55 protein-coding genes (2 of these 55 running past the window's edge) are annotated in these 55820 nt (G+C 67.4%); 28 read left to right on the top strand and 27 right to left on the bottom strand.

The annotated features are described in order from the left end of the window. Positions 1–707, bottom strand: partial view of an SDR family oxidoreductase gene (locus AB0H00_RS13625; RefSeq protein WP_357265423.1) — the 5' portion only. 97 nt of this gene lie to the left of the window's left edge; the window shows 707 of its 804 coding nt (coding positions 1–707); the start codon lies at positions 705–707; its stop codon lies beyond the left edge, outside the window. Between the two features lie 244 nt (positions 708–951). Between AB0H00_RS13625 and AB0H00_RS13620 the strand changes: the two genes are divergently transcribed. Beyond that, a complete protein-coding gene (locus AB0H00_RS13620) occupies positions 952–1269 on the top strand; it encodes a hypothetical protein (RefSeq protein ID WP_357265421.1) in 318 nt (105 codons plus the stop codon). A gap of 40 nt (positions 1270–1309) precedes the next feature. Here AB0H00_RS13620 and AB0H00_RS13615 read toward each other — a convergent pair whose 3' ends face one another. Beyond that, positions 1310–7471 carry an amino acid adenylation domain-containing protein gene (locus tag AB0H00_RS13615; protein WP_357265419.1) on the bottom strand — a complete coding sequence of 2054 codons (6162 nt, stop codon included), beginning with the start codon at positions 7469–7471 and terminating at the stop codon, positions 1310–1312. A gap of 80 nt (positions 7472–7551) precedes the next feature. On the opposite strand from AB0H00_RS13615, the gene AB0H00_RS13610 reads away from it, so the two are divergent. Then, positions 7552–7698 (top strand): hypothetical protein, encoded by a 147-nt coding sequence (locus AB0H00_RS13610; protein ID WP_357265417.1) that lies wholly within the window; start codon positions 7552–7554, stop codon positions 7696–7698. Positions 7699–7931: 233 nt separating this feature from the next. On the opposite strand, the gene AB0H00_RS13605 is transcribed toward AB0H00_RS13610, so the two are convergent. The 3 genes from AB0H00_RS13605 to AB0H00_RS13595 form a co-directional block, all read right to left on the bottom strand. Continuing rightward, entirely contained in the window at positions 7932–8546 is a 615-nt protein-coding gene (locus tag AB0H00_RS13605) for a DUF305 domain-containing protein (RefSeq protein WP_357265415.1), read from the bottom strand. Between the two features lie 88 nt (positions 8547–8634). Next, positions 8635–9441 carry a hypothetical protein gene (locus AB0H00_RS13600; protein WP_357265413.1) on the bottom strand — a complete coding sequence of 269 codons (807 nt, stop codon included), beginning with the start codon at positions 9439–9441 and terminating at the stop codon, positions 8635–8637. A gap of 65 nt (positions 9442–9506) precedes the next feature. After that, positions 9507–10082, bottom strand: coding sequence for a hypothetical protein (locus tag AB0H00_RS13595; protein ID WP_357265411.1), 576 nt, complete (start codon positions 10080–10082; stop codon positions 9507–9509). A gap of 727 nt (positions 10083–10809) precedes the next feature. Between AB0H00_RS13595 and AB0H00_RS13590 the strand changes: the two genes are divergently transcribed. Together AB0H00_RS13590 and AB0H00_RS13585 are read left to right on the top strand one after the other, a co-directional pair. Continuing rightward, the gene (locus AB0H00_RS13590) at positions 10810–11961 is read left to right on the top strand and encodes a methyltransferase (protein WP_357265409.1); all 1152 of its coding nucleotides are present in this window, start codon (positions 10810–10812) and stop codon (positions 11959–11961) included. Between the two features lie 127 nt (positions 11962–12088). Then, positions 12089–12943 (top strand): Bax inhibitor-1/YccA family protein, encoded by an 855-nt coding sequence (locus tag AB0H00_RS13585; protein ID WP_357265407.1) that lies wholly within the window; start codon positions 12089–12091, stop codon positions 12941–12943. A gap of 53 nt (positions 12944–12996) precedes the next feature. On the opposite strand, the gene AB0H00_RS13580 is transcribed toward AB0H00_RS13585, so the two are convergent. Together AB0H00_RS13580 and AB0H00_RS13575 are read right to left on the bottom strand one after the other, a co-directional pair. Next, a complete protein-coding gene (locus tag AB0H00_RS13580) occupies positions 12997–14217 on the bottom strand; it encodes an acetyl-CoA C-acetyltransferase (protein WP_357265405.1) in 1221 nt (406 codons plus the stop codon). A gap of 137 nt (positions 14218–14354) precedes the next feature. After that, positions 14355–14816 carry a hypothetical protein gene (locus AB0H00_RS13575; protein WP_357265403.1) on the bottom strand — a complete coding sequence of 154 codons (462 nt, stop codon included), beginning with the start codon at positions 14814–14816 and terminating at the stop codon, positions 14355–14357. A gap of 102 nt (positions 14817–14918) precedes the next feature. On the opposite strand from AB0H00_RS13575, the gene AB0H00_RS13570 reads away from it, so the two are divergent. Both AB0H00_RS13570 and AB0H00_RS13565 read left to right on the top strand, forming a co-directional pair. Further along, on the top strand, positions 14919–16307 hold the full coding sequence (locus AB0H00_RS13570; protein WP_357265401.1) for a cystathionine beta-synthase: 1389 nt from the start codon (positions 14919–14921) through the stop codon (positions 16305–16307). 351 nt (positions 16308–16658) lie between these two features. Continuing rightward, entirely contained in the window at positions 16659–17522 is an 864-nt protein-coding gene (locus tag AB0H00_RS13565; RefSeq protein ID WP_357265399.1) for a hypothetical protein, read from the top strand. A 96-nt stretch (positions 17523–17618) separates the two neighbouring features. On the opposite strand, the gene AB0H00_RS13560 is transcribed toward AB0H00_RS13565, so the two are convergent. Together AB0H00_RS13560 and AB0H00_RS13555 are read right to left on the bottom strand one after the other, a co-directional pair. Next, positions 17619–18017, bottom strand: coding sequence for a DUF6401 family natural product biosynthesis protein (locus AB0H00_RS13560; protein WP_357265397.1), 399 nt, complete (start codon positions 18015–18017; stop codon positions 17619–17621). A 106-nt stretch (positions 18018–18123) separates the two neighbouring features. Beyond that, positions 18124–19299 carry an acyl-CoA dehydrogenase family protein gene (locus AB0H00_RS13555; protein ID WP_357265395.1) on the bottom strand — a complete coding sequence of 392 codons (1176 nt, stop codon included), beginning with the start codon at positions 19297–19299 and terminating at the stop codon, positions 18124–18126. A gap of 174 nt (positions 19300–19473) precedes the next feature. On the opposite strand from AB0H00_RS13555, the gene AB0H00_RS13550 reads away from it, so the two are divergent. Together AB0H00_RS13550 and AB0H00_RS13545 are read left to right on the top strand one after the other, a co-directional pair. Then, positions 19474–20394: an alpha/beta hydrolase gene (locus AB0H00_RS13550; RefSeq protein ID WP_357265393.1), complete on the top strand. Its 921-nt coding sequence runs from the start codon at positions 19474–19476 to the stop codon at positions 20392–20394. 81 nt (positions 20395–20475) lie between these two features. After that, entirely contained in the window at positions 20476–21618 is a 1143-nt protein-coding gene (locus tag AB0H00_RS13545; protein WP_357265391.1) for a cystathionine gamma-synthase, read from the top strand. A 99-nt stretch (positions 21619–21717) separates the two neighbouring features. On the opposite strand, the gene greA is transcribed toward AB0H00_RS13545, so the two are convergent. Then, a complete protein-coding gene (gene greA, locus AB0H00_RS13540; protein WP_327110071.1) occupies positions 21718–22212 on the bottom strand; it encodes a transcription elongation factor GreA in 495 nt (164 codons plus the stop codon). 296 nt (positions 22213–22508) lie between these two features. Further along, positions 22509–22979 carry a DUF4307 domain-containing protein gene (locus AB0H00_RS13535; RefSeq protein WP_357265389.1) on the bottom strand — a complete coding sequence of 157 codons (471 nt, stop codon included), beginning with the start codon at positions 22977–22979 and terminating at the stop codon, positions 22509–22511. Positions 22980–23103: 124 nt separating this feature from the next. Between AB0H00_RS13535 and mca the strand changes: the two genes are divergently transcribed. The 3 genes from mca (at position 23104) to AB0H00_RS13520 (ending at position 25013) form a co-directional block, all read left to right on the top strand. Next, on the top strand, positions 23104–23970 hold the full coding sequence (gene mca, locus AB0H00_RS13530) for a mycothiol conjugate amidase Mca (RefSeq protein ID WP_357265564.1): 867 nt from the start codon (positions 23104–23106) through the stop codon (positions 23968–23970). Further along, entirely contained in the window at positions 23967–24248 is a 282-nt protein-coding gene (locus tag AB0H00_RS13525) for a hypothetical protein (RefSeq protein ID WP_357265387.1), read from the top strand. The genes mca and AB0H00_RS13525 overlap by 4 nt, the downstream gene beginning before the upstream one ends. A gap of 186 nt (positions 24249–24434) precedes the next feature. Further along, a complete protein-coding gene (locus tag AB0H00_RS13520) occupies positions 24435–25013 on the top strand; it encodes a TIGR03086 family metal-binding protein (RefSeq protein WP_357265385.1) in 579 nt (192 codons plus the stop codon). A gap of 151 nt (positions 25014–25164) precedes the next feature. On the opposite strand, the gene AB0H00_RS13515 is transcribed toward AB0H00_RS13520, so the two are convergent. Continuing rightward, positions 25165–25728 (bottom strand): GyrI-like domain-containing protein, encoded by a 564-nt coding sequence (locus tag AB0H00_RS13515; RefSeq protein WP_357265383.1) that lies wholly within the window; start codon positions 25726–25728, stop codon positions 25165–25167. Between the two features lie 303 nt (positions 25729–26031). On the opposite strand from AB0H00_RS13515, the gene AB0H00_RS13510 reads away from it, so the two are divergent. Continuing rightward, on the top strand, positions 26032–28086 hold the full coding sequence (locus tag AB0H00_RS13510; RefSeq protein ID WP_357265381.1) for a thioredoxin domain-containing protein: 2055 nt from the start codon (positions 26032–26034) through the stop codon (positions 28084–28086). A gap of 27 nt (positions 28087–28113) precedes the next feature. Here the strand turns inward: AB0H00_RS13510 and AB0H00_RS13505 are convergent, their stop codons facing one another. Next, entirely contained in the window at positions 28114–28737 is a 624-nt protein-coding gene (locus AB0H00_RS13505) for a hemolysin III family protein (protein ID WP_357265562.1), read from the bottom strand. A gap of 215 nt (positions 28738–28952) precedes the next feature. On the opposite strand from AB0H00_RS13505, the gene AB0H00_RS13500 reads away from it, so the two are divergent. Together AB0H00_RS13500 and AB0H00_RS13495 are read left to right on the top strand one after the other, a co-directional pair. Next, positions 28953–29732 carry an isoprenyl transferase gene (locus tag AB0H00_RS13500; protein WP_357265379.1) on the top strand — a complete coding sequence of 260 codons (780 nt, stop codon included), beginning with the start codon at positions 28953–28955 and terminating at the stop codon, positions 29730–29732. 132 nt (positions 29733–29864) lie between these two features. After that, positions 29865–30476 carry a hypothetical protein gene (locus tag AB0H00_RS13495; protein WP_357265377.1) on the top strand — a complete coding sequence of 204 codons (612 nt, stop codon included), beginning with the start codon at positions 29865–29867 and terminating at the stop codon, positions 30474–30476. Positions 30477–30482: 6 nt separating this feature from the next. On the opposite strand, the gene coaA is transcribed toward AB0H00_RS13495, so the two are convergent. Beyond that, positions 30483–31415, bottom strand: a complete 933-nt coding sequence (coaA, locus tag AB0H00_RS13490) for a type I pantothenate kinase (protein WP_357265375.1) — start codon at positions 31413–31415, stop codon at positions 30483–30485. A 181-nt stretch (positions 31416–31596) separates the two neighbouring features. Between coaA and AB0H00_RS13485 the strand changes: the two genes are divergently transcribed. After that, entirely contained in the window at positions 31597–32793 is a 1197-nt protein-coding gene (locus AB0H00_RS13485) for a DUF885 domain-containing protein (protein WP_357265373.1), read from the top strand. 304 nt (positions 32794–33097) lie between these two features. Here AB0H00_RS13485 and AB0H00_RS13480 read toward each other — a convergent pair whose 3' ends face one another. Next, positions 33098–33565, bottom strand: a complete 468-nt coding sequence (locus AB0H00_RS13480) for a PaaI family thioesterase (protein WP_357265371.1) — start codon at positions 33563–33565, stop codon at positions 33098–33100. 85 nt (positions 33566–33650) lie between these two features. On the opposite strand from AB0H00_RS13480, the gene AB0H00_RS13475 reads away from it, so the two are divergent. Both AB0H00_RS13475 and glyA read left to right on the top strand, forming a co-directional pair. Further along, complete coding sequence (locus tag AB0H00_RS13475; RefSeq protein WP_357265369.1) at positions 33651–34268, top strand: TetR/AcrR family transcriptional regulator; 618 nt, start codon at positions 33651–33653, stop codon at positions 34266–34268. Positions 34269–34353: 85 nt separating this feature from the next. Next, positions 34354–35649: a serine hydroxymethyltransferase gene (gene glyA, locus AB0H00_RS13470; RefSeq protein ID WP_357265367.1), complete on the top strand. Its 1296-nt coding sequence runs from the start codon at positions 34354–34356 to the stop codon at positions 35647–35649. 127 nt (positions 35650–35776) lie between these two features. On the opposite strand, the gene AB0H00_RS13465 is transcribed toward glyA, so the two are convergent. Beyond that, the gene (locus AB0H00_RS13465; protein ID WP_357265365.1) at positions 35777–37111 is read right to left on the bottom strand and encodes an alpha/beta hydrolase; all 1335 of its coding nucleotides are present in this window, start codon (positions 37109–37111) and stop codon (positions 35777–35779) included. A 65-nt stretch (positions 37112–37176) separates the two neighbouring features. On the opposite strand from AB0H00_RS13465, the gene AB0H00_RS13460 reads away from it, so the two are divergent. Further along, complete coding sequence (locus AB0H00_RS13460; protein ID WP_357265363.1) at positions 37177–37794, top strand: TetR-like C-terminal domain-containing protein; 618 nt, start codon at positions 37177–37179, stop codon at positions 37792–37794. Between the two features lie 127 nt (positions 37795–37921). On the opposite strand, the gene AB0H00_RS13455 is transcribed toward AB0H00_RS13460, so the two are convergent. Then, positions 37922–39118 carry an FAD-dependent monooxygenase gene (locus AB0H00_RS13455; RefSeq protein ID WP_357265361.1) on the bottom strand — a complete coding sequence of 399 codons (1197 nt, stop codon included), beginning with the start codon at positions 39116–39118 and terminating at the stop codon, positions 37922–37924. A 114-nt stretch (positions 39119–39232) separates the two neighbouring features. Here AB0H00_RS13455 and AB0H00_RS13450 point away from each other — a divergent pair, with 114 nt between their 5' ends. Both AB0H00_RS13450 and AB0H00_RS13445 read left to right on the top strand, forming a co-directional pair. Continuing rightward, the gene (locus tag AB0H00_RS13450) at positions 39233–39979 is read left to right on the top strand and encodes a TetR/AcrR family transcriptional regulator (RefSeq protein ID WP_357265359.1); all 747 of its coding nucleotides are present in this window, start codon (positions 39233–39235) and stop codon (positions 39977–39979) included. After that, complete coding sequence (locus AB0H00_RS13445) at positions 39976–40395, top strand: limonene-1,2-epoxide hydrolase family protein (RefSeq protein ID WP_357265357.1); 420 nt, start codon at positions 39976–39978, stop codon at positions 40393–40395. Before AB0H00_RS13450 ends, AB0H00_RS13445 begins: the two co-directional genes overlap by 4 nt. 6 nt (positions 40396–40401) lie before the next feature. Here the strand turns inward: AB0H00_RS13445 and AB0H00_RS13440 are convergent, their stop codons facing one another. Continuing rightward, positions 40402–40674: a hypothetical protein gene (locus tag AB0H00_RS13440; RefSeq protein WP_357265355.1), complete on the bottom strand. Its 273-nt coding sequence runs from the start codon at positions 40672–40674 to the stop codon at positions 40402–40404. A gap of 233 nt (positions 40675–40907) precedes the next feature. Between AB0H00_RS13440 and AB0H00_RS13435 the strand changes: the two genes are divergently transcribed. The 4 genes from AB0H00_RS13435 (at position 40908) to AB0H00_RS13420 (ending at position 44496) form a co-directional block, all read left to right on the top strand. After that, on the top strand, positions 40908–41327 hold the full coding sequence (locus tag AB0H00_RS13435) for a DUF488 family protein (RefSeq protein ID WP_357265560.1): 420 nt from the start codon (positions 40908–40910) through the stop codon (positions 41325–41327). A 193-nt stretch (positions 41328–41520) separates the two neighbouring features. Beyond that, on the top strand, positions 41521–42795 hold the full coding sequence (locus AB0H00_RS13430) for a PhoH family protein (protein ID WP_357265558.1): 1275 nt from the start codon (positions 41521–41523) through the stop codon (positions 42793–42795). 143 nt (positions 42796–42938) lie between these two features. Continuing rightward, on the top strand, positions 42939–43538 hold the full coding sequence (locus AB0H00_RS13425; protein WP_357265353.1) for an esterase: 600 nt from the start codon (positions 42939–42941) through the stop codon (positions 43536–43538). Between the two features lie 100 nt (positions 43539–43638). Further along, positions 43639–44496, top strand: a complete 858-nt coding sequence (locus AB0H00_RS13420) for an acyl-ACP desaturase (RefSeq protein ID WP_357265351.1) — start codon at positions 43639–43641, stop codon at positions 44494–44496. Positions 44497–44770: 274 nt separating this feature from the next. Here the strand turns inward: AB0H00_RS13420 and AB0H00_RS13415 are convergent, their stop codons facing one another. Together AB0H00_RS13415 and glpX are read right to left on the bottom strand one after the other, a co-directional pair. Beyond that, positions 44771–46174 carry a class II fumarate hydratase gene (locus AB0H00_RS13415; RefSeq protein WP_357265349.1) on the bottom strand — a complete coding sequence of 468 codons (1404 nt, stop codon included), beginning with the start codon at positions 46172–46174 and terminating at the stop codon, positions 44771–44773. A gap of 331 nt (positions 46175–46505) precedes the next feature. Continuing rightward, positions 46506–47549, bottom strand: a complete 1044-nt coding sequence (gene glpX, locus AB0H00_RS13410; protein WP_357265347.1) for a class II fructose-bisphosphatase — start codon at positions 47547–47549, stop codon at positions 46506–46508. Positions 47550–47676: 127 nt separating this feature from the next. On the opposite strand from glpX, the gene AB0H00_RS13405 reads away from it, so the two are divergent. Together AB0H00_RS13405 and AB0H00_RS13400 are read left to right on the top strand one after the other, a co-directional pair. Continuing rightward, positions 47677–48243, top strand: a complete 567-nt coding sequence (locus AB0H00_RS13405; protein ID WP_357265345.1) for a DUF4245 domain-containing protein — start codon at positions 47677–47679, stop codon at positions 48241–48243. A 331-nt stretch (positions 48244–48574) separates the two neighbouring features. Then, positions 48575–49072 (top strand): GNAT family N-acetyltransferase, encoded by a 498-nt coding sequence (locus AB0H00_RS13400; RefSeq protein ID WP_357265343.1) that lies wholly within the window; start codon positions 48575–48577, stop codon positions 49070–49072. Positions 49073–49095: 23 nt separating this feature from the next. Here AB0H00_RS13400 and AB0H00_RS13395 read toward each other — a convergent pair whose 3' ends face one another. From AB0H00_RS13395 to AB0H00_RS13380, 4 genes are all read right to left on the bottom strand, one after another. Next, entirely contained in the window at positions 49096–49440 is a 345-nt protein-coding gene (locus AB0H00_RS13395) for a VOC family protein (protein ID WP_357265341.1), read from the bottom strand. Next, entirely contained in the window at positions 49437–49712 is a 276-nt protein-coding gene (locus AB0H00_RS13390; protein ID WP_357265339.1) for an exodeoxyribonuclease VII small subunit, read from the bottom strand. Before AB0H00_RS13390 ends, AB0H00_RS13395 begins: the two co-directional genes overlap by 4 nt. 2 nt (positions 49713–49714) lie before the next feature. Next, positions 49715–51016, bottom strand: coding sequence for an exodeoxyribonuclease VII large subunit (gene xseA / locus AB0H00_RS13385; protein WP_357265337.1), 1302 nt, complete (start codon positions 51014–51016; stop codon positions 49715–49717). A gap of 221 nt (positions 51017–51237) precedes the next feature. Continuing rightward, the gene (locus AB0H00_RS13380) at positions 51238–51924 is read right to left on the bottom strand and encodes a lipid droplet-associated protein (protein WP_357265335.1); all 687 of its coding nucleotides are present in this window, start codon (positions 51922–51924) and stop codon (positions 51238–51240) included. A gap of 296 nt (positions 51925–52220) precedes the next feature. Between AB0H00_RS13380 and AB0H00_RS13375 the strand changes: the two genes are divergently transcribed. After that, positions 52221–53231, top strand: a complete 1011-nt coding sequence (locus AB0H00_RS13375) for a 4-hydroxy-3-methylbut-2-enyl diphosphate reductase (protein WP_357265333.1) — start codon at positions 52221–52223, stop codon at positions 53229–53231. A 110-nt stretch (positions 53232–53341) separates the two neighbouring features. On the opposite strand, the gene AB0H00_RS13370 is transcribed toward AB0H00_RS13375, so the two are convergent. From AB0H00_RS13370 to AB0H00_RS13360, 3 genes are read right to left on the bottom strand one after another with little or no spacing between them, the layout of a single operon-like run. After that, positions 53342–54199 carry a DUF6542 domain-containing protein gene (locus AB0H00_RS13370; RefSeq protein ID WP_357265331.1) on the bottom strand — a complete coding sequence of 286 codons (858 nt, stop codon included), beginning with the start codon at positions 54197–54199 and terminating at the stop codon, positions 53342–53344. Positions 54200–54256: 57 nt separating this feature from the next. Next, positions 54257–54457 carry a hypothetical protein gene (locus tag AB0H00_RS13365; RefSeq protein ID WP_357265329.1) on the bottom strand — a complete coding sequence of 67 codons (201 nt, stop codon included), beginning with the start codon at positions 54455–54457 and terminating at the stop codon, positions 54257–54259. A gap of 5 nt (positions 54458–54462) precedes the next feature. Further along, the gene (locus tag AB0H00_RS13360; protein WP_357265327.1) at positions 54463–54663 is read right to left on the bottom strand and encodes a hypothetical protein; all 201 of its coding nucleotides are present in this window, start codon (positions 54661–54663) and stop codon (positions 54463–54465) included. Between the two features lie 398 nt (positions 54664–55061). Between AB0H00_RS13360 and AB0H00_RS13355 the strand changes: the two genes are divergently transcribed. Beyond that, a protein-coding gene (locus AB0H00_RS13355) for an exonuclease SbcCD subunit D (protein WP_357265325.1) crosses the window boundary here: on the top strand, positions 55062–55820 show its 5' portion. 420 nt of this gene lie beyond the right edge of the window; only the first 759 of its 1179 coding nucleotides appear in the window; it begins with the start codon at positions 55062–55064; the stop codon falls past the right edge of the window.

Here is a 55820-nt window from a genome sequence, read left to right as displayed (position 1 = left end):
ACGGCGTAGAGCGGGCGGGGGCGCTCGGCCTCGATCGCTCGCACGATGGTGTCGGCAACCTTCTCGGGCGTAATGCCTTTCGCCTGCTTTTCGTCCAGGTTCGCCATGAAAGTGGTGAAGTCGGCGGTGTGAGCGGAACCCTCCGTGAGATATTTCGTGCGTCGCTCCCGCAGGCCGGTGTCGATCTGGCCTGGTTCGACGGCGGTGATCCACACGCCGAACGGTGACTCTTCGAAGCGCGCGGCCACCGCGAAGCCGCGCAGTGCGGCCTTTGTCGCGACGTACGAGGAGCGATACGGCATCGGGAAGCTCGCGAGCATCGACCCGACCATCACCACGCGTCCGTATTCGCGTTCCCGCATACCGGGCAGCAGCGCCTGGGTCAGGGCGATGGGGCCGAGCACGTTCAGCTGGAACAGTCGCTCGACCGCCTCGCCGGGCAGTTCGGCCAGCGGTCCCGCCTGGCTTTCTCCCGCATTGTTGACCAGCACGTCGACCTCGCCGAGCCCGGCGACGAATGCCTCCACCGACGCCTTGTCGGTCAGATCGAGCGCCCGATACCGGACCCCGGCAACCGCGGCGTCCGCACCGATCGTGTCCGGATTACGGCTGGTCCCGATCACCCGATACCCCCGCTCGACCAGTACGGCGGCGGTCGCCTTTCCGATTCCGGATGAAGCACCGGTGACTACGGCAACACGGGACATGCGGAGTCTCCTTCCAACACCGATTCGCCGACCATACCGCCCACCGGCACGACGAGTGCCTGCCCGACCGAGAGGATCAGGCCTGAGCAGAATGTGTGTAGACGGAGTCACCGAGTCCTACAACTGATCCGGGTCTGCTGATCCGGTGTAGGGCAGCGGGGCCGTTTCGATGGGCCCGAACCGGGCATTCTCGTCGCATCAGGTACCGGATCAGCCGGTCGGTATCGCGGCGTGAGGTGGCACCATGACAGCGGATGATGAGCCGTGGGAGATCCCCCCGCTCGACGACGCACCCGACATCGCGCGCGGCTCTGCGACGCAACCAGGCGAAACTTTGGCCGACACCAGGAATTGGCCGGGGTACGGGCTGCTGATGGTCGCGGCGGCGGTCGCGGTCGCCGCCGCGGTGATCGCGGGCTGGGGGCTCGGCCGTGCCGCGATCGTGGCAACGATCATCGCCTTGGTCGCGTTGCTGGCCGGGGTCACACTCGTCGTCATCGAACGTCTACGCCGACGCCGCAGGGCGCGGCAGGAAGCGGGCCAGGAGACCGCGCCCGCTTAGCAGACCATCGTTCCGCCGCAGGGCTGACGACCTGCGGCGGTCAGTCCTGTGGCAGGAAGCCGGATTCGATGAACTCGCCGACGTACATGTCGATCGCCTGGCGATTCACGGGCGGGCAGTGCACGCCGGTGCCCGTCAACGCGGCGCGACTGTGCGCGTCGGCGCAATCGAGATGCCCGGCGAGGTCGGCCAAGTTCGGAGAGAGCAGTGCGGCACGCACAAGCGAATCGTCCCCGACCATGTTGCGTCGGCGGGATTCCCGAAGCAGGCTTTCCCGCATCACTTCCAGCGGGGTCGTCGCCATCGGCAGCCCGTGCGCACGCATGCTGGCCAGGATTTCGCTGACCGGTACCGGCGTCCGATTGACCAAGTGATACACGATTTCGGCGCGTGGGTGTGCGGAGATCTCCACGATCGCTCGGGCCACGTAACTCACCGGGACCAGCGAGACCTTAGCGTCGGCTACGTCGGGCGCCATGCCGAGAATCGCGGCGGCGCGGACCATATTCCAGAACGCGTCGTCGGGGCTGTTCACGCCGACGCACGGGTCGCCACAGATCGTGCCCGGCCGAAAGATGGCGATGGGTACGCCGCGCTCACCGGCCTGGCGGACCAGTTCCTCGCCCACCCACTTCGAGGCGAGGTAGCCGTTGCCGGGCAGCTGGTCCGCGCGCAGCCGGATATCTTCGGCGATGACACCTGACGGGGTGGCCACCGCGGCGCCGATCGTGGAGATGAAGTGCACCGGCTTGACCCGCCGAGTAGTGGCCAGCCGCAGCAACTCCCGCGTCCCCGCCACGTTGGCGGGCCGCAGCCGCGCGTACGGCTCGATGTGGTTGACGCGTGCCCCGTTGTGATAGATCGCGTCGACGCTATCGGCGAGGCAGTCGTAGTCGGCGGTGTCGAGACCCAGCCGCGGGGCGGTCAGATCGCCCGCGACGACGACGATCCGCTCCACGGCGGTCTCGCCGGACAGGCGATAGTAGCGTTGCGCCCGCAGGATTCGATCGATGCCTTCCTCTGCGCTGTCCGCGCGGACCACGCACCAGACCCGGGCGTCGGTGCGCTCCAGCAGTTCGTGCAGAAGATGCGCGCCGAGGAAGCCGGTGGCACCGGTCAGCAGGACTTCCTGCGGCGGCCCGCTGTGCGCGGGTGCGCATCCGCTGACGTCGAATTCGGGCTCCAGCACGGCATCGGTGTCGGGCGTCGGCGGGGCATCCGGCTCGCTCCTCCCGGTCAGCCGCGCGGCGAGGCCGGTGACGGTGGGGGTGGTGAGGATCGCCGACATCGGCACATCCCGCGCGAGCCGGGACGATAACCGTTGGTGCAGGGTGAACGCGAGCAGTGACGACCCGCCGAGTTCGAAGAAGTCATCGGTGACCCCGATCGGGGACACCGCTAGCACGTCGGCGAACTCCTCGGCGATCGCCCGTTCGAGTGGTGTGCCCGGCAGGGCGTCGGTGCGCGTCGAGAACGCCGGTTGCGGTAAGGCGGCACGGTCGAGTTTGCCGCTTGTGCTGACTGGTAACGCGTCGAGTACCACCACGGCGGATGGCACCAAATACCCAGGCATCGAACGGGATACATTGTGCCGCAAGTTATTCTGATCGACCACCGCGCCTTGCGCAGGCGCGACGTAGCCGACGAGCCGATCCCCCAGATCCGAAGCCTTGACCGCGACCGCCGCCTGACCGACTGCGGGATCGGCGAGCAGCGCCGCCTCGATTTCACCGAGCTCGATGCGGTGGCCGCGGATCTTCACCTGAAAGTCCATGCGCCCGAGATAGTTCAGCGTCCCACTACGGTTCCAGCGAACCAGGTCCCCGGTCCGGTACATTCGCTCGCTCGGGCCGCCGAGCGGATTCGCGACGAACCGGCCCGCGGTGAGACCCGGCGCGCCGTGGTAGCCGCGGGCGAGCTGCGCTCCGGCCACATAGAGCTCCCCCGCCACACCCACCGGAACCGGCCGCAGCCGGTCGTCGAGGACGAGGCACTGGGAATTCCATTCCGGCACGCCGATCGGCATATCGGTGGCCTCCAGATCCGCAGCGGAGACCAAGTGCTGAGTGATGCTCACCGCGGCTTCCGCCGGACCGTACAGGTTGTGCACGTCGGCTGGACTGACCAGTGCGAAGCTCCGAGCCGTCTCCGGGTGCAGCGCGTCTCCGATGACGAAGATCGCGCGCAGCGAGGCCAATTCGGTTGTCGTCGCGTGCTCGGCGAATACCGTGAGCACGGCGGGAACGAAATCGGTGAGCGTCACCCCATGTTCGGCGATGAGCCGGCACAGGGCGCGAGGGTCGCGTTGCTCGGCGGGGCTCGCAAGCACGAGGCGCCCACCCGCGCGCAGCGGAAGAAAGTACCCCCACAGCGACACATCAATGGTCGCCGATGTTTTCTGTAGATACACATCCCCGGCGTCGACACCGTATTCGTGCTGCATCCAAGCGAGCTGGTGCACGATCGCCCGGTGGCTGACCACAACCCCTTTCGGGCGCCCGGTGGACCCGGAGGCGTACATCACGTAGGCAGGGTGATCCGCGTGCAGTGGCGCGAGGCGTTCGTCGTCGGTGACGGGCGTGGGATCGATGCCGTTCAGGTCGAGGGTGTCGACGGCGTGCGCCGCGGCTTCCGTGAAGCCGTCCGCGCCGGTGGTCAGCACACATCGGGGTGCGGCAAATTCGAGCACCTGCCGGATGCGTTCGGCCGGATGATCCGGATCGATCGGCACCCAAGCCGCTCCCGCCACGCCGATCGCGTACAGCGCGACAACCTGCTCCACCGACCGGCGCATAGCCACCGCGACGACCGTCTCTGGACCGACCCCCTGCCCGATCAGCCACCGGGCCAGTCGCGTGGATCGATCGCGCAGCTGACCGTAGGTGATCGTCTCCGGCCCACACGCCACAGCGATCGCATCCGGCGTCGCCGCGGCATGTCGCCCGAGCGCCGCGGTGAGCGGTTCGGGGGGCAGGTCGTGCTCAGGCCCGGTGCCCCAGGACCGGATCCGTTTGTGTTCGACCGGGTCCATGATGTCGAGGTCACCGACAGCGGCGGTGGGGTCGGCCGCGATCTGCACGAGGATGCGAAGATAGCCATCGAGGAATCGCTGCACGGTGTGCTCGTCGAAAAGATCGATGCTGTAACCGAACCGGATGATGATCTCGCCGGGGGCGCCATCGGTGTCGTGAGCATCCACCACACCGATGTGCAGATCGGTCTTCGCTGTGTCGGCGTCCACGTCGAGGAATGAGAAACCTGGACCGGACAGCTCGAGCGTGGCCTGCGCGAAGTTCTGAAACGCGAAGCCGACCTGGTACAGCGCGTGCCTCCCGGGCGAGCGTGTCGGGTCGACCGCGTCCACGACATGCTCGAACGGAACCTCGGAGTGCGCGAAGTTCGTCAGGTCCCGTTCCCTGGTCCTTTCGAGCAGCGCTGTGAAGCTCTCACCCGGGTCGATGCTGGTCCGCGCGACGGTGGTGTTGACGAACAGGCCGACGACGTCCGCGAGTGCGGGCTCGGCACGGTTGGTCATCGGCACACCGATGGCGATGTCGGTGCTGCCGGAAAGCCGGGCGAGCAGCACGGCCAGCGCCGCCCGCATCACCATGAACAGTGTCGCGCGATGGGCGCCCGCGACGGCGAGCAGGTCGCGGTGCAGCGTCGCGGGCACCGACCGCTCGATCGCCGAGCCGCGCAGCGACGCGACCGCAGGGCGTGGCCGGTCGGCGGGTAAGTCGAGTTCGTCGGGCAGGCCGGCCAGCTCCCGTGTCCAATACTCGAGTTGTCGGGAGAGCATCGAATCCGGGTCATCCCTGGTGCCGAGCAGGTCCTGCTGCCACAGCGCGTAGTCGGCGTACTGCAGGGCAGGCGGCCGCCAGGCGGGGGTAAGGCCCTCGCTTCGCGCGGCGTAGGCGAGTGCGACGTCGCGGGCCAGCGGCGCCAGCGAGGAACCGTCGGCGCAGATATGGTGCAGGGCGCACACCAGGATGTACTCCTGAGGCGTACGCAGCAGCCGAACCCGCAGCGGCACTTCGGCGGATACGTCGAAACCACGGCGCAGGGTGGCGTTCACCCGGCCGGGCACCGCGTCGTCGAGGAGTTCCTCGACTTCCAAATCGCACACCACGCGCTCAGTTTCGAGGATCAGCTGGCGCGGACCCGTCTCGTCGGCGGGGTACATCGTGCGCAGCGCCTCGTGCCGTTCGACAGTGTCGGCGAACGCCGCGCGCAGTGCGGGGACATCCAGGTCCGACAGCCGCAGCGCGAAGCCGATGTTGTCCACCGACGATGTCGTATCGAACTGATTGCGTAGCCATAACCGAAGCTGGGCGGGCGAGAGCGGGATTCGCTCCGGGCGTGACCGCGCCACGAGCGCCGGGCGGGCCGCGTCGAACTGCTGCGAGCGGATGGCCTTGGCGAGCGCTGCGACGGTCGGATGGTCGAACACCAGTCGTGGGGGTATCCGCACGTGCCATGTCTCACCGAGCCGTGCGGCAACCTGGGTGGCCAGCAGCGAATTGCCGCCCGCCGCAAAGAAATCGGCGTCGGCGCCGAACCGTTCCCGACCGAGGACACCGGCGAATACCTCGGCGACCAGTTCCTCGCCGAGATCGGACACCGGCCGATAGCCGGGCTGGTCGAGCGCGCGGCCGCGCAGCGCCGATCGATCGGCCTTGCCCGTCGGGGTCCGTGGGATCAGGTCCATGAGGGTGATCGTGTTCGGCTGCGAATATTCCGGCAGCAGCGCGGCGAGGGCCTCCGCCAGCGCGGCGGGTTCCGGAGCGTATCCGGGTTCGGGCTGGATGAATGTCGCCAGGCTCGTCTCGCCTGTGCTGCTTTTGCGATCGACGGTCACGGCCAGCCGGACACCGGGCTGTGTGGACAGGATGGCGTCTATTTCGCCGAGTTCGACCCGGAAACCCCGCACCTTGATCTGGTCGTCGCTGCGGCCGAGATAGTCCAATTCGCTCGAGGTGTTCTTGCGGACGAGATCACCGGTGCGATACATCCTGGAGCCAGGAGGTCCGAATGGATCGGCGAGGAAGCGTTGCGCGGTCAGACCGGGCCGCCCGTGGTATCCCCTCGCCACACCGGGTCCGGAGACGTACAACTCGCCGGCCACCCCGACATCGACCGGGCGTAATCGCTGGTCGAGCACGTGGCAGCGCATGCCACGTACCGCCGATCCGATGGTGACCGGTGCATCGGGGGACAACGCGGAGCTCAGCGTGGCCAAGATCGTGGATTCGGTCGGACCGTAGGCATTGTGGAACCGGCGGCCATCAGCCCAGTGCCGCACCAGCATCGGAGGACACGCCTCACCGCCCACCATGACCGAGCGCAGCGCGGTGAGTCCGCTCGGATGGAGCGAGGCCAGTGCGGACGGCGTCAGAAAGGCATGGGTGATCGCGTACCGCGCGAGCAGGTCCGCCAGGTCGCTGCCGCCGTAGACGGTCGGCGGGGCGATCACCATCGTGGCGGCGGAACAGACCGCGAGCAGCAGCTCCAGCACCGAGGCATCGAAGCTCGGCGACGCGAAGTGCAGGACCCGCGCATCCTTGTCGAGCGAGTGCCGTGCGGCCAGCTCGGCGCAGAGCGGAGCCAGCCCCGTGTGGGGGACGGCGACGCCTTTCGGTCGTCCGGTCGAACCCGACGTGTAGATCACGTAGGCGATATTCGACGCGCGCAGTCGGGTGGGCCGATCGAAGTACGCGATCGGGTTCGCGGGATGCGCCGACACTCGCGCCGACACCTCGGGGTCGTCCAGCACGAGCCATCGCAAGTCCGCGGGCAGCGACGGCGCGGATGCGCACCGGGTCAGGCCGAGCGTGGCGCCGCAGTCGGCGACCTCGAACTCGATGCGCGCGGACGGAAGGCCCGGATCGATCGGCACGAACGCGGCGCCGGTCTTCGCGACCGCCCACACGGCGAGCACCGAGTCGAGCGAGCGCGGTAGTGCCACCGCCACCGTGGTTTCGGGACCGGCGCCCATTCCCAGCAGGGTTCGCGCCAGCTGGGACGAGCGGGCATCGAGGTCCCGGTAGGTGATCTCGGTCTCCGCGCACACCACGGCGATGCCGTCGGGATTGTGCGCCGCCGCCGCCGCGAGCAAGGCACCGAGCGTTGGGATGACCGGCTCGGCCGACCGGCGATGCCCAATACGGACGGGTGGACGAGTTTCCCCGCTACCGCTCGTCATGTCGTCGTCCGTTCGGAGTGCCTGTAACTCGGTGATGCTATAACCAGCCGGTATCGCTCGCCATGGATGAGAAGGGCGACATGGACGCTCGGGAGTCGGCGGGCCGCAGGGGTTCGGCCGGGCCGGAGTTGCCCGACACCGAGAACGTCGAACTGGTTCTCGATGGCTCCCAGGGTTCGCGGCTCCCCTGTGGGTCGGCGATCAACGCGAGTCCACGCTCGATCTGATCCGATCCCGGTTCTGCGTGCCGGCTGGTCCGGGCGGTGTCGGGTGGGTCGCGGCGGCGCACAAGGCGGACGTCTGGGCATTCCGCTCGGGGCGCAGGTGATCGACTGCGTCGGACTTGCCGCAGCGGGCCGGGATCGAGGCCGCTGGACGACCTTGTCGGTCACGGTGGGATCTGTGTCCGCCCGGTCCGCGCCGATATCGATGGTCGACCGATATCGGCGCGGTCGCGCGCTCAGCTCTGACCGAGCATGGTGCGCATCTGGTCGATCTCAGCCTGTTGATTCGCGACGATCGCGCGGGCGAGCGTCTGCGCGTCGGCGTTCGCGCCGGTGGTCAGCTCGGTTTCGGCCATCGCGATGGCGCCGGCATGGTGTTCGATCATCATGGTCAGCCATTGGCGGTCGAAGTCAGGACCGGACGCTGCCTGCAAAGCCGACATTCGCTCGGCGGACATCATGCCTGGCATGGCATGGCCCGTATGCCCGTCACCAGGCGCGGGTACGGGCTTGCCGAAGCTCTGCAGCAGGGTGGTGATCTGCCGCATCTCCGGCTCCTGTGCCTGCTCGACGGCAGCGGCGAGTGCGAGCAGCTGTGGATTGCGGCTGCGGCTCGGCACCAGCTTCGCCATGTCGACGGCCTGCGCGTGATGCGGGTACATCATCTGGAGAAACATCACGTCGGCGCTGTTGAAATCACTGCGGGCCTGCGTGCTCGGGGTCGGCGCCACGCTCGACGCGCCATGCTCCATGCCGGGCATGGTGTCGGCATCGTCGCCGCCACATCCGGCGAGGGTCAACGCGACTATCGCGGTGACAGCGAGGGTTACGCGGGTTCGGGTAATGAACATAGGGGTTGCTCCTTGCGAACTGGGAAGTCTGACAGCGGAGGGGACAACGCCGCGACCGTGCTTCGGACACATGGACGCGGCGGAACTGTCAGATCCGCAGAATCGCCAATTCGGCCAGGGTGGGCACGGTCCAGGGCGGTGGTCGGCTCCGCCGCGGGCGCCAGTGCCGCGGCAGCGCGACACCGCTGCCGGGCCGGTCGACCGCCATCCGATAGAGCAGAACCAGCGCGAACAGCACGGTGACGGTGGCAAGGATGAACACGCAGCCATGCATCCCGCCGTGGGCGCCGCCGCACTCGTCGCCCGCGCAGCCCAGGTCCGCTGTCACGCTGCCGGTATCGAGCACCGCCGCGCCGACAGGCAGCGTGGTCGGAGCGGGCGGGCGTCCTGGGGTGCCACTCGGCCTGGACGCCTGATTGATTTCGCGATCGCCCTGCGCTTTGTGTACGTGGTCTTTCCTGACCATCGAGCCCGAGAATTCGCTGTTTCCGCCTGGCTGAGCCGTGTCGCGGCCTCGTGGGGTTCTGTCGCGGCTCGGCTCGGGTCCGCGCTGGTCGGGTTCGGCCGAGGAAGCGGCACCGAATATCGCGGCAGTGGCGCGCCCCGGCGCCTCCGAGGAGACGACGGCGAACGGCGGCATCGGGCTCGCGTTGTCGTTCGGCACGGCCATGGCGGCGCGGTCGGCGGTCGCATGGGCGTGGCCGGAGATCCCGAAGACGGCCGAGTGCATGGCGACGATCCCGGTGAGCAACGCCAGCACACCGAGCAGCCGGGCGCGCCTGGTCGCACGGAGGATCCAGGAGCCGCCGGCCGCGACCGCGTTCATCGTGAGCACCGCCAGGTCGGTGGAGTGCGGCACGGTGATCCGCGGCAGCCGGAGCGTGTGGTCGACCACAAGGAGCGAGTCTAATGACCGTCGATGCGACGCCGCCATATACCCCGAGACCGTATGGTATCGGCCTACGGTGTGGCGATGTCGACGACCAACCGGGTCGGGTTGGACAGGGTGCTCACGGCGAAGGCGGGGCGGTCGGCCTGTACGCCGATGAACGACTGTGTGGTGCCCTCGAACACCATTGTCCGGTAGACGCCCGCGACTCCTGGCACAGACGGGTCCACCGCGGGGTCGGGGCCGGAGTACGGCGTCACCCCGCTGTCGAAGGGATAGGCCGAGCCGAGGATTCGTACCTCGAGGATCGACCGGCCCGCCACCTCGACAGGGTTGCCGCTGCCGTCCTGCACCGCGTGGTCGGCGTACTGGACGAGCCAGCCGGGCAAGCCTGTGCCGCCGAGTTCGTAGACCACGCGATCGAAGCCGGGTTGGTGGCCGAGTCGGATATTCGTGACCGTGAGCCCGGCGTCGGCGGAGGCCGTGCCCCGCTTGGGTTGGGCATTCTCCGGCGTGGCCGGCGTCGCTTCGGCCGACGGAGCGGGGATCGAGGCGAGCGGGGCGCCCGGGGTGGTCCCGCCGTTGCCGCAGCCCGCCAGTACTACTACTGCCGCGGTCGCGAGAGTGAGCACCATCCTGTTGCGCATGGGGCTGATGTTACGCAAGAGGGGTGTCGAATGGTGCGACTGTTGTCGCATCGGGTTTCGTCGTCGGGCGGCCGCAGATCGGTCGTGGGCGCAGGTGCGGCGGAGGGCCCACGCCACGCGATGAAGGGCATCGACGGTTGCTATGTAATTGCCAACTCCTGAAACTGGTGAAATGTCGGCAGGAAAGTCGCCCTGGGGACAACGACGTGGCGGGCCGTGCGGCACAATCGTTCGCCCTCGCTCGGGCCCAACGTCGTCAACCCGGTGCTGCGCATCGCTCCGGGAAACCATATGTCGGGCAGCGACTTTCGCGGGACGGGTCAAGTGTCCGCGCGATCGGTGGGGACACTGCGGTCGCACGCGACATCGAATGCGTGCCGAAAGGTGATCGGCGCTCGCTGCTCGGGACGAGTGGCGCAGGGGATCTCGTGTACGGCCGCCGCGCCCGTGGGATCCGATGTGCCGAAGGCTCGTGCGGAGTCGCCGGACGCACGCGTTCGACCGTCGCGTGCCTCCTGCCGCGAGCGGGCGCGTGCTCCGCTCGGCTACGGGACCTGCCCGGTCTCGGAGCCGTCGACCATCGAGTACGTCACGTTCTTTCCAGTCTTGGCCGAATTCGACTGCACCAGTGGAGCTATACCGCGTCAATTGGTAACCACAAGGCTGCGACGCGTCGATTCGCCGGGGTGGGCGCGACGATGCGGCAACGATCTAGCACACTTGAGGTGTGGGACATGTCGAGGATGTACTGAGCCGGCTGCGGCGGTATCCGGATGTGGAGGCGCTGAATCTCTACGCCGTGGATGCCGCCGATCGGTTGATCCTCGACGTCGCCGCCGATGCGCTCGCGACCGTCGATAGCGGAAGGGTAGCCGTCATTGGCGACGCCTATGGCGCGCTGACTCTCGGCGCCATCGCGGGCCACGACCTCCGTGACGTCCGGGTGCACCAGGATTTGCTGACCGGCGAGCTCGCCCTCGCCAACAACGCCCGCACGGCCGGCCTGTCCGATCGCTACACCGCCCACCCACTCGGCAGTCATTTGCTAGGCGATGTCCGGGTTGTGTTGCTTCGCCTGCCGCGTGCGCTCGCCGGGCTGGCCGAGGTCGCCGACGCCATCGCCCGCTACGCCGCCCCCGACGTCGAGGTGTTCGCGGGTGGCCGGGACAAGCATCTGACCAAGTCGATGAACGACGTTCTCGCCCAGTCGTTCTCCGAGGTGCGCGCCAGCCGCGGCAGGCAGAAGTCGCGCACCCTGCTGGTCGGCGGGCCCAAACCGGTCGGTGACCCGCCGTTCCCGGTGTGCGCTCGCCTCGACGAGCTGGATATCGACGTGGTGGCGCACGGCGCGGCCTTCTCCGGCGCCCGGCTCGACATCGGAACCAGGTTCCTGCTTCAGCACCTGAAGTGGATGAAGCCGGATGCCCGCGACGCCATCGACCTCGGCTGTGGCACCGGCATCCTGGCCGTCGCGCTGGCCAAGGCGCGGCCGGGGATCAAGGTGGTCGGTACCGATCAGTCCGCCGCGGCGGTGGCGTCGGCGCGCGAGACCGCCGAAGCGAACCAGGTCGCCGACCGGGTGACCGTGGTGCGCGACGACGCGATGTCCTCGGCCGCGGACAACAGCGCCGACCTGGTGCTGTGCAATCCGCCGTTCCACGTCGGCGCTGCCGTGCACACCGGATCGGCGATCAAGATGTTCGCCGAGACCGGCCGGGTGCTGCGTCCCGGCGGGGAGCTGTGGACCGTCTACAACTCACATCTGAACTATCGGGACGTGGTCGAACGGATGGTGGGCCGGACCGAAGTGGTCGGCCGCAACCGGAAATTCACAGTGACTCGGTCCGTGCGTGGCCTCCACGACCCACGCCAGCGGTAGAGTCCGAATTGTCTGGCTCAGTGAGTTTCCGGGGAACTCGCTACCGATGACAAACGTTGGACAGAGCAGTTGGATATCGAGTGCCCCTACTCGATGAACAGCGGCAACGACTCCAGAAAGGGACGCCGTGCGTACCACGAGCAATCCGGTTTTCAGGAACCTGCCGAGGCAGGAGGGTGGTGGATACGCCGGCTTCGGTTCCGGCGTAACCACTGCGGGACAGTTCGGCAACCAGTACAGCCAGCAGCCATACGGCCAGCCCCCGCAGCCCTATCAGCAGGCCCCCGCCACCAGGGCGATGACCATCGACGACGTGGTGATCAAGACCGGCGTCACGCTTGGTGTGCTCGCCCTGTCCGCGATCATCGCCTATGGCCTCACCAACGCGAACACTTCGCTCGCGCCGCTGTTCGTGATCGTCGGCGGCCTGGTCGGCCTAGTGCTTGTGCTGATCGCGACCTTCGCGAACAAGATGGACAACCCGGTGCTGGTGCTGTCCTACGCGGTCGCCGAGGGGCTGTTCCTCGGTGCGCTGTCGTTCATGTTCACCAATATCGAGTTCGGCGGCGTCGGCGGCAGTGCGCTGATCGGTCAGGCGGTGCTCGGCACGTTCGGGGTGTTCGCGGGCATGTTGGTGGTCTACAAGACCGGTGCCATCCGGGTGACGCCGCGGTTCACCAGGGTCATCGTCGGCGCCATGATCGGAATCCTGGTACTCGTGCTGGGCAATCTGATTGCCGGCTTCTTCATCTCCGGCGGTCTGGGTTTGCGTGACGGCGGCCCGCTGGCGATCGTCTTCAGCTTGGTGTGCATCGCCATCGCCGCGTTCAGCTTCCTGCTCGACTTCGACGCCGCCGATCAGCTGATCCGCGCGCAGGCGCCGGAGCGGGCGGCCTGGGGCGTTGCCCTCGGCCTGACCGTCACCCTGGTGTGGCTCTACGTCGAGATCCTGCGACTGCTGAGCTACTTCCAGAACGACTAGCGAATGAGCGAAAGGGCGGTCGCGGGAGTCCCGGCGGCCGCCCTTTCGTCGTCTCAGCTCAGGCGCTCGATGACCATCGCCATGCCCTGGCCGCCGCCGACGCACATGGTCTCCAGACCGAACTGCTTGTCGTAGGTCTGCAGGTTGTTGATCAGCGTGGTGGTGATCCGGGCGCCGGTCATGCCGAACGGGTGGCCCAGCGCGATAGCGCCGCCGGAGACGTTCAGCTTGTCCTCGTCGATCTTCAGCTCGCGGGCGGAGCCGAGTACCTGCACCGCGAACGCCTCGTTGATCTCGACCAGGTCGATGTCGTCGATGGCTTTGCCCGCCAGCGCCAGTGCGCGCTTGCACGCCTCGATCGGGCCGAGACCCATGATCTCCGGCGACAGGCCGGAGACACCGGTGGACACGATACGGGCCAGCGGGGTCAGGCCCAGCTCCGCGGCTTTGGTGTCGCTCATGACGACCAGCGCGGCAGCACCATCGTTGAGCGGGCAGCAGTTGCCGGCGGTGATGGTGCCGTCCGGGCGGAACACCGGCTTCAGCCCGGAGACCGCCTCGTAGGTGACACCGGCGCGCGGACCGTCGTCCGTGTTGACCACGGTGCCGTCCGGCAGCGTCACGGGGGTGATCTCGCGCTCGAAGAAGCCGTTTTTGATAGCTTCCTCGGCCCGGTTCTGCGAGCGGACGCCCCAGCGGTCCTGCTCCTCGCGGGTGATGCCGGTGGAGGTCGCGACGTTCTCGGCGGTCTGGCCCATCGCGATGTAGGCGTCGGGGGCAAGGCCGTCCTCGCGCGGGTCATGCCAGATCCCCGCGCCGCCCTCGGCGGTCTTCGCCGTGCGCGCCTGCGCCGCTTCGAACACCGGGTTCTGCGTGTTCGGCCAGCTGTCGGCGGAGCCGTTCACGTAGCGGGACACCGTCTCCACGCCGGCGGAGACGAACACATCACCCTCACCTGCCTTGATCGCGTGGAGCGCCATCCGAGTGGACTGCAGCGACGAGGCACAGTAGCGGTGCACAGTGGTGCCGGGCACGAAGTCGTAGCCGAGCTGCACCGCGACGATGCGGGCGATGTTGAAGCCCTGCTCGCCGCCGGGAGAACCGCAGCCCAGGATCAGGTCGTCGATCTGGGCGGGGTCCAGGGCGGGCACCTTGTCGAGCGCTGCCCGCACGATCTGCGTGGTCAGATCATCGGGCCGCAGGTCGACCAGCGAGCCTTTGCGGGCCCGGCCGATCGGGGAGCGTGCGGTCGAAACGATGACGGCCTCAGGCATGAGGACTCCTTTGTCGAACGGTCTGATGCGAACCGTGTCGTTACTCGCGGGTTCGTATCGAATCTACGTCTCGTCGCGGTGTGCGGGAAGCGGGCCTTCTCCCGCAGCGCGTGGCCGGTGCGCGACTTCGGCGCGGGTCAGCCCGGTACGACGAACTGGCCGCGTGCCGGGATGTTGGCGGTGTCGGTGGAGACGGTGACCTCGACGAGGCCGGGGCCGGTGTCCTGGAACAGCGCGTACTGGATGCTGCCGTAGATGCCGGTGACCACGATGTTGTCGTAGCTGCCCGTCACGCCGGTGGTGGTGTTGCGCCAGGCGACGGTCGTGCGAACCTCGCACAGCGGGGCGAGCGGGTAGACGCCCGGTCCGAGACCGGAGACGGGTAGCGCGCGCACGTTGAGGATGGCGCGGCCCGGCCATTCGGAGCTGGTATCGGCCCAGGTGCGGATACTCGTCCAGCACAGACCACCGCGCGCGAGCGTGGGCACCTGCGGGAATTCGACGCTCGTCGCGTCCGCCTGCGCGCCGGACCCGGCCACCAGGGCCACCGCCGATCCGGCCAGAATGGTGGCGGCGCGGGCGATGTTCGGCTGCCTCATGGCTGCGATCTTAAAGGTGGGGGTGCCGATTTATCGGTAGCCGCGACCAGTCGCGTGCGGCGTGCGCGAACGCACAGTTGGTGCGTCTGCAACTATGGGGGCATGCGCATCGCGGATCATGTCGTGGACCTCATCGGTAATACGCCGTTGGTCCGGTTGAACTCGGTGGTGGGATCGAACGCGGGCCTGGTAGCGGCCAAGATCGAATACCTCAACCCCGGCGGCAGTTCCAAGGACCGGATCGCGGTGAAGATGATCGACGCCGCCGAGAAGTCCGGGGAGCTACGCCCCGGCGGCACCATTGTCGAACCCACCTCCGGTAACACGGGCGTCGGCCTGGCGCTCGTCGCGCAGCAGCGTGGCTACAACTGCGTATTCGTCTGCCCGGACAAGGTCAGTGAGGACAAGCGCAATGTGCTGCGTGCTTACGGCGCCGAGGTCGTGGTGTGCCCGACCGCCGTGCCGCCGGACCATCCGGACAGCTACTACAGCGTTTCCGACCGCTTGGTCCGCGAGATTGCCGGTGCGTGGAAGCCGGACCAGTACTCCAACCCGGGCGGCCCGGACAGCCATTATGAGACCACCGGCCCGGAGATCTGGCGGGACACCGACGGTAAGGTGACCCACTTCGTCGCGGGTGTCGGCACCGGCGGCACCATCACCGGCGCCGGTCGCTACCTCAAGGAGGTTTCCGGCGGGAAGGTGAAGATCATCGGCGCCGATCCGGAGGGATCGGTGTACTCCGGCGGCACCGGACGGCCCTATCTGGTCGAGGGCGTCGGCGAGGACTTCTGGCCGTCCGCCTACGACCCCGCCGTGCCGGACGAGATCATCGCGGTGTCCGACGCCGACTCCTTCGACATGACCCGGCGGCTGGCCCGCGAAGAGGGGCTGCTGGTCGGCGGCTCGTGCGGTATGGCGGTGGTGGCCGCCATCGAGGTGGCGCGGCGCGACCCGGGCGCCGTAGTCGTTGTGCTGTTGCCCGACGGCGGACGCGGTTACCTGTCGAAGATCTTCAACGACCGGTGGATGAGCTCCTACGGCTTCCTCCGTGAGCGCATGGACGGCGTCGCCGAGCCGCTGGTCGGCGACGTGCTGCGCGGAAAGTCGGGCGAGCTGCCCGACCTGGTGCACACCCATCCTTCGGAAACGCTGCGCGACGCGATCGAGATCCTGCGCGAGTACGGGGTGTCGCAGATGCCCGTCGTCGGCGCCGAGCCGCCGGTGATGGCGGGCGAGGTCGCGGGCAGCGTGACCGAGCGCGATCTGCTGTCGGCGGTATTCGAAGGCCGTGCACATCTCACGGACTCGGTGGCCCAGCACATGAGCCCGTCGTTTCCGCTGATCGGTTCCGGCGAACCGCTCTCGGCCGCGACGAAGGCACTGTCGGACACCGACGCACTGATGGTGGTCGAGGACGGCAAGCCCGTAGGCGTCATCACCCGCCACGATCTGCTCGGATTCCTCAGCACCGGAACCATCGGAAAGTAACCGGCGCCCGATCAGCCGATCGCTTCAGCCATCGGGCGCTCGCCGCGCGGCGCGAGTGGGCCGGCCAGTTGCGGGGCGGGAAGATTCCGCCCCATCGGGGCCGCTCCTGAAAGCATGGCGGCCCGCAGTAAAGGGCGCGCGCGGCGTATCCCCGAGCGGCAGCTGGCGCGTACGTGTGCCGCGGCCATGCGGTCGACCGCGGCGCGAAGAATTTTGTCTCGGTTACGTCGAATCCGATGGTGGGCAATTTAGCCGCAAATGTCAGATTCGAGTCCAGACGTAGGGGTATAGCGGGGCTTGACGTAGCCGTGGCAAATTGCCGTGGCGTCATCGGAGAGCGAAGGGATGGGCATGCACACCTCTAGTTTGGCTATCGATTTCCAGCAGGGGTTCTCCGATGCGTGGAGTTCCGTCGCCACGTTCGTCCCCAAGCTGGTCGGTTTTCTCGTCATCCTGCTCATCGGCTGGATCGTCGCGAAGGTGGTGGCGACGATCGTCGACAAGGTGCTCGAGCGTGTCGGGTTCGACCGGCTCGTCGAACGCGGCGGGATCCAGCGGATGCTGTCGCGCAGTCGCTACGACGCCTCCGACCTGCTGGCGAAGCTGGCGTATTACGCGATCCTGCTGATCGCGCTGCAGCTCGGTTTCGGTGTTTTCGGGCCGAACCCGGTGAGCGATATGCTCAATGGCATCGTCGCCTGGCTGCCGAAGGCGGCGGTAGCGATCATCATCGTGGTGATCGCCGGCGCCATCGCCCACGCGGTCCGCGAGATGGTCGGCACCATGCTCGGCGGCCTGTCCTACGGCCCGATGGTCGGCCGGATCGCCGGCGTGTTCGTGTGGGGCGTCGGCATCGTTGCCGCGCTGAACCAGATCGGGGTGGCCACGGCGGTCACCATGCCGATCCTGATCGCGGTGCTGGCCACCCTGGGCGGCATCCTGGTGGTCGGCGTCGGTGGCGGCATGATCCGCCCGATGCAGCAGCGCTGGGAGAACTGGCTCAGCGGCCTGGAACAGGAGATCCCCGCGGTGAAGGGCCAAGCCGAGGCCTACCAGCGCGGTCGTGAGGACGCCGCCCGCGAGCAGTTGCTGATCGACCAGCAGGCCGCTCGCGGTCAGGAGCAGCAATGGAGCCAAAGCTCGACAACACCGGCCGGCGGGTACACGCAGCCCGGCGAGTACCCGGGTTATCGCGACCCCGGCGACGTGCGCTGAAAGATTGAGACAAGTGCGGCCGCCGCAGGAATACCTGCGGCGGCCGCACTCCTGTACCGGGCTCCGGCAACCCGGAATACAGGTCTAGGCGGCGCCTCAGGCCGGTTGACGCATGGCGTGCAGGCATACCCCGGCTAGGCGCAGCTGGGCCCAGTCGGCCTCTGCCCAGCCGATGAGATCTCCTGGTGCGTGTCCGCGCATTGTCGGCACCCGGCTCGGGTCGTCGCTCTCGCGCTCGGTGGCACTCGTCTCGCGTACCTGATCGAGCAGTCCACGCGCATAACCCGCGAGGAGTACGGCCGCGGGAACTTTCGACGCTCCCGGCACACCGTGCCGGAGAATGTCGCGCACCGCCGCGGCGTGCTGGTCCAACGCCGCCGAAAGCGCGGGAATCGCCGCGGCCGCGGCGAGCGCGGGCACTCCGTGCGTCTCGTGTAGTCGGTGCAAAATCCGGTGCGCCGACACTTCGAGCAGCGCGGGGCCGATCAGAAACATCTTCGTATCCTAGCAATCATTCAATATTTATAGAACTGTGACTTTTGCCGCAGTCGTGATCACCGGAAATATCGCGCTCAGCAAATCCGCCTTGCGGAAAGGCTTGTCAGCGAAAAGCATTCGCGTCGGTGAGTGCCCGGCCGAGCACCAGCTGATGCACCTCCGCCGTGCCCTCATAGGTCAGCACCGACTCCAGGTTGTTCGCATGACGAAGCACCGGGTAGTCGAGCGTTATGCCGTTGGCGCCGAGAATGGTGCGACATTCACGGGCGATCGTGATGGCCTCACGCGTGCTGTTCAGTTTCCCCGCGCTCACCTGCTCCGGGGTGACCTCGCCACGGTCCTTCATACGCCCGATATGCAGTGCCAGCAGCTGGCCTTTGCCGAACTCCAGCGCCATGTCGGCCAGCTTCGCCTGGGTCAGCTGGTAGGCGGCCAGTGGCTTGTCGAACACTTCGCGCGTCCTGGCGTACTCGATGGTCGCCGCGAGGCAGTCGCGGGCCGCGCCGAGCGCACCGAAGACGATGCCGAAACGCGCTTCGCTCAGGCAGGCGAGCGGCGAGGCGAGCCCGCGCGATCGCGGAAGCACCGCGTCCGCGGGCAGGCGGACATCGTCGAAGTCCAGCTCCGCGGTGACCGACGCGCGCAGGGACAGCTTGCGATGCATCTCCCGCGCGGTGAAGCCAGACGCACCGGCCGGAACAAGGAACCCACGGATCACCTGTTTGCCCTCGTCCTCGGTCTGTGCCCAGACCACCGCGACATCGGCCACCGAGCCGTTGGTGATCCACATCTTCGAACCGTTCAGCACCCAGTCGGCGCCGTCGCGCTTCGCCCTGGTCCGCATGCCGCCGGGGTTGGAGCCGAAGTCCGGTTCGGTGAGCCCGAAACAGCCGAGCGCACGGCCCGAGGCGAGCTCCGGCAGCCACCGCTGTTTCTGTTCCTCGGAGCCGGACTTGTGGATCGCGGTCATCGCCAGCGAACCCTGCACCGAAACCATGCTGCGCACGCCCGAGTCGACCGCTTCCAGTTCCTGGCAGGCCAGGCCATAGGTGGTCGCCGACATCCCGGCGCAGCCGTAGCCCTCCAGATGCATGCCGAGCAGCCCGAGCTTGCCGAGCTCCGGTGCGATCTCCCTGGCCGGAAATGTGCCTGCCTCGAACCAGTCCGCGATGTGCGGTCGCAGCCGATGGGCCGCGAATGCGGCGACGGTGTCGCGGATCTCACGCTCGTCCTCGGACAGCAAAGCATCGATCGCGAACAGTTCGTCGACAGTCACCATGGCCTCAGCCTATTGGCATCGGCCGCGCTGAGACCGGTGTCACTCCACGCGCCGTCACATTGTTCGGCGGCTTCTCGTCCTAGCTGGGTATGGCCGACGGCCGCGAAGTATTGGAGGACGAAGACGACACAGCTGAAGCGGAACCCGAGTCGTGCGCGCCGATGGTTGCGACGCGTGATCGTGGCAGGTGCCGCGATGCTCATGTTGGTGTTGTCGACGGCGACCGGGATCGCTTACGTCTGGCAACCGCCGGAAGACCGCGACTACCAGTCCCGGTATCTGACCACTGTGGAGTCCCGGTACGCGGACACCGATCTGGCGCGATTCCACTACACGAAAACCGGCACCGGACCCGCGGTCGTGCTTGTCGCGGGCGGCGGTCAGTGGCTCTACTCCTACCGCGACACGATTCCAGTGCTGGCGCAACATTTCACCGTCTACGCCGTTGACCTGCCGGGACAGGGCTACACCACACTGAAACAGCGCGACTTCCGTTACGACCTCGACGCGATGTCCGGCGCGCTCGGCACCTTCCTCGACGCGATGGCGTTGCCGAAGGCGTCGCTCGTCGGACACTCCTGGGGCGGCGCTACCTCGCTGTACTTCGCTGAGCGGCATCCGGAGCGGGTGACCCGCCTTGCGCTGCTCGCGTCGCCGGGTCTTGATGTGCCGTCGAGCTGGGACTGGCGTCCACTGGAGGTTCCGGTGCTCGGCGAGCTGATCGGAAAACTGATGACCAAGTCGAACAGCGAAGCGACGCAACGCAAATCGTTCGTACACCAGGACCGGGTCACCCCGGAACTGATCGACGAGAACTGGGCGCAGATGAGCAGGCCGGACAACCGCGAGGCGCTGTGGTCGCAGCAGCGCAACTTCGATTACGCGCTGACCGAACGGCTGCTCGGCGAGGTGGGCGCACCGACCCTGGTGGTCTGGGGCGGTGCGGACCGCTTCGATGAGCCGTGGCAGGCTGCCGAGCTGGCCCGCCGGATACCGCGCGCGACATCTCAGGTGTTCGAGGGCTGCGGACACTCGGTGCACGAGGACTGCGCAGACCAGGTCAACCCCGCCTTGCTGTCATTCCTGACCGTCTGACCCACGGATTGTTCGGGCGGCTCGCCACTATCACGGCCCACCGGCGAGCTGCCCGAAAATCGACCCAATTAGGCTGAGCACATGAGTGAGCTGGGATTCTCTACCAGGGCCGTGCACGCCGGATTCGATCCCGATCCCCAGACCGGCGCGGTCAACGTGCCCATCTACGCGAGTTCGACGTTCGCCCAGGACGGCGTGGGTGGGCTGCGCGGCGGTTTCGAGTACGGCCGCACCGGCAACCCGACGCGGACGGCACTGGAGGCGAACCTCGCCGCGCTCGAATCGGGCCGCTACGGACGAGCGTTCGCCTCGGGCATGGCCGCCACCGACTGTGCGCTGCGCGCCACGCTGCGTCCGGGCGACCACATCGTGATCCCCGACGACGCCTACGGCGGCACCTTCCGGCTGATCGACAAGGTATTCAGCCAGTGGGGTATCGAGCACTCGCCCGCGCACGTGTTCAACGTGGACGAGATGCGCGCCGCAATCCGGCCGAACACCAAACTGGTGTGGATCGAGACCCCGACCAACCCGCTGCTGAGCATCGGCGACATCACCGCACTGGCCGACGTGGCGCACGCCGCGGGCGCGAAGCTGGTGGTGGACAACACTTTCGCGACCCCGTATCTGCAACAGCCGCTACTGCTCGGCGCGGATATCGTGGTGCACTCCACCACCAAGTACCTGGGTGGCCACTCCGACGTGATCGGCGGCGCGCTGATCACCAACGATCCTGAACTCGACGCGGCTTTCGCGTTCCTGCAGAACGGCGCGGGCGCGGTCCCCGGCCCGTTCGACGCCTTCCTCACCCTGCGCGGCACCAAGACGCTCGCGGTGCGGATGGACCGGCACTGCGACAACGCCGAAACCCTCGCGGAATTTCTGTCCAGGCATCCCGCGATCTCCCAGGTGATCTACCCGGGGTTACCGGAGCACCCGGGCCATGGCATCGCCGACAAGCAGATGCGGCGGTTCGGCGGGATGATCTCGGTACGCCTGCACGGCGATGTCGAGGCAGCACGCAAGTTCTGCGCACGGACCGAGGTGTTCACCCTGGCCGAATCGCTGGGCGGCGTGGAATCGCTGATCGAGCACCCGGCCGCGATGACACACGCGTCCACCGAAGGGTCCCTGCTGGAGGTGCCGGCGGATCTGGTGCGGTTGTCGGTCGGTATCGAGGATGTCAGCGACCTGCTCTCGGACGTCGAGCAGGCATTGCGCTAGGTTCACGACATGATGAAGCGGCCGCACCCGGTGATCGGGCGCGGCCGCTCGGGTTCGCGGCGGAAGTATCGGCCGTGCGGAGCGCCACGGCCGCGCGTGTCAGCTGTGGTAGGGCTCGGCGCTGAGCAACGTGACTTTCATGATGTTGCCATTGGGCAGCGTGTATTCCCGGGTCTCGCCCACCTTGGCGTTGATCAGCGCGCCGCCGAGCGGGGAGCTCGGCGAATAGGTCTCCAGCTTGGAGTCGCTGAGACCCTCTTCACGGGTGGCGATCAGGAAGGTTTCGGTGTCGGACTCGTCACCGTCGTAGTAGACCTTGACCACCGAACCGGGGAGCGCGACGCCGGACTTGGTGGGCGCGACGCCGACCTTGGCGTTGTTCAGCAGCTCCTGCAGCTGGCGGATCCGCGCCTCCTGCTGGCCCTGCTCCTCGCGCGCGGCGTGGTAACCGCCGTTCTCCTTCAGGTCACCCTCTTCACGGCGTTCGTTGATCTCGGCGGCGATGACCGGACGATTGGCGATGAGCGCGTCGAGTTCGCCCTTGAGCCTGTCGTGCGACTCCGGGGTCAGCCAGGTCACTTGCGTCTCAGTCATCTCGATCACTCCCTAGTAGTTGTTCCCGGCAGGCCGGGATTCCCTGAGCACTGGTGCGTGCCCACCCGTAGGCGGGCACGCACCAGTCGACGGCAAGAGCAATCCTGGGAAGTTCATCGAACCCCTACAGGCCCAGGTTTCGGGCGAACTCGCAAGCCCGAACCGACAGCGCCGGCCGCCAATGCAGCAAACACGGCTCCGAGCCCCGGAACCGTGTATCACACCATTTTAGCATGAATCATAAACGTGCAGGTCGGGGTGAATTTCGAGGCCTGATGACGCGAAAAATCGGCGGATCATCCTGCCCGAAGATAGCGGGGGACCTGACCGCTACACGCGTAAATGCTGCCCGAAACGGGCCGAGCGGACGCGCGCACGATGGTGGTCAGCTCCACCGTACCGCTGGTCGAGGGTTCGACCAGCACCTCGCGGCGGCCGAGCTCGGAGCCGTCGCGTGCCATCGCGCGGACGAAACACACCACCGGCTGCGCGGGATCCTTGCGGGTGACCTTGAGCCGGATGGTCATGGTCGAGTCGTCGACGACGGTATACCCGAGTTGCTCGGCGTCGATGTCCTTCGGACCGTACTTCTGGTAGCCCAGGTAGGCGACGCCGAGCCCGGCCAGCACCACCAGCGCGCCCAGGACCAGCGGAATCCACCGGCGGCGCACCGGTGGTTTCGTGCCGTACCGGTCGGCGGGTCGTCGGCTCGGCGCGGGAGCCGCGGCCGTCGCGTCACCGCCGGTTTCCGGCGCGGGCTCGGTCATCTGTAGTCGCTCCCGGGGGGTAAGTCGGAACAAATGTCGATCGAATGGAACTATAGGGAACGAAGACTCGACACCCGCGACCGAGAGCGATGAGGTGAACAAAAACGTGAGTGGCCTTCGCCTCATGGCGGTGCATGCCCACCCTGACGACGAATCCAGCAAGGGTGCGGCGACGACCGCCCGCTACGCCGACGAAGGACACGACGTCCTCGTCGTCACGCTGACCGGCGGAGAACGGGGAAGCATCCTCAACCCGGCTATGGACACGCCGGGCGTCCTGGAGCGGATCAACGAGATCCGCCGTGAGGAGATGGCGGCCGCGGCTCACGCGCTCGGTGTGCGCCAGCACTGGCTCGGTTTCGTCGACTCGGGCCTGCCGGAGGGCGACCCGCTGCCGCCGGTGCCCGACGGCAGCTTCGCGCTGGTTCCACTGGAGGAGGCCACCGAGGCGTTGGTGCGGGTGGTGCGTGAGTTCAAGCCGCATGTGATGACGACCTACGACGAGACCGGCGGCTACCCGCATCCGGACCACATCCGCTGCCATGAGGTGTCGGTCGCCGCGTTCGAGGCCGCAGGCGATCCGGAGCGCTTCCCCGACGCGGGCGAGCCGTGGACGCCGCTGAAGCTGTACTACGACCACGGGTTCAGCATGCGGCGAATGGAGGTGTTCGCCGAAGAGTTCGACCGCGCCGGCGAGCCGTTCCCGCTGCAGGAGTGGCTGGATCGGATGCGCAAGTTCGCCGCGGAGCGCGGTGACGTACTTTCGCGGGTCACCACGCAGATCGAGTGCGCCAAGTACTTCCCACAGCGCGACGACGCCTTGCGCGCGCACGCGACGCAGATCGACCCGAACGGCGCATTCTTCGCCATTCCGATCGAGATGCAGCAGCGACTGTGGCCGACGGAGGAATTCGAGCTGGCCCAAACCCGGGTGCGCACCGCATTGCCCGAGACCGACCTGTTCGCGGGTATCGAGGACGAGCGGCTGTGACGCTGGTTCTGCTCGCCCAGACGCCTGGTACCCCGACCGGGCCCGAATTCGGCAAGGCATCGCCGCTCGGGCTGGTCATCATCCTTGTTTTGCTCGCGGGCACGTTCTTGCTGGTCCGATCGATGAACCGGCACATCAAAAGGCTGCCCGCGACCTTCGAGCCCGAGCACCCCGAACCGGACCAAGAGGCCGACGAGGGGACCGAGCATGGCATCACGCGCCGGCCGGGCGACGAATCGGACGACGCGGACTCCGAGGGACGCACCGAGTCGAGCTGACCTGCGCAACCGCTGCTGAACTGCTCTAGTGGGCCCCGGTGTCGCACGCGCAGCCCACTATTTCCGCGGTCGCCCCGAAGCACACCATTGGCAACCATTTCGGCGCAAAGTGGTGTTCGCAATGTCGCGCGCCGGTCGGTGTCCTGTGTTACCAATTCAGCGATACCGCTCGACCGAAGGAAGCTCATGGACAACGTGATCGGACAGATCGACCGCGCACTGGACGCGACCGGAGCGATCGTCGCCGCCGTGGGAGACGCGGGCTTGGCCGCGCCGACGCCGTGCCCGGATTGGGATGTGCAGACCGTCCTCAACCACACCGTGGGTGGCATGCATCTGTTCGCTGCCGCGCTGAGCGGCACGGATGCGGGCGCCGACCACGAATCCGACTGGCTGGGCGGCGATCCGCAGGGCGCGTTCGCCGCGGCGGCGGAGATAGATCGCGCCGCGTGGCATCGGCCGGACGCGCTGGACGCCACGGTGGGCATTTCGCTGGGCGAACTGCCAGGGCCCGCGGCGGCGCTGGTGCATCTCACCGAGGTTCTCGTCCACGGCGTCGATATCGCGGTGGCCATCGACCGGCCGGATCTGGCCGACGACGGGTTATGTGGCGAATTGCTCGCCACCATGCAGGCGATGGGCGGCATCGATTCTTTCCGCGCGCCTGGCATTTTCGGTCCGGAAGTCGTTGTCGCCGGGGATGAACCGGCGCACCGTCGACTCTTGGCCTATGTCGGGCGCGAGGTGTTGTCGCGGACTCCGTAGTCGGCACCGACGAATTCACAAAGAATACGAACAGCTGGGCGGGCCCGCGGCATCCCGGACGCCGCCTACAGCTTCGGACAAGGAAGTCGCCCGTTGCTCGCGCACCGGGCGCAGGTGGCACTGTTTCTGGCCGAATTCGCTTTTCGCAGCTTTATTTTCGATCTGGGCGGCGCACCGGGTGGCGCAGGATCGTCTTCGTCGTCGTGCCAGGGGATCTCCGTGGGTCGGACAGGTAGATCTCGTGGTGACGTCCGTTCATCGCCCATCCCTCGGCCGCCATGAGCGCATCCATCCGCGCCAGCGTCTGCGGCTCGGTCGCATACGGGCCGACATGCAGCGCCTGGATCGCCTCGCCCTCGGTGATCCGCTCGAAGGACGCCCCGGTCACCATCTCGGCGGTAACCACCTCCGGCACGCGGATCATCAGCTTCCACTGCCACTGCTCGCGCGGCACCGACAGCGGCGGCGCATCCGAGTCGACCCACCACAGGCCCTCCAGTTTCGGCACGACGAAGTCGCGTCCCGCGGCCTTCGCGGCCTTCTTGGCCCCGTATGCAGCACGGTAGAGCATTTCCAGTGCGGCGGTGTACACCGGTCCGCCGGGCGACCCCGACCCGTCGACCGTCACGTAGTCGTACGCCGCGAACGTCCGTAGCACCGGCTCCGTGCCCGCGCCGTAGTAGTGGTGGTCCTCTCGTACCAGATCAATTTTCATTACCCGACTGTCTTCCCTCCCGCCACAGGAGAGTCAAGTGAGACATGCGCTGAGCCCGTTGTGTCCCGCTCGGCTCGGCCGTGCGGGCACCGGCCCGCGGCGAACCGGACGCGTCGCCGTTCGGCGAGTTGCTGGTGGACGCCTACGAGTCCGCGCGAGTACCTAGCTGGTCGCCCAGATCGCTGGAAAAGTCGACAGCCGCGATACATGATCCGATTCACCCGGGTCCGATGCCGAGGAAGTCCGAGCGCGTCCGGTCCGGCATCTCCGAACTGCCTGGCCGAGAGGCCGTACGGTAGAGCTATGAACCGGCTCGGGAACGCGACGTCTCCGTATCTGCGCCAACATGCGGACAATCCGGTGCACTGGCGGGAATGGGATGCCGCCGCGCTGGACGAGGCGCGGGAACGGGATGTGCCGATCCTGCTTTCCGTCGGGTACGCCTCCTGCCACTGGTGTCACGTGATGGCGCACGAGTCGTTCGAGGACGCGGCGACCGCCGATCAGATGAACGAGAACTTCGTCTGCGTGAAGGTCGACCGGGAGGAGCGGCCCGATCTCGACGCGGTCTACATGAACGCCACCGTCGCGATGACCGGGCAGGGTGGCTGGCCGATGACTTGCTTCCTCACACCCGGCGGCGAACCGTTCTACTGCGGCACCTACTACCCGAAGTTCCCGCGTGGCGGGATGCCGTCGTTCACCCAGCTGCTCACCGCGATCACCGACACCTGGCACACCCGCCGCGACGAGGTGCGCCAAGCGTCCACGCAGGCGGTCGAGGCTCTGCGCGCGCAGACCGCGGTGCTGCCCGACGCGGATCTGACGATCACGGCCGAGCTACTCGATCACGCCGTCGCCGCCGTGCTGCGCGACGAGGACGACAAGCACGGCGGGTTGGGCGGTGCGCCGAAGTTCCCGCCGTCGGCGCTGCTGGAGGGGCTTCTTCGGCACTGGGAGCGGACCGGCAGCACGGCGGTGTTCGACATGGTCTCCCGCACGGCAGAGGCAATGGCGCGCGGCGGGATCTACGACCAGTTGCGCGGTGGTTTCGCCCGGTACTCGGTCGACGCCGCGTGGGTGGTGCCGCACTTCGAGAAGATGCTCTACGACAACGCCCAGTTGCTGCGTGCTTACGCCCATCTGGCGCGGCGCAGTACGTCGGTGCTGCCGGAATCGTTGTCGCACCGGGTGGCCAGGGAGACTGTGCGATTCATCGTCGAAGACCTGGGTACCGAACAGGGTGGCTTCGCCTCAGCCCTGGATGCCGACACTCATCTGGAGCCGGGCGGCCCAGGCGTCGAAGGTGCGACCTACGTCTGGACGCCCGCCGAGCTGACCGGCGCGCTCGGTCCGATCGAGGGGGCGTGGGCCGCCGAATTCTTCGGCGTCACCACCGCGGGAAATTTCGAACAGGGCACGTCGGTGCTGACCAGGTACTCCGAGCCGGTCACCGAGAAGGACGACGCTCGCCTGGAGCGCATCGGGGCGGCGCTGCGCGCGGCCCGTGCCCGCCGTCCCCAACCGGAGCGCGACGACAAGGTGGTGACCGCGTGGAACGGGATGGCCGTCACCGCGCTTGCCGAGGCCGGGTCGGCGCTGGGCGAGCCGGACTGGATCGCCGCCGCCGTGCGCTGTGCGCGCTTCCTGCTGGCCGAGCACGTTGTGGGCGAACGCCTGCGCCGCGCCTCGCTCGGCGGTGTGGTCGGCTCCGCGCCCGGCATCCTGGAGGACTACGCGTGGTTGGTCACCGGTCTGCTCGCTCTGCACCAAGCCACCGGCGAGCTCGGCTGGCTCGAGGACGCACAACGATTGCTGGACAAGGCGATCGAGCATTTCGCCGACCCGGAGGCGCCGGGCAGCTGGTTCGACACGGCTGACGACGCCGAGACACTCGTCGCCCGGCCACGCGACCCGATCGACGGCGCCACCCCCGCCGGCGCCTCTTCGCTCGCCGAAGCCCTGCTGACCGCCGCGGCCGCGAGCGACCCGGAGCGCGCCGTCCGCTACCGCGACCTCGCCGACCGCACACTCGACCGCGGGGCTATCGTCCTTGCGCGCGCGCCACGGTCAGCGGGTCAGTGGCTCGCCGTCGCCGAGGCGGCCTTGCGCGGGCCCTTGCAGGTCGCCATCGCCACAGCCGAATCCCTCGGTCGTCCCACCGAACTGCTCACAGCAGCCCGTGTCGCGGCGCCCGGCGGCTCCGTGGTCCTCGCCGCCGCCCCGAACGCGGTCCCACTCCTGGCCCACCGCCCATTGATCCGCGACACCGACGCCGCCTACATATGCCGCGGCTCGGTCTGCGATCAGCCGATCTCCACCCCGGAGGAACTTCGCTCGGCGCTGCAGCGGATCTGAGGACCTCTCGGTGCGCATGCGCACAGGTCAGCGCAGGACCACGAGCCAAACCGCCGCGTAATGGGTGAGCGCGGCGAGCACCGTGGCCGCGTGGAAGAACTCGTGGTGTCCGAACACGGTCGGCCAGGGGTTCGGCCACTTGGTGGCGTAGAGGATCGCGCCTCCGCTGTAGATCAACCCTCCGATCAGCAGCAGGATCAGCGGCGCGATGCCGATCTCGTTGTTGAGTTGGCCGGCGACCGGGACGATGGCCCAGCCGAGCAGCAGGTACAGCGGAACGCCGACCCAGCGGGGCGCGGTCGGCCACAGCAGTTTCAGCGCCACTCCGGCCAGCGCTCCGGACCAGACCACGATCAGCAGCGTCTGCCCCGTGCCGCCAGGGAGGCCGAGCAGGGCGAACGGTGTGTAGCTGCCCGCGATGAACAGGAAGATCATCGAATGGTCCGCCCGCTTCATCCGGATGCGGGCGCGCGTGCTCGGCCAGGTCACCCGGTGGTAGACCGCGCTGATGCCGAACAGCGCGCATACGGTAACGCCGTAGACCAGAGTCGACCATCCTGCGGTCGCCGAGACCGTGGCCGCCTCGGTGACCAGCACGATGGCCGCGATGGCGGCGATGCCGACCGCCCAGGTGTGGATCCAGCCACGCATGCGTGGTTTGCCGAGTACCGCAGCGAGTGTTTCGCCCGCCGAGGCAGGTGCTGCGACAAGTGCCGCGTCGGGGGCGCCGACCGGTTCGGACACGAGTTACCTCCTAGATAAACCCGCCAGTAACCTACGCGACCGTAAGTTTGAGTTATTCGCTACTGTACCGGGGGCGCGCGGTCGGTGCCGAGATCGCCTCGGTGAGGCGTAGGGTTGCCCGGGTGGAACTTCCGAGTCAGGTGCGGGGTCTGCCGTATCGCGTCTACGAGGCCCGGCTGTCCAAGCAGCTGGCAGGCAAGCAGCATCCCCGGCACGTCGCGGTGATGTGTGACGGCAATCGCCGGTGGGCCCGGGAGAACGGTTTCACCGATGTCAGTCACGGTCATCGGGTCGGCGCGCTGAAGATCGCGGAGCTGGTCGGCTGGTGCGAAGCCGAGGGCATCGAGATGGTGACCGTCTACCTGCTCTCCACCGAAAATCTGCAGCGTGATCCGGACGAGCTGGAGACGCTGTTCGAGGTGATCACCGACGTGGTCGAGGAGTTGTCGGCGCCGGAGCAGAACTGGAGCGTCCGCATCGTCGGCTCGCTGGACGGCTTTCCCGAGCTGATCGCGAAGCGGTTGCGGACCGCGGCCGAGCGCACCGAGGAGCGTGGTGGCGTACACGTCAACGTCGCGGTCGGCTACGGGGGCAGGCAGGAGATCGCCGACGCGGTGCGGTCGCTGGTCCGCCAGGAGATCGCGGCGGGGGAAACCGGCGAGGATCTGGTTCAGTCGATCACTGTGAACGCCATCGGCCAGCATCTTTACACCTCCGGCCAGCCGGACCCCGACCTGGTCATCCGCACCTCCGGCGAGCAGCGGCTGTCCGGTTTCCTGCTGTGGCAGAGCGCCTACTCGGAAATATGGTTCACCGAGGCGTACTGGCCGGAGTTCCGGCGGGTGGATTTTTTGCGAGCGCTGCGCGAATACGCCGCGCGCCATCGCCGCTTCGGGGTCTGATCCGATCTCGGTGCCGTGAATCCGGCTCCGATTCCGCCCTTCTCGCGTACCGTGCGGTCTCATGGGCGAGCGAACCATCGACGCGGCCGCCGGCGCGGGCGTGCCGGAGCCGAGCGTCAGCGAGGCGCAGGGATGAGCGTGTACGACACTCGGCCTGGCGGGCCGCCCGAGTCCTCGCACCGGGGGCCGGGCGGGGCCGACATCAGCTATGAGGAGTTCGGCAGGCGTTTCCTGGAGTACGCGGCCTCCGCGGAGCGTATCGCCGGAGCATTCGGCCAGTTGACCGGCACCGCCTTCGATTTCGGACCGATCGGGATGGGGCCGGGACGACTGGCCAAGGTGTCCGCGCAGGTTCAGCTCGGTGAGCCACGGGTGCGCCGCCACGTCGAGGAGGCCATCTCGTTCGAGTTGGTCATCCCGCTGAATGTCGACCTGCTCCTCGATCTGGCCGTCGACCGGCATCGCTTCCATGTCGAGGGGGCCATCCACCTGCATCTGACGGTGCGCACCGCCGCACCGTTGCGCGTGCTGATCGACATCGCCGAGCCGCGTCCCGGAGACGTGCACGTCAACGTCGCCAGCGCGACCAGGCGTGGACAGTTGCTGCGCATCCTCGCGAGCGTGGACCACGAGATCAGGCGGTTCGTCGCCCGCTATATCTCCACCGAGATCCGCAGACCGCACATCGCCGCGGCTCGCGATATCGATGTCGCACGACGCCTCGACGAGGCGTGGAAATTGTAAGAGGAATCACAATTTGCGCAGGCGCAGCCGATTGATGCTGTGGTCGGCGTCCTTGCGCAACACCAAGGTGGCGCGTGGTCGGCTGGGCAGAATATTCTCCACCAGATTCGGGCGGTTGGTGTTGTTCCAGATCTCCTGCGCGGCCGAGGTCGCCTGCTCGTCGGTGAATCCGGAGTAGTGGTGGAAATGCGCGTTCGGGTCGGCGAACGCGGTGTTGCGCAATGTGAGAAACCGTTGCACGTACCACTTCTCGATGTCCTCGATGCGCGCGTCGACATAGATCGAGAAGTCGAACAGATCCGAGACCATCAGCCGCGGACCGGTCTGCAGCACGTTCAGGCCCTCCACGATCAGAATGTCGGGCTGACGTACGCAGTGCAGCTTCTCCGGCACGATGTCATAGGAGATGTGTGAATACACCGGCGCGCACACTTCCGCCGCGCCGGATTTCACCTCTGTGACGAATCGCAGCAGCTTGCGGCGGTCGTAGCTCTCCGGAAAACCCTTGCGGTGCATGATGCCGCGGCGGGTGAGTTCCGCGGTGGGATAGAGAAATCCGTCGGTGGTGACCAGGTCGACGCGCGGGTGATGATCCCAGCGGGCCAGCAGTGCCTGCAGCACGCGGGCGGTGGTCGACTTGCCGACCGCGACGCTGCCCGCGACGCCGATGACGAACGGGACCTGCTCGTCCGGATGGGTTTCGCCGAGAAAGGTCGCGGTGGCGGCGAACAGGCGCTGGCGCGCGGCCACTTGCAGGTGAATGAGACGAGCGAGCGGGAGATAGACCTCGGCGACTTCCTCGAGATCGATCTGTTCCCCGAGACCGCGCAGGCCGATCAGTTCTTCTTCGGTGAGCACAAGGGGAGTCGATTTACGCAGGGTTCGCCACTGTTTCCGGTCGAATTCCACGTATGGACTCGGCTCGCTCATCCGTGCCATTTACCCGACGCTCCACTTCGGCAAACACGCAGACTTACCGTGCGGGTCTGGTGAGATTCGGTCTTGCTGTCGCCGCATAGCCGAATTCTGCTCCGTGTCACCATCGTGGGATAAGTGGGGTGCCACTAGCCCTTGGTAACCGGGTCGATGGCACAGGGGTGAGCGGCTAATGTCGGCTGCCATGGAAGCGCATCCGCTCGTGTCCGAATACCTGCGGCTCGGCCTCGCCTTCGACCAGCTCGAGGAAGGGTTCGTCGACGCCTATACCGGTGATCCCGCGCTGCGGCGGGAGGTAGCGAACGCACCGGCATCGCCGCCGCGAACGCTGGCCCACCGCGCCGCCGAATTACGAGCTGAAGTGCCCGAAGCCGGGCTGCCGCCGGAACGCGCCGAATTCCTCGACGTGCATCTGCGCGCGTTGGAATGTTCCGGTCGTAAGTTCGCCGGAGACGAGATCGGATTCGTCGACGAGGTGCGGGCGTATTTCGACGTCGACATCGCACCCGGCGACGTGGATGACTACCGCGAGGCGCACCGGCAGATGGATGAGGTGCTCGCGGGGGAGGGGCCGCTGGCCGAGCGAGTAGCCGCGCACCGCAAGGCCGACGAGATCCCGCCCGAGCGCCTGTCCGCCTGCGTCGAGGCGTTCTCCGGCGCGTTGCGCGAATTGGTCCGCGCCAGGTTTCCGCTGCCCGACCACGAGCACGTCAGCTACGAGGTGGTCGGGGACAAGCCCTGGTCCGGGTTCAACTACTACCTGGGCAACTATCACTCCCGGGTCGCGATCAACTCCGACCTCAAACAACACATGGCGCACCTGCCGCACCTGATCGCCCACGAGTCGTACCCAGGACACCACACCGAGCACTGCCGCAAAGAGGCAGGGCTGGTCGCGGACGGGCAGGCCGAGCAGACGCTGTTCCTGGTGAACACGCCACAGTGCCTGATGGCCGAAGGTCTCGCCGATCTGGCGCTGCGCTCCATCGTCGGCCCTGGTTGGGGCGTATGGGCGCAGGAGATCTACGCCGACCTCGGCCTGCGCTTCGACGGCGAACGGGCCGAACGGCTCTCGAACGCTTCGGCCAAGCTGCTCGGTGTGCGACAGGACGCCGCGCTGCTGCTGCACGACCGGCGTCGCACCCACGACGAGGTGGCGGAGTTCTTGCAGACCTGGAGCCTGGTGACGCCGGATCGAGCGCGGCAGTCGCTTCGGTTCCTGTCCTCGCCGCTGTGGCGGGCCTACATCTCCACCTACGTGGAGGGTTATCGGCTGCTGGGCGGATGGCTCGATCGCGCGGTCGACGCCGACGATCGGGCCGACCGGTTCCGCAGACTCCTCGACGAACCGCTCACGCCCGGCGCTGTGCGCGCCTTGTGACCGGCGCGGGCGGCTTCGCGCGGACCGTCGAGGTGGCCCCGGCGGTGTCACGCCGGTGGGCGCGCTACATGATGACCGCGCACCCCTGTCCACCGGCGGAGATGGTGCACAGTAGTTGCGAAAGGCTGCGCAGCAGCGCCTCGACCGGGGAGTTGGGTACCGAAATCATGGTGACCATGTCTGTTCCTTCGCAAGGTGATCGCAAGTAGATGTCACCTAGGAAACCGGTTGGGCCACACCTTCTCGTTACGGCTCGTCGTGCCCCGTAAACCTGGGGCCCGAATACTCGGGGGTGCCCCGAGTGTCAGCGGTTTGCGCGGAAGATGACGCAAGTGGTCGTGGCGTGCGCGACCAGCCGCCCCTGTTCGTCGACCACACGCCCCTCGGCGGTCGCGGTGGTGCGGCCGACATGGATCGTGGTGCCGGTGGCGACGAGCCGCTGTCCGCCGGTGGGGACAGAGCGGATGTAGTTGACTTTCAGTTCGAGCGTCGTGTATCCGGCGCCCGCCTCCAGTGTGGTGTGCACCGCGCACCCCATCACGGAATCGAGCAGGGTGGCGCAGATGCCGCCGTGCGTGGTGCCGAGCGGGTTGGCGAAATCGGGCCGGGTCCGCAGCGCGAAGACCACCCTGCCCTGCTCGAGCTCTTCGACCTCCATCCCGAGCAGGTCACCGATGAACGGTGGGCGGCTCGGCATCGTCATCGCGGTCCGCAGCAGCTCCAGCCCGGACAGCTGAGCCGGGTCGATCGTGGCTTCGGACATGAATGCCATCCTTTCGATGAACCGATCGGTCCACATCTGTCATGATTGGAGCATGAACCGATCGGTTCACGCAACCGTGCGGCAAGGAGGAGTAATGAGCGACGGAGGCGGGCGAACTATCGACACAGCCGCCGGGCCGCGCACCAGGCTGATCGAGAGCGCCATCGAGTTGGTGCGCGAGCAGGGCGTGCACGCAGCGGGTCTTTCCGCTCTGCTCGATCGGAGCAAGGCCTCGCGCAACTCGCTCTACCAGCACTTCCCCTCTGGCAAGAGCGAGCTGGTCGAGACCGCGACCCAGGTCGCGGGTGCCCGGATCAACGACGTGATCGACAAGATCACGGCTGCCCCGCCGGAATTCTGGTTCGGTGCGCTCATCGGTTGGTGGGTCTCCGCGTTGGAGAAGACCGGCTATCGCGCGGGGTGCCCGATCGTCGGGGCCGCTCTCGCCCAGGCAGAGCCCGGCGTGCAGGCCGCGGCGGGCGCGGTCTTCGAGGACTGGCATCAACGTTTCGGCGCCGCCCTCTCCGCGGCGGGCATGCCAGCCGCGGAGGCACACTCCTTCAGCAGCTTCGTGTTCAGTGCGCTGGAGGGCGCCATCGTGCAGGCGCGGGCGACGAAATCCACCCGTCCGCTCGAGGCCGCGCAAAAGCACCTCACAGTGCTGTTGGAGAACTACCTGCCCGCGGGTGAACGCGACGAAGCGCAGGGTTGAGTTCCGGATCACAGCCCGCGGCCTGTTCCGACGGCGGGATGAACCCCCTGGCCGGGAGCTGGCCTCCGGCCCATAGACTGAGCCCGTGACGCAGACGACCGCCTCTGTCAATTCCCAGTCCCTCGGTGAGCTCGATCCAGAACTCGCCGCCGCGATGGCAGGCGAGCTCGCCCGCGAACGCGACACCCTCGAGATGATCGCCTCCGAGAACTTCGTGCCGCGCGCGGTGCTGCAGGCGCAGGGCAGCGTGCTCACCAATAAGTATGCCGAAGGCTATCCGGGTCGGCGGTACTACGGCGGCTGCGAACACGTCGACGTCGTCGAGACGCTGGCGCGTAACCGCGCCAAGGAGTTGTTCGCCGCCGACTTCGCCAATGTGCAGCCGCATTCCGGCGCGCAGGCGAACGCCGCGGTGCTGATGGCGCTGATGGAGCCGGGTGACAAACTGCTCGGTCTCGACCTTGCGCACGGTGGTCACCTCACGCACGGCATGCGCCTGAACTTCTCCGGCAAGCTCTATGAGGTGCACTCCTACGGGGTGAGCAAGGAAGACCACCGCGTCGACATGGACGAGGTGCGCACCATCGCCCTCGGCGCGCGCCCGAAGGTGATCGTGGCGGGCTGGTCGGCCTACCCGCGTCACCAGGATTTCGCGGCGTTCCGCTCGATCGCCGACGAGGTCGGCGCCTACCTGTGGGTGGACATGGCGCACTTCGCCGGTCTGGTCGCGGCCGGGCTGCACCCCTCGCCGGTGCCCTACGCCGACGTGGTGTCCTCCACCGTGCACAAGACGCTCGGCGGGCCGCGCTCCGGTCTGATCCTAGCCAAGCAGGAGTACGCCAAGAAGTTGAACAGCTCGGTGTTCCCCGGTCAGCAGGGCGGGCCGCTCATGCACGCGATCGCCGCCAAGGCGGTCGCCTTCAAGATCGCCGCGACCGAGGAGTTCAAGAACCGCCAGGAGCGCACCCTCTCCGGTGCGAAGATCCTCGCCGAGCGCCTCACCGCCGCCGACGTCAAGGACAAGGGCATCAGCGTGCTCACCGGCGGCACCGACGTGCACCTTGTACTCGTCGACCTGCGTAACTCCGAGCTCGACGGCCAGCAGGGCGAAGATCTGCTGCACGAGATCGGAATCACGGTGAACCGCAACGCCGTTCCGTTCGACCCGCGTCCGCCGATGGTCACTTCCGGCCTGCGCATCGGCACCGCGGCCCTGGCCACCCGTGGGTTCGGCGACACCGAGTTCACCGAGGTCGCCGACATCATCGCGACCGCACTGGCGGGCGGTTCCGACGTGGACGCGTTGCGCGCCAGGGTGAGCAAGCTGGCCAATGACGTTCCCCTGTACAACGGCCTGGAGGACTGGCACCTCCTCGGCTGAACTGTCAGGCCCTGCCCCGGGTGGTCAAGGGCTGGATTCCCGGTCGCGTACTGGCCGGCGACCAATTCTCCGGTCGGTTGGTGGGGCAGCGTGCGCCCGCCGACCCGCCGGCGGGCTGAAGGTGTCGTTACTTGTGGTCGCGCAGGAAGGTGGGGATCTCGCTGCGGGTCGGGTAGTTCGGCAGGGGTGCCGGCTTGTCCTGAAGGAATGCGGTGACGATGGCGGCGGCTCGGTTGTTGTTGTCGTCGAGGCCGTTCCATATGTGGTGTCCAACACCGGGCATGTACTGCGTGCGCTGGATGGCGGGATCTTCGGCGAGGATGGTGGTCGCCCATTGACGGACCTGGGAGGAGCACTCGGCGATCATCAGCATCGCGGGGGTCCGGGAGTGCCTCAGTTGCGGGGCGATGGAGGGAGAGTCCTTGATCGTCTGCTGGATGAGGAGGCTAGCGGCGGGGCTGAAGGAGAAGTTTTCTTCCGTGTCCTCGACGGGGATGCGGTGCGCGTCGCGCGCGCAGTATGCGGACGCGGTGTCGCTGCCGAGATCGGCGGCGATGAACGCGTTGTCGCCCTCGGCCTGGCCGATCAGCCCGGTATCAGGGGTGAGGAGCCCGAGCCGCATGAGGCCGAATGCGACGGCGTATCGGGGGACGAGTGTCGAGCGCGGTCCGGTCATGGTCGGCGCGAGGTCGCGTGCGGATTCTCGGCCCTTGTGCCCTGTGATGTGCGCGGTGGGGCCGTCCATCGGGCCGGGCTCGGCGATGATCGCCCGGTGCAAGCGCGCCGCGACGCGCGGGTCGGTCAGGGCGCGCGTGAGCACGACCCCGCCTGAGGAGAATCCGAGGATGTCGACCCTGCCCTTGCCCAGGCGATCGACGAAGGCGGCGAGGTCGCGGACCGACCTGGAAATCGTGTACTGGCCCATGGGAAGCAGGTCGCTTCGTCCCCCGCCTGCCTGCTCGTAGGTGTAGACGTCATAGCCCTGTCGCGCCAGGAGCTGCAGGAACCGGTGGTCGAGAACCGAGATGCCACGAACTGGTCCGCCGTTGAGGTACACGAACGGAACGGGGTGTCGGGTGCCGGTGTTCGTGGGCGGATAGTGGTACACCGCGATCCGGCTGCCTGTGGTCAGATTCCAGTGCTGCGTGGCCACGAAAGGCAGGTCGGGCGGGTACTGCCGCGCCGTGGGCACGGTCGGGATGCACACCGACGCCGTCAATGCTGCCGCGACGACCACCGGTAGGAACGGCACGAGCCGCGCCGACCGGATACAGCGCCGACTCCGCCCCAGTGCGGCGGCAGTCGCGATTCCCAGGGTTGCCAACCACGAGGGGAGCCCCGAGCCTGCCCCGTCCGTGAGGACGATGAGCGCCAGGAAGAGGGCGACCGGCCCTGCGATGGCAGCCAGGGTTGGTACCAGGTGCCCGGCCAAGCGGGCAGGACGTATCACGGAAGTTGGCATGAGGGTCTCCGGAGTTTCAAAACGTTGTTTCAAAACGACGTTATCAAGAAGATAAGCTGTTCGTCGTGGGTAGGCCGAGGACAAACGACGAGACCGTCGAAGAGCGGCTTGTGGCGTGCGCAACCGAAATGCTCGCCACCCGTCCGCGGGAGTCGGTCACTCTTCGCGCCTTGGCCACTGCCGCCGGGACGTCAACGACGGCGGTGTACTCCTTGTTCGGCGGCAAGGGCGGGCTGATCGGCGAGGTGCGCGACAGAGCCGTCGCCTGCCTGTTCCAGGAAGTGTCGGCAGTGCCGACCTCCGCGGACCCCCTTGCCGACCTCTACGCACTGGCTGCCGCATACCGTCGATGGGGACGCGAGCACAGCCACCTCTACACGGTGCTTTTCGGCGGTGCGCAAACCTTTGACCCGTCGGGCGCAGTCGGCACCAATGACCCCATCCGGCCACTCCTCGCCACCATCGATCGCGCCTTGATGGAGTCCATCCTCGTCGGCGAAGCGACGTTCATCGCCCTCTCGCTCTGGGTGACCCTGCACGGGCTTGTGATGCTTGAACTGGCTGGAGCCCTCGACGCCGCCACGGCCGAGGCCGTATTCCGATCGACGATTCCCGCGACGCTGCGCGGCTGGACGACCCCCGCGGTGTTACGCAGCCTTCGGCCCGCCGACCCCGCCCCGTGACAGTGGTCGCGGCCGATCCGTTCAGGCAGTGACGAACGCCCACCAACTGCCCCGAATCCCTATTTCGTCGTCGTGGTCGCCGAAGCCGCGGTGGCCCTTCGGTCGATCCCTCGGCTCGGTCTCAGTCTCAGTCGATGTCCGTCGCGCCGACCAACGCCGGGTAGTCCCTGAGATCGATGTCATTGGCGGCATTGTCGCTGTACTTCAGCATCAACGTGAACAAGCGGGAACCGAAGAACCAGTTACGCAGCTTGATGCCGCGTGCGGTCTTCGGGGCGAGGAAGCGCCCCGCGTTGCTGTTGCCCGCGATCTTGGCATAGCGCTTCATGATCTCGTTGTAGCGGGCGAAGGCGACCGCGTGATCGTCATCGGCGAGTGCCAATTCACCCGCGACGACGTACGCGCCGACCACCGCGAGCCCGGTGCCGAAGCCGCCCAGCGTGTTTCCGTACGCGGAGTCGCCGACCAACGCGACGCGCCCCTTGGTGTAGCCGCCCTTCATCCGGACCTGGCTGATCGAATCCAGGTAGAAATCGTCGAAGTCGGCCACCTCGTCGAGCATCCGTGGCACCTCCCACGCGACGTCCGCGTAGACCTGCTCGATGATGCGCCGCTGCGCGGCGCTGTCGTCGCGGGAGTAGTCGAGCTCGGGCGCGGCGAACATGTACAGCTGCTGTGCCTTCGAGCCGCCGCTGATCGCGAGCTTGCCCGGAGCGTTGTGGCCGTAAGCGATCGCCCGTTCGCGTGGACCCGTCTCGTCCTGGCTCCATGGGGAGGCGCCCGCGACGCAGTAGTAGTAGCCCAGGTGCTTCACGAAGTCCTTCTCCGGGCCGAAAGCCAGCTTGCGCACCCGGGAGTGGATACCGTCGGCGCCGAAAACGAGGTCGAAGGTGCGCGCAGGCCCGTGTTCGAACTCGACGTGCACACCGTCGGCGGTCTCGGTGAGCGCGCTGATCGAGTCGCCGAACAGGTACTCGCAGTGCTCGGCGGTTCGCTTGTACATGATCTCGGCCAGGTCGCCGCGCAGGATCTCTACATCGCCGCCGGTGAAGTCGCCGGACATGACGGCGAGCTGCTTGCCGTTCTCGTCGACGAAGACGGTGTCGGTGGCGCCGGTCCTGCGCTCCTGGATCTCGTCCAGGATGCCCATCCGCTCCAGGACGGTGAAGTGGGTGCGGCCCTTGAAGTCGAGGGCCTGGCCACCGGGGCGCAGCGCCGGAGCGCGCTCGACGACGGTGACGGCGAAGCCGTAGCGGTGCAGCCAATAGGCCAGGGCGGGCCCAGCGATGCCGGCGCCGGAGACGAGGACGGTCGAGTTGCGCACGGTGACTCCCTTATGGATCAAATCAGTGTCCGGCAGATTCTGTTTCCGATGGACACAAATTAGCGTATGATAGACACAGTTTTCCGTCAAGGCGGTATCCGGAAGGATTCGGGCATGCCGACACCTACCGCAGTCGAACTGCTCTGGGGCACCCAGCAGCGCCCCAAGCGCGGGCCCAAGCCCGCGCTGTCACTGGAGGGGATCGTCGCCGAGGCGATCGTGCTCGCCGATGCCGAAGGGTTGGCCAATCTGTCCATGCAGCGGCTGGCGGAGCGTCTCGGCTTCACGAAGATGTCGCTGTACCGCTACGTACCGGGCAAGGCCGAGTTGGTCGCGCTGATGCTGGATACCGCGCTTGGCGGGCCGCCGGAGTTGCCCGCCGCCGACGATGTTTCGACCGAAGGGGCATGGCGTGGACAGCTGGGCCTGTGGTGCGAAACGCTCTACGAACGTTTCCACGCCCACCCGTGGTCGCTGGAGGTGTCCGTAGGGGTGCGGCCGTTCGGTCCGAACGAGATGTCTTGGATGGAGTCCGCGCTGGGCGCACTCGCGTCGACCGGTCTCACGAATGCCGAACGCCTGGACACCATTGTCCTGTTGACCGGGCACGCGCGCAGCCTGGTGCAGCAGGTCCGTGTGGTTGATGCGGAGGCGTTCGAGAAGCAGATCGCGGGACAGCTCGCCGACATGGTGGCCGCCGCGGCCCAGCGTTTCCCCGCGGCGGCGGCAGCGTTCGCCGAGGAAGGAGCGGTCGTGGGTGGTGAAGGCGCCCTGAAGTTCGGCATCGGACGCATCCTCGACGGGTTGGCCGTGCTCATCGCACGCCGCGCCGGAGCGCCGGGGCCTACGCTCGGATCATGACCGAAGAACTCGTGAAACAGGACTCGATCACCACGGTGCGGGAGTTCTTCGCTGCGCTGGAGATGAACGCATCCGGGGAGGCACTCGACCTGCTGCACCCGGACATCGTCTGGAAGAACACCTCACTGCCCGACGTGCGGGGTATCCGCCGGGTCGGCGGCATGTTGCGCGGGCTGAGCCGAGGGTGGATCGGGTTCGCCGTCGACATGCACCACATCGCCGCCGCCGGCGACATCGTGCTCACCGACCGCACCGATTACTTGCGCGTGGGCCCGGTGCGCACCGGGTTCTGGGTGACCGGCACGTTCGAGCTGCGCGACGGCCGAATCATCCTGTGGCACGACCATTTCAGCTGGGGTAATTTCCTGCGCGGCACCGTCGTCGGCCTCTGGCGCGCGGCACGTACCCGCGGCTGAGCGATCTCAGGAGTGCTGGATCAGGTACTCCAGGTAGAACGGCCGCAGCACCTCGGCGATCGCGCCGTCGCCCGCGTGAAAGTAGTCGTCGATCATCGGCAGCACGTACTTGATGTCCGCCTCGCTCTCGCCGAGATTGCCCGCGGCGGCCTCCGCGGCGGGGATCGAGGTGAGCAGCCGCCACAGGAACTTCACATCCCCATGGCGCACGGCCACCTTCACCGCGCGGTCGTGCAGCTCCTTCGACGACAGCTTCTCCAGCTCCTCGTTACCCGCCATACCAGCGACTCTAACCTCCTTACCGGGCGGCAGCGACCGTGTGGCGTAACCCACCAGCCCGGCGATGCTGTGCCGCGATGCTGTGCCGCGATTACTGCCATGACACTCGAACCGCCGCCCGGTTTTCGGGTGAAACGCATCTACGAAAGCCCGGACCCGGATGACGGCATCCGGGTGCCGATCGATCGGCTCCGGCGGCGCGGGATCACCAAAGAGCAAGCGCGCGTCGGCCGCTGGCCCAAAGCGCTGACCCGTCGAACGAACTTCGTCGCTGGTTTCCTGCCGACCGTGACGCGCGCGGTGGCGCGTTCGTCCGCCGCTACCGTGCCGAACTCGCGGCTTCGGCGATTCGGCAACATTTGCGGGAATTGCGTGCGCTAGCCGCTGAAAATCCAGTCATTTGTGTTCACAGCCGTACAAAATACGGCGCGCAGCCATGTTCCTGTGCTGCTCGACATGCTGCGCCGAGCCCTCGGACAGCTCCGGTTTACGACAAGTTCACGGACATGTGTACCTGTCCACGAGCGCGGAAGCGGGGTTCGAAGGTAGCGTCATGTATGCGGGCCGCGGCGGTGTGGCTCGTACGGGAGGTCCTGACCGTGACTGAGCTACTCAGTACGAGGGGGCCGGCACCCGGCCCTCGTGGCGCCTGACGGCAACGTCGGGGTCCATCAGGACGGACCGGTCCAGCCAGATCGTTCGTGCGAGTGCCGCACGAACACATAGGAGCCCACCGTGACTGCTATACGCTCCGTTTCCGCTCCCTCGGCGCACTCCCGCTCCGCGAAAGGCGGAGCCGCCGCGAAGGGGGCCCGCCCCTCGCAATTACCCGGCAACACCTTTGTCATCGACACCTCCGTTCTGCTCTCGGATCCCTGGGCGTACACCAGGTTCGGCGGACACGACGTGGTGCTACCGCTGGTGGTTATCAGCGAACTCGAAGGCAAACGGCACCACCACGAATTGGGTTGGTTCGCGCGGGAGGCTTTGCGCAACCTGGACGATCTACGCCTGCAATACGGCAGGCTGGATCAACAGGTGCCGATCGGCACCGAGGGTGGAACGTTGCAGGTGGAACTGAACCACACCGATCCCGCGGTCCTTCCGGTCGGGTTCCGCACCGACAACAACGACTCCAGAATCCTGGCCTGTGCGCTCAACCTCGCGGCCGAGGGCCGCGAAGTGGTGCTGGTGTCCAAGGATATTCCGCTGCGGGTCAAGGCGAGTGCGGTGGGTTTGCACGCCGACGAGTACCACGCGCAGGACGTCGTCACCTCCGGTTGGTCCGGCATGGTGGAGCTGGACGTCAGCACTGCGCAGGTCGATCAGCTCTACGCCGAGTCGGTGATCGATCTCGATGCCGCGCGAGAACTGCCCTGCCACACCGGCATCCGGTTGCTCGGCACCAGCTCCAGTGCCCTGGGCCGGGTCACCCCGGACAAACGTGTGCAGCTGGTGCGCGAGCGCGAGGCGTTCGGGCTGCACGGCCGCTCCGCCGAGCAGCGCATAGCCCTGGATCTGCTGCTGGACGAGAGCGTCGGCATCGTGTCGCTCGGCGGCCGGGCGGGCACGGGTAAGTCCGCACTCGCGCTGACCGCAGGGCTGGAGGCGGTGCTGGAACGGCGAACGCAGCGCAAGGTGGTGGTCTTCCGTCCGCTGTATGCGGTCGGTGGCCAGGAGTTGGGTTACCTGCCCGGCACCGAGAGCGAGAAGATGGGCCCCTGGGCGCAGGCGGTCTTCGACACGCTCGACGGGTTGGCCAGCCGCGAGGTGATGGAGGAGGTGCTAAGCCGCGACATGCTGGAAGTGTTGCCGCTGACCCACATTCGTGGACGGTCACTGCACGACTCCTTCGTGATCGTGGACGAGGCCCAGTCGCTGGAGCGCAACGTGCTGCTCACGGTGCTCAGCCGCCTCGGCACCGGGTCGCGGGTGGTGCTCACCCATGATGTGGCTCAGCGCGACAACCTGCGCGTCGGCCGGCATGACGGGGTGGCGGCGGTGGTCGAGAAGCTGAAGGGGCACCCGCTGTTCGCCCATGTCACGTTGACCCGTAGCGAGCGCTCGCCGATCGCGGCCCTGGTTACCGAGATGTTGGAGGAGTACGGTCCCAACGCCTGATCGGGCGGCAGGCGCCGCGGTGTGTTTCACCTCATAGCCGGCGGGTATTATCCGCCGCGATAGCTGTTCGGTATGACCAGGCGAGTTGCTAGCCGGGTCATATCCGAACATCGGCCTGGGTCGCGCGGAGCGCCACGGATTACGTGGCACTCCGCGCGGCCGATTTCGAGAGGATGGAAATGCACCACTTCGCTCGACGAACGGCTGGTTTCACCGCATTGATCGCCGCGGCCGGGTTCGTCGCCGTCGGCTGTGGCGACGACAAGGACGGCAGCGCCGCCTCGATCACCTCTATCGCCCCGGGCGTACTGACGACTTCGGTCGCCGCGACCCACACCGCGACCCACACCGGCGAGGCCACTCCGCATGGCGCCGCAGAGGAAACCAGGATTCCGGCACAGGGTGGCGAGCCCGTCACCGTCTCCGGCGACATCTATGAGAAGTACCTGGCGAGCGGCGGCCCCACCGGCCCGCTGGGCCCACCGTTGGAAGCCAAAGCGGACGGACCCGACGATGGCGAGTTCCAGGACTTCGTCGGCGGCACGATCTACGAGCCGAAGGACGGCGAACCGCAGGTCGTGTGGGGTGAGATCCGCGCAGCATGGGAAGCAAACGGCGGCGCCAACGGCAAGCTCGGCTACCCGATCAGCGACGAGAAAACCATCCCAGGCGGCAAGCAGAGCGATTTCAGTGGCGGAACCATCACCTGGGTAGACGGTAATATCACCGTCACGCCGAAGTGATTCGGTTTCCGGCGTCCGCGGCCGCCCGACGGCCCCGGAACGCCTGTCCGGTCCCATTCCCAGATCCCCGCTTCGCGGGCCCAGCCGCTAGGTTGTCTTGGTGCAAACTCTCTTGACCGATCGCGAACTGCTCGAATCACTCGCGGTGGACGTAGAACTGAATCTGCGCAAGCACGTCGATGTCGCCGACGGCTGGCAGCCGCACGATTTCGTGCCGTGGGACGACGGGCGCAACTTCGCCTTCCTCGGCGGCGTCGATTGGGAACCGGAACAATCGGAGCTCAGCGACGTCACGAAGTTGGCGTTGACTGTCTCCGTGCTGATCGCCGACAATCTGCCCTCGTATCACCGGGAGGTCGGTAAGTACCTGCGGACCGGCGCCTGGTGGCGCTGGGTCGGTCGCTGGACGGCCGAGGAGAACCGGCACGAGATCATGATCCGCAACTACCTCATGGTCACCAGGTCGGTCGACCCGGTCCAACTGGAGCGGCTGCGGATGGACCACATGACCAGGGGCTTCCGCCGCCCGGCGATGCACCTGCTCGACGTGCTGGCCACCTGCGCGTTCGAGGAGGCGGCCAGCGCGATCCGGCATCGCAATATCGCGGCACTCGGCGACAACCCGATGGTCACCGCCATCGCCGAGCGCATCGCGCTGGACGACGAACTGCAGTCGGTTTTCTTCGCGGACATGGTCGCGGCCGGCCTCGATCTGGCGCCGGACCAGACCATGCGCGCCATCGCCGACCGGGTCGCGGATTTCCACGTCCCCACCGTGACGCTGGCGGACGGTCGCACAAGCGACGAGGTCCTCGCCGAGGCCGGCATCTACGACCCCGCCAAGGAAGGCGAACTGGTCTTCGCTCCGCTCTTGAAGCGCTGGACTGTGTTCAGCCGCACCGACTTCGGCCCCGAAGGGGAAAAGGCGCGCGACGAACTCGCGCATCTGCGCAGCTGATCAGGCCACGAACATTTCGACAGTGCCTTTCCGTAGGTGAATCCCGGCGAAGCCTTCCAGTAGCGGAAGATTCGCCGGGATTTCTGTCGGAGTGGGTCGAGCGTTCGGTGTTTCGGCACCCTCGTGCCTGTGGTCGGCGACAACGGCTGCTACGGCTGTAACACCTTCGGATTGCACATGGATCAACTGAGTATCCGCTTCATGCGGAAGCCACAAAGGGACGAATGCCACGTTGGAACAGACGAGGGTGTCCAACGTGGCCTTTGTGCGCGGATTACTCGCCGTTTCTCACCTTCGCCATGGAGAGCACGTCGAGGCGGCGGTCGAGTTCCTCCTCCGTCAGCTTCTCGTCGAGCAGGCCGCGATCAATGACGGTCTGGCGGATGGTCTTCCTCTGCTTCAGTGCTTCCTTGGCGACCGCGGCCGCCTCCTCATAGCCGATCGCCGAGTTCAGTGGTGTGACGATCGAGGGCGAGGACTCGGCAAGGGTGCGCAGGTGCTCGACGTTGGCGACAAGGCCGCGCACGCACTTGTCGGCGAACAGCCGAGACACGTTGGCCAGCAGTCGAATCGACTCCAGCAGGTTGCGCGCCATCACGGGGATGTAGACGTTCAGCTCGAAGGCGCCGTTCGCGCCGCCGAAGGCGACCGCCGCGTCGTTGCCGATCACCTGTGCGGCGACCTGGGTAACTGCCTCGGGCAGAACAGGATTCACTTTGCCTGGCATGATCGAGCTACCCGGCTGCAGGTCGGGCAGCTGAAGTTCGGCCAGTCCGGTCAGCGGACCCGAGCCCATCCACCGGATGTCGTTGGCGATCTTGGTGAGGCTGACCGCGATCGTGCGGAGCGCGCCGGACGCCTCGACCAGACCGTCCCGCGCGGCCTGCGCCTCGAAGTGGTCCTCGGCCTCGCGGAGCGCGTCGATGTCGGTGGCGAGCACCAGTTGCGCGACGACCTTCGCGCCGAAGCCCTCCGGTGCGTTCAAGCCGGTGCCGACCGCGGTACCGCCGATCGGCAGCTCGCCCAGCCGCGGCAGCGTCGCCATGATGCGATCGATACTCGCCGCGATCTGCCGGGTGTAGCCGCCGAACTCCTGACCGAGAGTCACCGGCACCGCGTCCATCAGGTGGGTGCGTCCGGACTTCACCACGGTCCGCCACTCGGTGGCCTTGTCCAGCAGCGCGAGCCGCAGGTGCTCGAGCGCCGGGACAAGCTCGGTGATGACTCCTTCGGTGGCGGCGAGATGTGTTGCGGTGGGAAAGGTGTCGTTGGACGACTGCGACATGTTGACGTCGTCGTTCGGGTGCACGGTGACGCCGTTCGCCTTGGCGAGCGAGGCGATCACCTCGTTGGCGTTCATATTCGAGCTGGTGCCCGAACCGGTTTGGAAGACATCGATCGGGAACTGGTCGTCGTGCTTACCCTCCGCGATCTCGTTCGCCGCGGCGATGATGGCGTCGGCCTTCACGGGATCGAGCAGACCCAGGTCGCGGTTCACCGTGGCGCACGCGGCCTTCAGCAGGCCGAGCGCGCGGATCTGCGCCCGCTCCAGGCCGCGTCCGCTGATCGGGAAATTCTCCACGGCCCGCTGGGTCTGCGCCCGCCACAAAGCGTCCACCGGAACTCGAACTTCGCCCATGGTGTCGTGCTCGATGCGGTACTGCGTCTCCTCGGTCATAGGCTCAGTCTATTGGCTGTGTTTGTTGCCAGCGCCTGCGGCGCTGGGTGTTCGCGGCCCCCTTATGGCTCGCGTCCGAGCGACCGCCGCTGGCGACTTCGTCGCGGACGCGTCGGCCGCTCGAACGCGAGCCCGGCCGCGAACGGGCAATGGACGGTCTCGCTGCGCTCGGAACCGGGAGTGGGCCGATGTGTTGCGTCAGGAGTGGGAGGCGGTGGCGAGTTGTCAGGCCTGCCACCGCTTGCTGCGCAGCCTGCTTATCCCCTGCGAACGGGGAATGATGTGGTTGTTTTGCCGCGCCTGCGAACACGCAGCGCCCGCGCGGTCGAAATTACGGCAGCGGAGGTACCGCGTCCTCGTCACCGATGAAGTCGACCGACGAGTACTCGTGCAGCTTGGTCAGGCGGTGGTAGGCGTCGATCATGCGGACCGTGCCGGACTTGGAGCGCATGACTATCGACTGGGTCGACGCGCCGCCTCCGTAGTAGCGCACTCCGCGCAGCAGATCGCCGTCGGTGACGCCGGTAGCGCAGAAGAAGACGTTGTCACCGGAGACCAGATCTTCGGTGCTGAGCACGCGGTCGAGGTCGTGTCCGGCGTCGATGGCCTTCTGTCGTTCCTCGTCGTCCTTGGGGGCGAGCATGCCCTGTAGTTCGCCACCCATACAGCGCATCGCGGCGGCGGCGATGATGCCCTCTGGCGTGCCGCCGGTGCCGACCAGGATGTCGGTGCCGGAGTCCGGGCGGGCTGCGGCGATCGCGCCCGCGACGTCTCCGTCGGAGATCAGACGGATGCGGGCGCCCGCGTCACGCACCTGCTGGATCAGTTCGGCGTGCCGGGGACGGTCCAGGATGCAGACTGTCAGGTCGGATTTCAGGGAGTTCTTGGCCTTGGCGACTCGCCTGATGTTCTCGCGGATCGGGACCGAGATATCGACCACGTGGGCGGCGTCCGGGCCGACGGCGATCTTGCGCATGTAGAACACCGCCGAAGGGTCGAACATCGCGCCGCGCTCGGCGACCGCGAGCACGGCAATCGCGCCGGGCGAGCCCTTGGACATCAGTGTGGTGCCGTCGATCGGGTCCACTGCGAAGTCCACTTCGGGGCCGGTGCCGTCGCCGACGGCCTCGCCGTTGTAGAGCATGGGCGCTTCGTCCTTCTCGCCCTCACCGATGACGACGACGCCGCGCATGGACACCGAGCTGACCAGCTGCCGCATGGCATCGACGGCGGCGCCGTCGCCCCCCTCTTTGTCGCCGCGTCCGACCCAGCGGCCCGCGGCCATCGCTCCGGCTTCGGTCACACGGACCAGTTCGAGCGCGAGGTTGCGGTCGGGCGCCTCGCGGCGGCTCGGTTTCGGGGAAGATGCCGTCATTGCGAGGTGCCTCCTGTGCGTCGGTACGTACCGGTCAATTGTCTCATTCGATGTGGCACGGTCGTGCACCTGTTCCATGGATCGGGGTGCGCGGGGAAGTGCCGCCCGACAAGTGGATACTGGGAGCGTGTCGTACCAAAAGCCACGCATTCTGAACGACTACCGGGATCTGTTCTGGTCGCTGATCCCATTGGTGTTGATCGCCGTGGTGTTCGCGGGTCTTGCCAGTCAATGCAGTTTCGCCGCCAACGGGCCGACACAGGGGCAGATTCCGCATTTCGATGCGCAGGCCGCTCTCACCGCGGACGCGCGCTCGCTGCCGTTCCCGATCCGCAACCCGGACCTGCCCGCCGACTGGACGCCGAACTCCGGTAGCCGCGAATCCATCGGCAGTACCGGCGGCGGACCGGTCAGCACCATCGGCTACATCACACCGCAGGGCACCTATATGAGGTTCAGTCAGAGCAACGCGACCGAGGAGGCGCTGGCGAGGTTTGTGCTCGGGTCCCGATACGCGAGCGGCACCGAGCAGATCGGCGAGCAGAAGTGGATCGTGTACGCCGAGCAGGGATCGGAGACCGCGTGGATCGCGGACCTCGGTCAGTCGAGGGTACTGATCACCGGCGCGGGCAACCATTCGGCGTTCGCGACGCTCGCTCAGGCGATCACCGGCGCCTCACCGCTGACGCGCTGATCAACTGGGCGCGACCCAGGTCAACCCAGCGGCCTGCGCCGCATCGCCGAACCGTTTGTCGTAGGCCACGACGGTCGCGCAATGCCTGCAACGCCGCGCTCGCCTGGCGCTCGGCGCGGGTCGACCTGCCGCCGATGACCGCGCCTTGCCTTCTCTCGCCTCCGCCGTTAGCGTTGCGGCAGGTGCGAGACACGTGCCGAACCGAAGTCGGAGGTCGATGAATATGGCTGTTCTCAGCCGTTTTTCGCATGCCTTCCTCCGGTTCGCGCACCTCTGATTCCGCGGACGCTTCGACGCGAACCGGGTCTTCTTCGATGACCAGGAGTGTCACGTGTCTTTTTCTCTTTCCACCGAGCTGACCACCGAGCGTCTCGTGCTGCGGTCGTGGACCTCAGACGAGGCGTCTGCCGTACTCGGTGACCGACGCGGCGCCGTGTGGGCCGCCGACTTCCCTGCCGAGGGCGATCGGGTCATCGCGGGACTGCTCACCAAACATCCGGACTGGCTCGGTCCATTCGGGCATCGATTGATCATCGAGCGCGTGAGCGGATTCGTCGTCGGGTCGATCGGGTTGTTTTGGCCTGCGACCGACGGGCAACTGGAGATCGGGTACGGCATCGTCGCATCGCGCCGGGGTCGTGGTTACGCCACCGAGGCGACCAGGGCACTTGCCGCCCACGCACTGACCGCGCCCGAGGTCCACACGGTCTCCGCCGAGGTGGAGTTGTCCAACCCACCCTCGGTTCGTGTGCTGGAGAAAGCTGGGTTCGTGCGGCTGAGCGTGCAGGACGGCATCGCACGGTACTGCGCCGCGGCGACACGCCGATAGTGGTGGCCCGGCGGCGCCGTCGGTCAGCGGTGGCTCACCACGTTGACGATGGCTCCGCTGGGGTCGCGGACGAAGAAGCGGCGTACGCCCCATGGCTCGTCGCGTAGGGGGTAGACGATGTCGGCGCCCGCGGCGGTCATCGCCTCGTGCACGACGTCGACGTCGTCGACCTCCACGCTCATGGTCGGCTGGAGCTGCTCCGCGTCCGGACCCATCAGCAGGACCTGGGCAGTCGGGTTGGACGGCGACACCATCGTCACGACCCAGCCCAGGTCCATCGCTTCGTGGAAGCCCAGCAGTCGGTAGAAGTCGCGGCTGGCTTCCATGTCGGTGGCGCGGACGTCCGGGGTCGCGCGGCGGATGCTCATTGCCGCTCCTCCAGGTCGGTGCGGTGCAGCGCGTCCTCTACTCGCTTGCGTGCGCCGGCCAGGTGTTCTTCGCAGCGGTTGGCCAGCGCCTCGCCGCGTTCCCACAGAGCGAGGGACTCGTCCAGGTCGAGGCCGCCCTGTTCGAGGATCTTCACGACGTTGACCAGTTCGTCGCGGGCGCGTTCGTAGCCGAAGCCCGCGACCTCGGCCTGCTCGGCGGCCGGGTCTGCTCCTTTTCCGTTCCCACCCGTGGACTTGCCGGGATCGGCCAAGGTCAGTTCCTCCCTGTGTCGGTGTGCTCGGCGCCGAGGGCCTGGGTACCGAGCGCGGCGGCCGTGACGGCGCCGTCGGCGACCCTGATGCGCAACTGGCTGCCCGCGGGCGCGTCATCGATCGTGCGCACCACATGCCGCTCCGGACCGGTGACGCGTTGTACGACAGCGTAGCCACGGGCCAGTGTCGCGGCCGGGCCCACGGCGGTGAGTTTCTCGCGCAAATGCCTGGCGGCCGTGGATTCGGTGCGGATGAGTTGCTCGGCGCAGCGGCGCGCCGCCGTTCGCAGGCGCTCGACTTCCTGGTGGCGGAGGTCGAGTTCGCGCAGTGGGTCGGCCAGCACCGGCCGGGACCGCAGCTGGGCCAGCGCCTCGGTCTCGCGGTCGACCCACCCGCGCAGCGCGGCGGCGGTGCGAGCACGCAGCTCACGGACGCCGGCCACCTCGGCGGCGGCGTCGGGGACGACGCGCTTGGCGGCATCGGTCGGAGTGGCCGCGCGGAGATCGGCCACGAAGTCGCTGAGCGGGTTGTCGGGTTCGTGGCCGATCGCGCTCACGACAGGGGTGGTCGCGGCCACGATGGCGCGGCACAGCGCCTCGTCGGAGAACGGCAGCAGGTCCTCGACGCTGCCGCCGCCACGCGCGAGCACGATCACGTCGACGGCCGGATCGTGATCCAGCTCGGCCAGTGCGGCGAGCATCTGCGGTACCGCGGTCGGACCTTGCACCGCGGTATTGCGAATCTCGAAACGCACTGCGGGCCAACGATTTCGCGCGACAGTCAGGACGTCGCGCTCGGCGGCGCTCGCGCGCCCGGTGATCAGGCCGATCGTCGTGGGCAGGAACGGAATCGGACGCTTGAGCCGGGGATCGAACAGACCCTCGGCGGCCAGCAGCGCCTTGAGTCGCTCGACGCGGGCCAGCAACTCGCCGATGCCGATGGGGCGAATTTCGATTATGCGCAAGGAGATCGTGCCGCGACCGGTGAAGAACGAGAGCTTGCCGTAGACCACCACCCTGCTGCCCTCCTGCAGCGGGACCGCGGAATTGCGGAGGAGATCCGGGTCGCACGTCACGGACAGGGACATGTCGGCAGACGGGTCGCGCAGCACCAAGAACGCGGTGCGCGTACCGGGGCGCACATTGATCTGGGTGATCTGCCCCTCGACCCAGATGCTGCCGAGCCGGTCGATCCATTGGGCAACCTTGATGGCCACCGAACGCACCGGCCAGGGTTGTTCGGCGGAATTGGCCCGCGTCCCTGCCCCAGTCTGTGAGCCGTCCTGGGCCGTCCGGTCAGGCATACGCGGAATCTGTCATAGGGAGCCGTCCTGATATGAAGAACCGTCCTGTGTCATGCGGTCAGGCGTACACGCATGTGATGGGGAGCGGTCCTGTTTCAAGTGGGTCGGGTATACGCGAAGGGGCAGGCATCCAGGCATGTCATGCGGTCAGGGGCATACGCCGAGGCGACTGCCCGGAGCTTATCTCGGCCAACACGGTGGAGGAGGGTGTTTCGGTTCGGTCACTGGGCCCGCACAGTGGCGATTCGATTCGTCAGCATGGTCACGAATGGCGCCCTGGCGCCAGTGCGCTGTTCGTACTCCAGCAACGCGGTGAGGTCCTCGACCGTCAGCATGCGCAGGCGGGCGCGCAGCTGGGCCAGCGTCATCGTGGCGTAGCCGTAGCGGATGGCGACATCCGGCTCGGCGACCCCGGCCGCGGCGGGGGCGGGTTCTGGCTCGGCGGGTTCTGGCTCAGCGGGTTCTCGCTCAGCGGGTTCTCGCTCGGCGGTCCCTGGCTCGAAGATCGACGCCGAGGAGGTGTGGCCGTTGGTCTCGGTGGCACGGGCGACGGTTTCCGCGGGGAACGGTTCGGGTGCGCCGAATGGGGACGGTGCGGGCTCGTCGGCGGCGTACAGGTCGAAACGGCTGGCGCGAGTGGGCCCTGGGTTCGGGTCATCGGTGATGTCCTCATCGAAAGTGGCCCACTCCGGCTGCTCCACCGGGTTGTTGGACAACCGGTCGAAAACCGCGTCGCCCTTCAGCGCCAGGCTGGTCACGAACTGCTGGACGTGCATTGTCGTTTGCAGCATCTGACTGATGGCCGTGACCGGGAAATTCATTGCCGCCGTGGGTAGCCTGCGGGATTCCTCGAGGGCGTATACGGCGGCACCGGCGGCGACCCGGGCCAGAAACGGTGGTCGGAACATGGTTCTAGCCTGCCCGAAATGGTGTGTTATTCAAAGGATGGGGCGCGCGGTTCGCATATTCGTCTATCCAGGCGCGACGGATCGGCCGGCATTGCGAGATGTGGCCTGCGGAGGCGGAGGACGAACGTTGATCCCGGCACGAGCCGCCATCGGGTCCTGCGCCGCCGGGCTTCGCTCGCGATCGCCTTCCGCCCCATTTCGCAGCCCTTGACCGGTCGATACCGCACGACGAGCGGTGATTGTGACGGACAACTCCCGGACGTGGCGGGGACGGGGCCCGCACGTATCCTGTGGGCATGTCCTCGGCCATTTCCTTGAACGTCGGAATCGCCCGCTCGGCAGGCGCCGGAAACGCCGATGCCGACGGCGGTAAGCGAGTGCTGCTCGCCGAGCCACGCGGGTACTGTGCCGGTGTCGATCGTGCGGTCGAAACCGTCGAAAAGACGCTGGAGAAGCACGGTGCGCCGATCTATGTGCGCAAGGAGATCGTGCACAACCGACATGTGGTGGAAACGCTGCGTGAGCGCGGCGTCGTCTTCGTCGACGAGACCGACGAGGTGCCCGAGGGTGCGGTGGTCGTGTTTTCCGCGCACGGTGTCTCGCCCGCGGTGCACGAATCCGCCGCCGCGCGCAATCTGCACACCATCGACGCGACCTGCCCGCTGGTGACGAAGGTGCACCAGGAGGCGAAGCGGTTCGCCCGCGACGACTACGACATCCTGCTGATCGGCCACGAGGGTCATGAGGAGGTCGAGGGCACCGCCGGTGAGGCACCCGACCATGTGCAGCTGGTCGATGGCCCCGACGCGGTCGACAGGGTCAGCGTGCGCGACGAGTCGAAAGTGATCTGGCTCTCGCAGACCACCCTGAGCGTGGACGAGACGATGGAGACGGTGCAGCGGCTGCGCGCCCGGTTCCCCGGCCTGCAGGACCCGCCGAGCGACGACATCTGCTACGCCACGCAGAACCGCCAGGTCGCGGTGAAGGCGATGGCGCCGGAATGCGATCTCGTGATCGTGGTCGGCTCCCGCAACTCCTCGAACTCGGTGCGCTTGGTCGAGGTCGCGCTCGGTGCCGGCGCCAAGGCGGCCCACCTGGTGGACTTCGCCCGCGAGGTCGACCAGGCCTGGCTCGACGGTGTGCGCACGATCGGCATCACCTCCGGCGCGTCGGTCCCGGAAATCCTGGTCCGCGGCGTCCTGGACATGCTGGCCGAGCACGGCTACAGCGATGTTCAGCCCGTCACCACCGCGAACGAGACCCTGGTCTTCGCGCTGCCCCGAGAATTGCGCACCACGCGCCCCTGAGTGAATCGTGTCCGCAGACGCCGCGGAAGGGATCCGATGACGAGCTTCACGAGCGGCTGAGGCAGCGGGCGGAAAGTCCTTCCCCAGACGCGACGACGAGGCAGCTGCCGCTATAGGTTCTCCGGCCTGCGCCGCTCGGTGCGGCTCGAATCGCGTTCGCGGTAGCGGACATTGGGCTGAGGATGCGGGGGCACATCGCGGCGGCGGCCCGCGGCCCGCGGCGGTTCGCCCTCCGCGCGGGGCATGGCCGCAGTCGGGCGGGAGACGCCGCGAGCGGGGGTTCGGCCCTCCCGTGGACGGGACGGCGCGACCCGGGGCGGGGCGTCGGCGACCTGTGTTGCGGGGCGGCGGGCCGGGCGGGGAGCTTCCTCGTCCAAGTCGGGCGCGTCGGCATCATCTTTCGGGCGGCGTGTCCTGCGGCGTGCCGAGTCCGCGAGCGAGCCGGAGGGGCGGCCGGGCCGTGGCCGCTTGGCCGCGGGCCTGCCCCGGCTCTCGCCACGGCGCGAGGCCGGTGACCGGGTCTCCGCCTCCTCACGGCGGTGCATCATGATTCGGCCGCCGCTGATCAGCAGAACGATGGCGGTGGCCAGCACCATGGTCGGGAACCGGTTCACCAGTGGAATCGCAAGGTTCAGCAAGATGTCCTTCAGGGAGGTCGAGCCTCGCCCGGAGAGTTGCTGGTAGGCCAGCGGCACCGCGACGAACAGCAGCAGCGGCGGCAACACCATCGTGCTGAACAACCCGCGGTAGCGCACGGCAGCGACGGCGGCCACACACCCCACGATGTACAGCGCGGTGAACGAGCCGGTCAATTCGCCGCCGTCGCCGCCGGCATCGATCAGAAATCCCACAAACGTGCAGGCAACCGCGATCAGGACCACCGCGCCGACCGGGAGTCCCGGCACCGACGGCAGGATCGAACGTTGCGGCGCGGGCACCCGGGATCGCACACGTTGGGAAGCAGCCACGATATGCACACTAACCGCCGCAGTGATCGGCGGCGTGACGGCAGGGCCGTTGCCCGGCTACTCGCCGGCGTCGGCGAAGCCCACCGGACGTGGCCAGGAACCCGCCCGTGGGATCGCGGGCACCTTCTGTCCAGCTATTTTCAGGCCGTGCAGCGTGCGTACGGTGACCATAACCCGCGACTCCACGAGAGCGACGGTGCGTCGAAAGCACGCCATGCCCAGCTGCGCGCCGACCCGGCCCAGGCGCCTGCCGGTCATGCCGTTCATTGGCAGAGTTCGCAGCCCAGGTGCCGCATCGTCTTCATGCCCGTGAAGAACATTCCCTGACGCCAGCCGAACACGACCGTGCGCAGCAACGCGATCGGGGTGGGGCGAGGATCACGTTCCGGCCGAACAGGTACTCCAGCAGCCGTGACGGTGGTCAGCGCCGCATCCAGGAAACGGATCGCCGGCACGAGCGGCATGAACTCCGGCGCCGGATCGAAAACTGCCCAGTACGCCTTGTCGGCCAGCGATGTGCGCCGCCCAATATGTTGGGACGTGCCTGGTGAGCAGCTGCCCCGCGGGTCCGGGGTCGTCGGGTCGCGCTGGCGTCCAGATAGGCGGCTGCCTCGAGCCTTCGCTCGGCCCGGCGCATAAGCGGCTGCCTCGCCTTCGCTCGGCCCGGCGCATAAGCGGCTGCCTCGAGCCTTCGCTCGGCTCGGTGCGTAGGCGACTGTCTCGAGCCTTCGTTCAGGCCCGGCGCATGTCGTCGAACTCGCTGGCCTGGACGCGCAATCACACGCGCGCGGCGGCACGGCAAATCCGCTGAGGCGGCGCGGCAATTGGAGTCTGTCGGTGGGTTGGCCTACGGTTTCGCGGCATGCGGATGCTGCACACCTCGGACTGGCATATCGGGCGCACGTTCCACGGCGTGGATCTGCTTGCCGACCAGGCCCGTTCACTGGCCGCGATCGCGGAGCTGGTGGTCGAGGAGTCGGTCGACGTCGTCGTGCTTCCGGGGGACGTGTATGACCGGTCCATCCCCAGCGCCGACGCGATCGCGGTGTGCAACCGGGGATTCGAGGCCATCCGCGCGGCCGGGGCGCGTATCGTCGCGACGTCGGGCAACCATGATTCGCCCGCGCGGCTCGGGGCGGGCGCGAGTTTCGCCGCGGCGGGTGGGCTGCATCTGCGCACCACCGTTGCCGATGCCGACCGGCCGGTTCTGCTCGAGGACGAGCACGGACCGGTGGCGTTCTATGGCATCCCCTACCTGGAGCCGGAAATTGCCCGCACCGAACTCGGTGTGCCGAAGGCGCATTCGCATGCCGAGGTCCTCTACGCCGCGATGGGCCTGATCCGCGCGGACATCGCCGGCCGCGACAACGTGCGGACGGTGGTGCTTGCGCACGCCTTCGTCGTCGGCGGGGAGGCCACGGGATCGGAACGGTCGATCTCGGTGGGCGGAGTCGAAACGGTGCCGCTGACCGCCTTCGAGGGCATCGATTACGTGGCGCTGGGCCACCTACATTCGCCGCAGGCGCTGTCGGAGTCGGTGCGCTACTCAGGCTCGCCGCTGCCGTATTCCTTCGCGGAGAACTCGCATAGTAAGGCGGTGTGGATCGCCGAACTGGACAAG

It is taken from the genome of Nocardia sp. NPDC023852, assembly GCF_040639505.1.
GTDB lineage: Bacteria > Actinomycetota > Actinomycetes > Mycobacteriales > Mycobacteriaceae > Nocardia.
This window is presented reverse-complemented; position numbering and strand designations above follow the sequence as displayed.

What these genes read in the sequence shown, in the direction of transcription:
- AB0H00_RS13575 (WP_357265403.1), bottom strand. Translation starts at nt 14,816, where the DNA reads ATGAGGCAGCCGAACATCGCCCGCGCCGCCACCATTCTGGCCGGATCG.
- AB0H00_RS13620 (WP_357265421.1), top strand. Translation starts at nt 952, where the DNA reads ATGACAGCGGATGATGAGCCGTGGGAGATCCCCCCGCTCGACGACGCA.
- AB0H00_RS13520 (WP_357265385.1), top strand. Translation starts at nt 24,435, where the DNA reads ATGGACAACGTGATCGGACAGATCGACCGCGCACTGGACGCGACCGGA.
- AB0H00_RS13605 (WP_357265415.1), bottom strand. Translation starts at nt 8,546, where the DNA reads ATGTTCATTACCCGAACCCGCGTAACCCTCGCTGTCACCGCGATAGTC.
- AB0H00_RS13360 (WP_357265327.1), bottom strand. Translation starts at nt 54,663, where the DNA reads ATGCCGCTCGTGCCGGCGATCCGTTTCCTGGATGCGGCGCTGACCACC.
- AB0H00_RS13445 (WP_357265357.1), top strand. Translation starts at nt 39,976, where the DNA reads ATGACCGAAGAACTCGTGAAACAGGACTCGATCACCACGGTGCGGGAG.
- AB0H00_RS13440 (WP_357265355.1), bottom strand. Translation starts at nt 40,674, where the DNA reads ATGGCGGGTAACGAGGAGCTGGAGAAGCTGTCGTCGAAGGAGCTGCAC.
- AB0H00_RS13495 (WP_357265377.1), top strand. Translation starts at nt 29,865, where the DNA reads ATGAGCGTGTACGACACTCGGCCTGGCGGGCCGCCCGAGTCCTCGCAC.
- xseA (WP_357265337.1), bottom strand. Translation starts at nt 51,016, where the DNA reads ATGCCTGACCGGACGGCCCAGGACGGCTCACAGACTGGGGCAGGGACG.
- AB0H00_RS13450 (WP_357265359.1), top strand. Translation starts at nt 39,233, where the DNA reads ATGCCGACACCTACCGCAGTCGAACTGCTCTGGGGCACCCAGCAGCGC.
- AB0H00_RS13365 (WP_357265329.1), bottom strand. Translation starts at nt 54,457, where the DNA reads ATGACCGGCAGGCGCCTGGGCCGGGTCGGCGCGCAGCTGGGCATGGCG.
- AB0H00_RS13475 (WP_357265369.1), top strand. Translation starts at nt 33,651, where the DNA reads ATGAGCGACGGAGGCGGGCGAACTATCGACACAGCCGCCGGGCCGCGC.
- glpX (WP_357265347.1), bottom strand. Translation starts at nt 47,549, where the DNA reads ATGACGGCATCTTCCCCGAAACCGAGCCGCCGCGAGGCGCCCGACCGC.
- AB0H00_RS13560 (WP_357265397.1), bottom strand. Translation starts at nt 18,017, where the DNA reads ATGTTTCTGATCGGCCCCGCGCTGCTCGAAGTGTCGGCGCACCGGATT.
- AB0H00_RS13375 (WP_357265333.1), top strand. Translation starts at nt 52,221, where the DNA reads ATGTCCTCGGCCATTTCCTTGAACGTCGGAATCGCCCGCTCGGCAGGC.
- AB0H00_RS13595 (WP_357265411.1), bottom strand. Translation starts at nt 10,082, where the DNA reads ATGCGCAACAGGATGGTGCTCACTCTCGCGACCGCGGCAGTAGTAGTA.
- AB0H00_RS13610 (WP_357265417.1), top strand. Translation starts at nt 7,552, where the DNA reads ATGGACGCTCGGGAGTCGGCGGGCCGCAGGGGTTCGGCCGGGCCGGAG.
- AB0H00_RS13535 (WP_357265389.1), bottom strand. Translation starts at nt 22,979, where the DNA reads ATGACCGAGCCCGCGCCGGAAACCGGCGGTGACGCGACGGCCGCGGCT.
- AB0H00_RS13395 (WP_357265341.1), bottom strand. Translation starts at nt 49,440, where the DNA reads ATGAGCATCCGCCGCGCGACCCCGGACGTCCGCGCCACCGACATGGAA.
- AB0H00_RS13465 (WP_357265365.1), bottom strand. Translation starts at nt 37,111, where the DNA reads ATGCCAACTTCCGTGATACGTCCTGCCCGCTTGGCCGGGCACCTGGTA.
- greA (WP_327110071.1), bottom strand. Translation starts at nt 22,212, where the DNA reads ATGACTGAGACGCAAGTGACCTGGCTGACCCCGGAGTCGCACGACAGG.
- AB0H00_RS13505 (WP_357265562.1), bottom strand. Translation starts at nt 28,737, where the DNA reads ATGCGTGGCTGGATCCACACCTGGGCGGTCGGCATCGCCGCCATCGCG.
- AB0H00_RS13615 (WP_357265419.1), bottom strand. Translation starts at nt 7,471, where the DNA reads ATGACGAGCGGTAGCGGGGAAACTCGTCCACCCGTCCGTATTGGGCAT.
- AB0H00_RS13545 (WP_357265391.1), top strand. Translation starts at nt 20,476, where the DNA reads ATGAGTGAGCTGGGATTCTCTACCAGGGCCGTGCACGCCGGATTCGAT.
- AB0H00_RS13485 (WP_357265373.1), top strand. Translation starts at nt 31,597, where the DNA reads ATGGAAGCGCATCCGCTCGTGTCCGAATACCTGCGGCTCGGCCTCGCC.
- coaA (WP_357265375.1), bottom strand. Translation starts at nt 31,415, where the DNA reads ATGGCACGGATGAGCGAGCCGAGTCCATACGTGGAATTCGACCGGAAA.
- AB0H00_RS13415 (WP_357265349.1), bottom strand. Translation starts at nt 46,174, where the DNA reads ATGACCGAGGAGACGCAGTACCGCATCGAGCACGACACCATGGGCGAA.
- AB0H00_RS13555 (WP_357265395.1), bottom strand. Translation starts at nt 19,299, where the DNA reads ATGGTGACTGTCGACGAACTGTTCGCGATCGATGCTTTGCTGTCCGAG.
- AB0H00_RS13565 (WP_357265399.1), top strand. Translation starts at nt 16,659, where the DNA reads ATGCACACCTCTAGTTTGGCTATCGATTTCCAGCAGGGGTTCTCCGAT.
- AB0H00_RS13580 (WP_357265405.1), bottom strand. Translation starts at nt 14,217, where the DNA reads ATGCCTGAGGCCGTCATCGTTTCGACCGCACGCTCCCCGATCGGCCGG.
- mca (WP_357265564.1), top strand. Translation starts at nt 23,104, where the DNA reads ATGGCGGTGCATGCCCACCCTGACGACGAATCCAGCAAGGGTGCGGCG.
- AB0H00_RS13480 (WP_357265371.1), bottom strand. Translation starts at nt 33,565, where the DNA reads ATGGCATTCATGTCCGAAGCCACGATCGACCCGGCTCAGCTGTCCGGG.
- AB0H00_RS13570 (WP_357265401.1), top strand. Translation starts at nt 14,919, where the DNA reads ATGCGCATCGCGGATCATGTCGTGGACCTCATCGGTAATACGCCGTTG.
- AB0H00_RS13510 (WP_357265381.1), top strand. Translation starts at nt 26,032, where the DNA reads ATGAACCGGCTCGGGAACGCGACGTCTCCGTATCTGCGCCAACATGCG.
- AB0H00_RS13380 (WP_357265335.1), bottom strand. Translation starts at nt 51,924, where the DNA reads ATGTTCCGACCACCGTTTCTGGCCCGGGTCGCCGCCGGTGCCGCCGTA.
- AB0H00_RS13515 (WP_357265383.1), bottom strand. Translation starts at nt 25,728, where the DNA reads ATGAAAATTGATCTGGTACGAGAGGACCACCACTACTACGGCGCGGGC.